This is a genomic window from Cytobacillus sp. FSL W8-0315, assembly GCF_038002905.1.
Lineage (GTDB): Bacteria > Bacillota > Bacilli > Bacillales > Cytobacillaceae > Cytobacillus > Cytobacillus pseudoceanisediminis.
Window position 1 is genome coordinate 1 of sequence record NZ_JBBOOC010000002.1, and the last position, 57,671, is coordinate 57,671.

The following is a 57,671-nucleotide window of genomic DNA, read 5'->3' on the forward strand; positions in this document are numbered from 1 at the left end:
AAAGTGAATAATAAGTAAAGGTCCTGTATCTTATGCTCAAGATCAGCTGCCAAACCAGGCGGCCTTTTTGTTTAACAAAAGGGCAGTTTAGTTGAATAATCCTCATTAGTTTTTTTCAACAATTGGCCAGATTACTTAATAACTACTTTACAAATACTTGGTTAAGTATATTCAATAATTTTAGAATTTTACTTTCTAAAATTATTGAATTTTTTATTTCTAAAATATAGAATGGATTTAAATGGAATAATTATGGAGGTTACCCATGTACGTACTAAATATTGCAGGAAGACAAAGAGAATATTACCAAATTCTTCTAGACTATTCTTTACTATGGGAAAGTGCTTTAGGAATAGCAGCAATTACTAACTCTCGACTTTTTGATACGTTAGAGAAGAAAAGTGAATTTGAACGCCAGCTGGAAACGATGCCAAGGGAATTATCATTGGAACTGAAATATGTAGAGAAAAACAATACATGGAAGTGTTTGTTTCAACTATTACACAGTTACCAAATCACTTCACCAGAGGTAAATAAATTTGTTGCATATATTAATGACCTACCTGAAGAAGAACTTAAGTTTATTTGCTTGCCATACATTGGGGATAATGCTCAAGAAATTAGAAAACGTGCTGCTCAAGGAAGCAAAGAATCTTTACATGCATTAAAAGATTTGACAAGTGAAATCAGCTTTTTTCCAACCTACATTGAATTCATTAATCAGGTGAATGTTGCGGAACTCAAAAATCATCTAATAAGCGTTTTTTCAAAATGGTATGAATCGTTTATCCATCCCATTTCAGAAGAATTAAATACAATCTTAAAAAATGATTTTGAAAATAAGGCTGTTATGCAGAAAAAGATGAATGCTGAAGAATTTGTCGGCTGGGCGACCGGAGGAATTAGTTACGTTCCTGAGCCTAGTATTCAGAATGTATTACTTATACCACAGCTTACTTATAGACCATGGAATATTGAGTCATATATAGAAGGAACCAAGGTATTTTATTATCCTGTGTCAAATGAGAGCATTAATCTTGGTGATAGATATCTGCCAAATTATTTTTTAATCCAAAAACATAAAGCACTTGGTGATGAGGTTAGATTAAGAATGGTTAAGCTTTTATTTGAGAGAGACTATACGTTACAAGAAATCACCGAAAAACTTGAACTAGGAAAATCAACGGCACATCATCATCTAAAGATTCTAAGAGCTGCGACGTTAGTTGAAGTTAAATCTTCTAAATATAGATTAAGAGACGCATCACTAAATTCAATATATAAAGAATTAGAATTATATTTGAACCAATAGGGGTGGGGCTATGAAGAATGTATTAAAAAGCCGTGGGTTTGTAGCATTATGGTTAGGAACAGCTATATCTGAACTAGCAGGAGCCTTTGGAACATTTTGCAATTCAATCTTAATATATAATATGACCGGCTCAAAACTAGCATTGGGAAGTATGTGGCTGCTTTACTTTATTCCTTCAATCATCCTTCAGCTTGTAAGCGGCCCTTTTATCGATAAATGGAGCAGGAAACGGATCATGATATTTTCTCAGTGGACAAGATCAGTGATTTTTTTATTTCTGCTTCTTATATTAGTAAATGGAAACATTGAGTCCTGGCATATCTATGCAGTACAGATCGTCATTGGATTACTGGCTCCTTTTTATGTGCCAGCGAGTCAAGCCATCACCCCTACCATTGTTTTAAAGGAGCAATTAAGCACTGCAAATGCATATATAGACGGCACTTCACGGCTCATGATGTTTTTAGCTCCTGTTTCAGGCGGAATTGTTATTGAATACATCGGAATAAAGCTAACCTTGTTAATTGTTGCCGTTCTGTTAACATTAAGCGGATTTTTTCTATTATGGGTGAAAGAACATCGAACTACAAAAGAAATTCGTTCTACATGGTTAGAGCAATTTAAGGAGGGGATCAGTTATTTCTTTAAAGAACGCAGAATCGTATGGCTTGGTGTCTTTTTAGGTTTTGTTCAATTTGGAGTTGGTGTAACAATGGTTATTAACTTACCTTATATTATAGAAATCTTAGATGGCAGCTATAATGACTATGGATTATTTATGGCTGGGTTTCCTTTCGGTTATGTTCTGGGATCATTGTTTGTAGGGAAGGTAAAATACAAGAGCAGAAGAATGATCATGCTAGGAGCTCTAGTTATTGGCGGCTTAACCTATGTCTCCCTAGGAGTAATTAGTAACATATATTTTGCAATACTTTTCGAGGTTATTGCAGGTATTGCCATGGCTTTCTTTAATGTACATAACACGACCATAAACCAGCAAACCGTTCCTAATCATCTGATGGGAAAAGTCTTTTCCGTTCGATTAGTAATTATAAGAGGAGTGATTCCTCTTGGCGTACTTATTGGGGGAGTGGTTAGTGAACTGTGGGGAATTAGACCGTTATTCATACTAATAGGGACATTAATATCTTCTGCAGCTATCATTGGAATTGTCTTTCCGTATTTTAAATTTATTGATGTTACGGTTTCCTCTAGTGAAAAAGTTATGTCCTAAGCTTTTTTAAATTAGGATTTGCAATGATTTTCAACAAAATGGCGTTTTTCTTTGGTAAGAATCGCGTCTCTTTGTTAACGTAAGTTGTGAAGATTTTCACTTAAACTAAAAGGGGCTTTTATTTAATAAGGGGACTAAAAAAAAGGAATGTCTTCAAAATTGTGACATTCCTTAGGATTTTCTGGAGTACAACTTACTTTCATCTTAAAGAGTTAGTTGACATGAAAAAAGAGGATATTAATTGAACGGTACGCATGATAACAATCCCAAAAGGGAATCGTAAAAAAGAGCGAATTGTGCTATTACACGAGAAGCGTGGGGCTAGGTGTTCACATTTCGCCCTACATTTGCTGCTTATTTAGCACGGGAAGGAATGCCATTATTTCGATTAGGACATAATTGTCTACACGAAAACACAGCTGTATGCTCGTTTATATCATGAAGCAAGAAAAGAACTTGAATATTCAAATGATGTAAAAAAACGGAATAAGTGTTCGTATAATACAATTATTACGAATAATAGTTTACATAATTATATTATTATGAACTAGATCAGTGCATTAAAATTGTTTTTGTATATTCGAAGAAGTCAACTAAATGATCATCAAGTATCTTTCTTAAAATAACTAAATTGATCTCCTGGTAATCATGGACTGCAATATTACGAAACCCGACCATAGCTTTCATTTTATCTGAAAGAGGGGGGGGCAGAATACCTTCAGCTTCCAATAAGGTAAATGCATCCCGGCTTTGCTGTGGGAGTCCCAATTTTTTAACGGCTACTATATGCATGGCCAAGTCAATACTTGCCTCACAAGCCCGCTGCAGGTTTAAAATAATTGAATCTTGCTTTGTATAATTCTCTAAATTTTTGGGGTTCTTATCGTATTCTTCGTGTATTCGTTTAATACATCGTTCAATTATACTTATTTTGTTTAAAATCACATCACTTTTCATATATTGTCCCGCTTTCGTCAATTTTTCTTAATATCTCTGATCGTTCCTCATTTAGCTTCGTATACATTTTTAATACTTTCATTTCAAATTCTTCTTTTTTTTGCTTATTGGTACAATATATAGTAGTTCCAGATTGTACAATTTGGGCTTGAAATACCGTACTAGCTTGGTTTATATCAATGAGATCCACGTCTTTATTGAGTTTAGCTGCTAATTCCTGAGCAATCATAAATATTTCATATTTATCTGCTTTTATTGTGCTACTCAAATATGCGATATCAATGTCACTTTCTTTATGTGAATTTCCACTTACAGTTGAACCAAATAATACTATCCAATCAGGAGACAATTTTTCACATAGTACATTTACAATGGTTTCTTCAAGGTTTTGATTCAACATTTTATCGCTCCTTAGCAAAAATCCTGGTTTTGACCTTTAACTTTAATGGCCGCAAATGTACTCGAACTAGTATGACTCCAATTATGTATAGTTTCTTGTTAGTAATACTAACTAATTTTTTTCTTATTCAATAATATCATGAATACTAAGTATATTAATTATAGCAAGCACTCCTTTACATGTCGATAATAACAATTCGTAAAAGAGATATTATACGAATAGTTGTATGGTAATCCCCCATTGCCTTAATTGAATAGAAACATTATGTTTTTTATCTTAAATGCCTAACTAAATTAAACTCAACACTAAACAAAATAAATGAGACCACCTATTGGCGGTCCTTTATAATATATTAACTTGTTTGTGTAACTATTAAAATTTTGAATAAAAGAGCTTGAGGTTAAATAAAATTTATTAGTTTCTAATTTCAGTCAAAAACTTATAATTCTAAATCCTTATCTACATGCTTATCTGTTTTTTAATTTATATTATTGCACATTTAGTAACTTTACAATTTTGTCCTTATTTACCTCGAAACCAATAAAAATCTCAGGGCGTTTAATAAAACCGGGAAGTCTTTTATCTTTTATTACAAAAGTAGGTACAATTCGTGAACCCGTTCTTTCTATCATTTCCTCCTCTTTATCAGGGACCTGGGTCAAATCATATTCAATGTATTTAATATCGTGCTGCGAAAGAAACTCCTTCGCTTCTTTACAATCCAGTCATGTTGGTCTTGAATATAATTCTATTTGCAATTTTTGCAAGTTTATCTCTCCTTTATATTCGACTTATCTATTTGTATTTTACCCATAAATACAAATTGTAATTAAATATACCAAATTGAAAAGTACGGAATATAGGCCTGCTTCAATAGGTTTCGCATCCTTATCTAGACTCTCTTACCCACCTAGCAGCTGGATCGCCAATAACTTTTGACTAGTCGGTACCTTGCTTTTCCGCTATTACACAATAATAGTCTATGGACTTGTCGATAAAATGTTCTATCCTGATACTTGAGTAACCGGTTTTTGTTAGTAAGTTCTCGATTTCCTCTGCTGCTGGAGTATATAATTTAAAATCATAGTCATCAGATGCTCTTTCCGTCATTATCTCCCTGGAACGAAACGAAATGACCAACCTACCTCCCGGCTTGAGCACTCTTCTTATCTCGCGTAGGGCAAGAATTGGACGAGACCAAAAGTAAATCGTGTTCACTGAAAATATTTTATTGAACATCGAATCGTCAAAAGGAATTTTTTCTATATCTCCCTGTTTGATCTGTACTCTCCCCTGCTTGATGAAAGCCTTATTGAGTTTGGTTGCAGCCTGGACCATTGTATCAGAATAATCTATACCGCACACATGAGTTCCCTTTATTCTTTTAATAATATCTGCAATATATTTTCCGTTACCAAAACCTATTTCTAGTATATGATCCTGTTCTTCAATATCGAGTAATTGGATTGTCTTTTCATTCATCGGAGCATTGATATTATTCATCAACTTACCCATTAACTTACCAATGAAACCTTTGGGACTTCTAGATTGACAAGCAAAGTATTTTTTAAATCCCATACATACCCCTCCAAATGGTGTATTATTTGGGGAATCAAATTTAGTACTTACCTCTTTTTTTATTTTCAATTCTCATTCTAATTATAATTAAGATTTTATTTCAACATTACTACTATTTAAAAAAATGCATCTCTATGCCAGATTCTATACTCCCTGCATTAGTCGATAGGAGAATCCTATATATCTACCCGCAATGGAGAATTTGCATAAGAATATGAAAGGTGAATTTTACTTTATTAATAAGAGATTTTTTATTTGACTGAGAGGCGTTGGGATGAGGATTTAACATTTTCAATAACAGAGCGGCAGACTCACAGAATGAGTTGAATGGAAATGAGCAATTCAAGAAATTTCACTAACCCCTTTAGGTATTGGTTTATATTATAGATAAACCTAACACTGCCTGTGTTAGGTTTTTAGATTGCCTATCTAGTAATGGTTTATGTTGAACATTTTATCTAACAACTAAATAAATTTGACTTAAGTTGGTAGCACCTACTAGACTACATCACGGTTTTGGCAAATTGCGCTTCTCCTGCTCCTTACGCCACCCATATCGGGTTGTGCCTCTAGGCTTGTAGACAGATAATATTGTAATAATGAGCAACACCAATAGGGCTCCAACAGCATGATTCATACCAGCCCCCATTGTACGGAGGTCAAGAATCGATGTTGTCGGATCTGCTGCTAAACTGATCATTTTATTAAGTGTCTGTGTGAAACCAAGCAAAATGATGGTAGCGAAGACAGTTAAAAGAAGTTTGAAAACCACCCAATAGTGCTTAAACAATCCCCAATGCGTGAAAAGGGACATGACAATTCCCGTTAACAGCGAAGCGAAGGACATTGGGACGATGACGTAGCTGGTGATCGGATCTAATGCTAGATAGGCTGCACGCACCATCTGTGCATCGTGGTTGATCTGAGTAACGGCTGCGAGAGCTAGGTAAGCAATGACCGCTCCGAGCCACCCGACAGACGCAGTGATATGTGTGGTAAGCGCGAATTTACGGATGCGGGGTGTCATGGTCATCACTGGGCCGTCCCCTGCTCTGTCTGTTCGGTTGGTTCACCCATAGGTAAGTGGCGACCAGGGCCGTGGTCACCATTTCCAAAAAACACCTTTATAACAAACAATAGTACCAGGGCGATGACGATGATCCCAGATACCTTTACCCAACGTGGCATTGGCGGCGGCTCTTTAGTCACATTCCGGCCATTATCGTTTTCTGGTGATTTTTTCATTTAGGTTTCCTCCTGCTTAGATGTAATGAATTCTTTTTCTAAAATCCTACTTAGTTCCATAACCATACTTGCAAACTTATTGTAAATGAGAAAACTAAAACGCTGATAATATGAAAATAAAAAGTTATAAAAAATATAAAAAAGTATGAAGTTACTTACCAAAAAAACTTTCAGTTTCAACCGAAAGTTTTCCAGAAAAGATTCTTATATTTTAAGTGGAAGTGTAAAACGGATTCCCAATCCTCCATGATTTGCTTGAAAAGCATGAATTTGCCCGCCATGATGTTCAATTATTAATTTACAACTGGAAAGACCTAATCCGGAGCCTTGATTATCCATTTGTCTAGACTTATCTACTGTAAAAAATTTAAGAAACAGCGATGATAGATCCTTAGATGGCACTCCAACACCATTATCCTCTATTTGAAAATATGAATAACTATCCTGCGCATAACCGGTCAAATAGACATGAAGGTCTTTCTTGTTACCGTATCTGACAGCATTGCTAAAAAGATTACCAAATACGCGCCGTATCATGTTTTCATTAATACATATGATTTGGTTCGAATTGAACCTCTGCTTCCATGTAAGTCTGAAATTGAATCCGGATAATTCGGTTTCATATTCAGTTGCAATATTTTCAAACAATCTATGAGCCTCCATCGGTCTCATATCAATGGTTTCAACTATAGCCTCATTCTTGGTATACATAGAGAAAGTTTCTATCAGCTCCACCATGTGTCTTGATTTTTTCATAATAAGCTCATAATAATCCTGTGTTTCCATTTTAGTTAGATTCTTTTGCATGGAGAGTAGTTCCACAAATCCTGTTATCGAAGTTAATGGGGTCTTCAAATCATGAGCGATAGCAGCGATCATATCAACCTGTTCCCTATGAGCCTGGTATAATCTTTCTTCCATCTCATTGAAATGATTATACAGGTCCCCGATTTCGTCCTTTCTTCTTGAATGCAATGGGGTTCGGGAGTTACCGATATTTACTTTTTTTAGCCTCGAATTGAGGGTTTCGATCGGTTTAGTGATGTTAAAGTGAAAAAATATGGTTAAAACAACAAATATCAATCCCATTAAAAAACTAAGAAGTAAAAGCATTTGAAAATGAACCGGACTAAAAATATTTCCTAGCAACGCGTGCCCTTCATCTGAAAATAACGATTTTATATATAAGACAAAAAAGGCTGCAATCAGCAGAAACATTAGCAAAAATATTAAGAGAAACAGTAACGGAAGCTTGGTTTTTAGCTTCATGTTCATCTATTCCCTTCAATATATTTGTACCCGACACCCCAGACGGTTTTGATAAAATCATACTCTACGCCAATCTTTTTGCGGATATTTTTTATATGAACCGTGACAGTGTTTAATTCTCCGTACTCGTCTCCCCAGACGCTATCATAAATTTGTTCACGTGTGAGGACATTATTTGGATGATTCATCAGAAAGGATAAAATTTGAAATTCTTTTGTCGATAAATCGAGCTTTTCATGATTCAAAAAAGCTTCAAACGACTTATCATTTAATATGAGCGGCGAGTTTGAACTTTGAAAGTTCATATCCTTTTCGTGCCTAAGACCACTCCATTCCTGAAATAGACGGTCAACCTTTCTGAAATGAGCTTTTATGCGTGAGGTAAGCTCTTGAATGCTGAAAGGTTTAGTCATATAATCGTCTGCACCAATTTCCAGTCCAATAATCTTGTCCATATCTCTGTTGCGTGCACTTAGTAATAGAATGGGAATGTTGTATTCCTTTCTAATTTTTCGGCATACTTCTAAACCGTCCATTTCTGGCATCATGATATCCAAAACAATAAAATCAATCTTGTTTTCTTTCAGTATAGATAAAGCTTCTTTTCCAGAGTAAGCTCGTATTGCATTAAATTGTTCAAACTTTAAGCTTTCTGTAATTAGTTTTACAATGTCACGCTCATCATCGACCACTAAAATCGTTTTCTCCATTTTTTTCACCAGCTTTATTCCTTTTTTCATTTTTCTTTCATGGTAACAAAAAAATTTAACTTATGTGGCACTTTATATTAATTGGATCTTTATTGAAATCTATCGAATTCGCTAAGACGTATCAATTTCAGTTTGTCTCCTAGGGGACTTAAGAAAAAGCACTAAAATTCAGGAATAGTCACCAACCCTTTTTGAGGGAGAAACGACGGGAATCTAGGAAATGCATTCTTCCAGTATGTTTATAGTAAGGAACACAGATTCAATTCCACTTCAAGCATTTGAATCTTTCTGAATATTATTTCTATTGCTATTTTCTGTGGTTGGATGTTTCTATTTCTTAGACTCAAAAGGTACGTTTGCCTACTTTCAGCTGATACCATCCAATTTTCCTTTGGTCACAACTTGTTGCCATTTAAGCCCTCTGTCTATTGTTAGGAACATATCATTTGTCTGTGTAATTAACACTACTTCGTTTCTATTTAAGGGGTTAGAAGTTATTTCAATGATTGCATCGTTTTCACTTATTTCGGGTAACAGGAATTTTTTTTTCATTCTAGTAGCTAAATCTAACTCATACAATTGAGCATTCCCATCTTCTATTAAGGAAAAGAGAAGAGTCTCTTCTTCGAAGTATAGGGATGTTATCATATCTTTTTTACTTATTAGCTGAAAGTTGTCACCAAAGTCTGTCGAATAAAAAAGGCCATCTTTTGTAGAAATACCAACCAGTGCAGCCTCCTTTGGATGGGTGGCAATTTTAGAAATTGATTTAGAAGTTAGACCATTCAGTTCACTTAACTCCCAAGTTTCACCATTGTTCTTCGAAAAAAAGATACCTGTGTATAATTTAGAATTGGGGACTTCATTTATTACATAAATCGCACGGCTGTAATACCCAACCGCCATATGATGGAAATCCGATTCCCCGTAAAATGCTAATTTTTCTAATGTCTTTCCATTATCCGTACTTTTGATTAGGCCAAGAGGATCCTTAAAATCAGAATCCGAATCTGGATGACCACTCGAGTAAAATCCATCATACGTTGCTTGGAATCCTATATAATCATGATTATTGGTTGTGGATTCATTCCAGCGTCCCTTTGAAAATTTCAATAAACCTGAATGAGTAGCAACAAAGAGTTCCTCTTTTTCCTCTGTGTACCCTATACCGTGAATATGCTCTATATTTCTATCAGTAACTTCAGTGTAACTAAATCCTTCATTGTAATTCTGGTCTTTTGAGCACCCTAATAGCATTACCCCTAATCCCGACACAAGTATACTCCATTTCAGTACATTGATTTTGAACGCCTCCTAAATACATTTAATCTTTCTGAAAATAGGCGATATCACAATATTTATCGTGATTTTATGATTAATTTTATAAGGAAGTTTTCAGCAGGAGTGTGAGGGCATGAATATAAAAAAATACTTTGCGCAGCTTTAAGACTTAAATTTACTAAAAAGATGTCAAGAAAATATGAAGACCTTCAGTTTTACATGTTTTTTATTAGTAGTTAGTATATCTGACATAACAAAAATGCTGATTATGGAAGTATGTTTTTTATATGAAATAAAGCCAGAAATATGTACTTTTGATTAAGAACTTGCATATTATTAGCTCACTATTGATTTAGATTATTGAACAAAAGCACCCTATTGTTTAAGTGCATTTTTTCACAAAACTTCAATTAGGACTCTTGTAAGGTCAATTAATAAATTTAATCGAGTAGCAATATAAATCAAAATTCCAACCACAGCAAGCCTATAAATTATCACCCAGTGTTTACTATCCATATTAGATACCTCTTCTAAATTTTAATTTCAGTCGAGTATAGTTTTCTACACACTGGGCTTTCTCTCCTTCTCCAATCACTGCCCTTTAGCTCAATGACCAATAGGCTAACTTTTTTCCAGCCTGATCTTTAAGGAAAGCACCCGTTACTTCAATAAGAAACTTTCGATAGATACAAATAAAATAAATATAAATACAACTATACTTAGCCAGCCGTAACCTTTTTGTCCCTTTTGAAATTCTCTTAATCCCATTACCAACATCGTTAAACCTAAAAACAACATCATATATGGTTGAAACTTAAAATCCTCAGTAATCAATCCATACCCTGCAAGTGAAATAACTGTTATTGATAATATAATTTGCAGTAATTTTATCAATTAAAAACCCCCTTTAACCAAGTTACCACATATCCCTAATTCATTATTAAACTATCCTGCCCTTTTGTTGAAGAAAAAGGATTGTTGAAATGGCAGCCGTTCTTTAAGCAGTGCACCCATTAGTTGATGATAACTTTTGCTTTTTTAAGACAACACCGACACTTTTTTAAGTTAGAAGTTTATTTCTTATGGACCTTTACATACACACTTCCGAATAGTTTATCTCCAATATAAACATCTAATTTCCACATTCCACTCTTTGGTAATGACATATTAGATGGGGCGTGTCGGTCTGCTCCGTTATTATCACCACCTAGTCCGCCTTCTACCACAGTTATTTGCTTTTCATCATTCTCATGTATAGCAACTACTTTAAGTTTTCCATTAAACTCTTGGTCTTCTCCCCAAAAATGCCACATATACTTTTGAGTTTTATTTGGATAAAATCTAACAGCCTCACTATCATCATAAATGAAACCTAAGCGCCCTTTTTCACCAATCATAGTGTAATTACCAGATTTGAATAGAGGACTTTGATTCCACTTTTGTGCTAGATTTTTATTTTCCACATTTGTAGTTACGCTTTCCTCATTCTTATTTGTACACCCTACAGTAGTTAAGATAACAATAATCGAAATAATTGAAACAAAACTTTTTATAAACATAAACACCACCCCACTCTTTTTATGAATATATTCCCAGTCAACTTCAAATATCCTTTATTAACTAACCTCCCTCAATAAAAGAAGCGTACACACCCAATTACTCCTGATTTCTTAGATTTTCATAGCTATTTACCTGCCGGTAAATGGGTTTCAATTGGAGGATAGTCACTGAAAAGGATATATTTGGACACACCGAGAAAAATGAGCTACAACCCACTAACCAATCTATTACATAAATTGGTGGAATAGTAAGAATATGACCGCACTGGTAGATGTCCACATATCTCATGGAGGTCAACCCTCCCATGCCTCACAGAGTCTTTGCTCTCAAATTCCTTCGTCCAACCTTTCCATGAGGTGGATGTCGGCCATGCTGCCCCACAGGGTCCATGCCCGTAATTTAGTTGCTTTGCCGACTAATCCGTGCTTCAAATGGTCTCCAAAACTATAAGCCAAGACCTATTTCTAATCTAAACGAAACCAGAATTAAGCGGCCAGTTCTGCCTTCTTTGATCCTGCCAAGTGAGGGATATCTTTTAACATCTTTTCTTCACTAAATTCAAATTGCTTTTTACTTATACTAAAGAAAATACGAATCAATTTATTACACAAAGCGATAAGGGACTGCATCTTCTTTAGCGGGTTGTCTGGCCGTTGTGTAAAGTAAGCATGCAGGGCCTTAAAAGCTGAATTTTTGGCAACGAGAATCATGCAAACCCTAAACAACAGAGCCCTTAGCTTCTTCCGTCCTCTCTTGGAGATGGTGGTTTTTCCCTTATGCTTTCCAGGCGTATTTTCCTTCAGACTCAAGCCAGCCAGCTTAATAATTTGTCGGGGGTGAGTGTACTCACGCAGGTCACCCACTTCCGCAAAGAAACCAGCGACTGTATCTCTTCCAACACCCTTGATCGCTAACATTTGGGCTACACCTGGAATTTCATCAAGCAGGGAATCTATTTTTCCGTCCAATTCTTCGAATTCCTTCTGAATCAAATCATATTTAGCCAGAAGAGTTTTCAGCTCCATTTTTGCCATCTCAGAGCCTTGGCGAAGTCCGATGGACTGACTCGCTGCTTGCTTTAACTCCCGAACCTTATTAGCACCTACACTTCTTTTTACGGATTTTCTTAAATGGATAAGCAATTGATCTTCAGTGAAATTGGCTATTTCATGCGGTAGAGCATAAAGCCGTAAGAATTGTAAGGCAGCCTTGCCCTCCCACTTCTTAAAGACCTTAAGGAATTCCGGAAAATACCGGTCAATCCAGTTATGCACCTGGCCCTGGACCGTTTGAAGGTCCTCGGTTAAAAGATCGCGTATTTTCTTTGCCACACGGAGTTCGGCATAAACACCTTGCGGTATTGTTGGTTCGGCGTATCTTCCATCCTTGACCAATTGGGCAATCACCTTGGCATCTTTTACATCATTTTTAGTTGGGGAATTATCATCAAGTTCCTTGCTTTTCTTGACGTGCAAGGGGTTCACAGCTTTAATCTCGTTCTCTTTTAAAATGTGAGCCAGGTTAAACCAATAATGACCTGTTGGCTCCATACCGACAATCACTTTCTCCATACTATGTGCTTTCTTCGTTTCCGAAATCCAATGAAGAAAATGCTCAAAACCTTCTTTTGTATTTTCAAAATAACAAGGGGATCCAAACTCGATTCCCCTGAAATCCTGGGCACGTGCCACATGCTTGAATTTCGCGATATCCACCCCTATAATCAGGGTGTAAGGAGTAATTTGAGCAATCTTCTTATTCTGGTTATAATTCATTTTAAAGCCTCCTGGTATTTGAGTAATGTCCTTTTCGCTTCCCGGCTTCAGGACTCTCTCATTCTACCAAGAGGTTATTTTTTTGTTCAAACTCCATTTTCCTTCATTACAGGAATGCTGCCCCTTTTGTTTAAAAAGAAAAAGCTGCCTGATTAGCAACTGATCTAGTACATAAGAACCCTTTTATTTAAGTACATGTTTATTTACATGGTTGAAATTCAATGGATTTTGCTTGAAACATTTTATCTCGATATTCATAAACAATTACAATATTTCCAACAAAGCTGGAAGGAGATATTTGTCCAGCGACACTTACAATCAGGTGATTGTTTCTAACTTCATAGTCGACAATACTACCAAAACCAACATCATCAAACAGGTTTTCGGGTTTTATTTCTAAAGCGGTTATATCAACTGTACATTCTTTGTCACCGATAATGACCTTGGCATCTTTTACAGTTAACTTTGTTTTCACGTGCTTATGAATAATAACTAAAGGATTTTCAACAATCACTTCATTTACGTTTAAACCACTATTATTTAGTGCGTGAAAAACATAAACATCTTCCCATAAGACACCCGTTCCATAACCCTTTGTCAAGATTATGATTAATTCTTTCTTTTGGTCTTTGTTGATGTCCTCGTATATAATCTGTGGAGCATAGGTAGGGTTTGTTTCGCTAATCCAAAAAGGTCTAGAGTATAATCCCCCTTTGAAATTAATTTTGAAGTCCCTAAATAATCCATTCATTTTCTTAGCATAAAGGGTTATATTTTCTTTGTCGTTCCTGCTAACAATTTCATACCCTTCAATCTCCCCTCCTACAATGGTAGGTTGAATTATAAGAACAACTGACAAAATTAATCCAATATAGATCTTCATAGGCATCACCTCTTTTTTAGTGTTTCCTAGCCCTTTACTTTATTCAGCTACTGCCCCTTTAGTTTAAAAAGAAAAAAATTGCCTGAATAGCAGCATGTACATAAGCACCTGTTTGTTATGGTCATTACTTATTTTGACAAATGTTTGTAATCTAATATCTCAATCTTAAAATCGTGATTACATTTCAACTTATTCAGCTTTCCACTGTTACAGGATGGGGATATTCTAACCTTAACTATATCTTCTGTATCATTATCATTATTTTTTGAAGGAATAAGAATTCTTACGGTAACATCATAAGAATGATTATCATTGTAATTTATACCGATGATTCTTTGCCATTGCCAGTCAAAAAGAGAATCGCCACCATACTCTCTAATTATTCTTTTATCGATAATGGGAAACACAAGGTCTGAAACAATATCTTCTGTTGTAATATAGATATCTTCTGCATTTGGAACAGATTCTGCTGTAACCGTTTGTAAATGAGCAAAAGCAAATAATAAAATACCCAATATGATTAAGTATTGTTTAAAAATAAAATTCACCCCATTTTTAGATTTCCCAGTTAATATCCCAAGTTTTTCATTCTTTATCCAACAAACCTGCACCGTTTGTTCATTAAGAAAAGTGCTGCCTGGAATGGCAACACTTTTTTCAACTCTTCCACCCGTTAAGCTTAATTAAGATTTCTTGTTACCGAGTTAAATGTTCTTTAATAATCTGTTTAAAATATGGCTTAAAATCATTTCAATAGTTTGTTGAGAATCCTCATTAACTACTGTTAATAGCACACTAACACGATCTTTTTTATCTGCCTTACTTTCAAAGTTTTCGACTCGTTTTAGATTCATAAGTTTATCAATCTATTTGAACTACGCTGAGTTACCTGTATTTTAACTTCACCAAAGGAAGGAGAGAGCTTAACAATAAAAGCTTCCTCTCCATTGGAGAATCTGTAGGTTGCTTCATTATAATAAAGGTAAGCCTTTTAAAGTAGAATCAAATACCATTATCCGATTAGAATAGCGAAAGAAAGTCGTTTTCTTCTGGAAATGTAGGCATCCTGGCCCTTAAGTTGAAAAGGAAAAAAGCTGCCTGATTAGCAGCTGATCTTGAACATAAACACCTTTTTGTTGATGAAGGTTAATCCATATTTTCTGCAATCTTTTTAAGTGCCTTTGCTCGCGAAATAATAAATGCCGTCATATATTTCTCCAAAAATAACTTATCCACTACAATGCCAATTGGACCAAAGGGTGATTTATACTGGAATATATCAATCATTATAGTTCCGCCAGTATCTTCAATAAATTGATGGGTATGAACAAAGGAATGGAAAGCTCCTCTCACCATAACATCTACAAACTTATAAGGTTTTTCCATTAATGTCACTTTGGCTGTTAGCCTTTGTTTTATTCCATAGTGAATGGCTTCCCAGGTAACGGTATCGCCTTGTTCTAATAACCCTTCTGTCACTCCATCAATAGCTCTTTCCATTGTATTAGAGGTCGTTTGAGTATGAATATGGACGTTTCTTGCAAGGTTAAAACATATTTCTATCGGTGCTTTAATAAATTGTTGATGATCAATAACAGGCATAGATATCTCCTTTTACAAACACTTAATAACATATTATAATTCGTTGGAGTCGATATTAACTATTCTTATTAAGAAACCTTCCCTATTGTTTAAGTACTCTCCTTCATAATTTCTTACAATAATATTAAGTAATAGCACCTATACAGTTTCTGTTGAAAATTCATAAAAATAATAAACATACTGTCACAACATACATCACCTAATTGCCTATTAGTTAGAGAGCATGTATCGGAGTAAATTCAGGAAAAGGTGCAAACCATATAAGCTTGCGGCTATATATAGGCGACTAAGTTTAATTTTCTTGGTTTATGACTGGATCTCAATAAATAATTATAAAATAATTAATTTAGGTTAATTAATTTAGTGTCTCCATCTAAAATCACTTTCCCTTTTCCTACCTTGATAAGGTTGTGTCCCTTTATTTTTTTATCCTCAATCGGATGTTTACTTCCAACAATCGTCATGTTCTGAATTCCTTTACCATCATCCATTCCATAGATGTAAACATAGGGATAAACTGATTTTAATGTGCTATTCATCGATTCAATCAACAAATCTCCTTTCTGTTCACCAATTGCATTAATAACTATAATACCTTTACTGTTTAACTTCTCACTTGTAAGCTCAAAAAACTCTTTTGATATTAGATGAAACGGAATTTGAGTTGTGTTGTTATAGGCGTCTAAAAAGATTAGATCAAATTTACTTTGCTGCTCTTTCAGGATTTTTCTTCCGTCCCCTATCTCTACACTATTTCCATTGTATTGAAAATATTGACGGCTAATCTCTAATACCTCTTCATCGATTTCCGCTACAAGAACATTTTTATTCGCATTTTCAAACTTTCGTGTTAATGTTCCTATACCATGGCCAATCATATAGACTTCTTTACTCTCTGGAGCAAATTTCTTAGAAACCTCCCACACGCTTTTAGAATAATCCAAGAGAAGTTTATCAGGCTGTTCCATATCCATCATTCCCTGAATAGTTGTTTCATTGCCGAAGGTAAGTGAGCGAAACCTTCCTTCTTTACCTTGATAGAAATCCTTTTCGAATACATAAATATCATGGTAAAGACTTGTCTTTTTCAAAAGAATGTCTTGGGATTTCTCTCCAACTGGAAGAAAAGGAAGGGCAATAAACAGAGCTGGAATGATCAATAAAAAACCTTGTTTCTTTGTTTTAGTATCACAATAAAAAATGCTTGTTAAATATATAAGTCCAGCCAGGAGCCCAATAATGGAGTTAATATTAATCCATGGTATTAGCCAGAAAGTCGTCACAAGTGTTCCAAGAACGCTTCCGATGGCTGATGCTGAATGTAAGCTGCCAATCATTTTCCCGCTTGCCAATTCTCCTAAACCATCCTTCATAAGGATAGTACCGATGATACTGAGAAGAAAATTGGGGATTAAATAAAGCAAGAGGACACCTAGCGTTGTACCAGGAGTACTTGAAAGCGATTCAAGTAATGGAAAGAGTGTAGTTTTAATCCAGGGAATAATAGCTATCGAAAGAATACCAATAAGGTAGATAAATAACATGATTTCTCGAATATTTGCTTTATCAGCTAGATACCCGCCAACTATGTATCCTGCACTCGAACCAATCAGGAAAACAGAGATAATAATTCCCCATGTGTAAACAGTGTTTCCAAATGACGGGGCAATAAGTCTTGTGGCTGTCATTTCCAATCCCATTATTACAAAGCTGACAACAAATAACGTTAAATAGATTTTTGACTTCATACAGATCTCCGTTCCAACGTAATAATGTTCATATGTATTCAATTCTTTTAGTTTTAAAAAATAAAACTCTGGCATACCATCATCTTTTCGTATGACAAAAACGCAAAGAGCCTGCCTTCTAACACTTCTAAGTCCTAAAAGAATTTCAGTTTTTTTGTTTGGTTCACTTCTCCGGATCAATAGAAGTAATCTCTCCATTGTTGTTTGTTGCTGTAAGGGTTAAATTACTTCCTTTACCACATTTAAACCTTCTATCTGGTTCAAGTTTTCAGTGGTATCATTTATTTGTGTAGCCTGATAATAAAATATCAGTTTCTCTTCTTTTAACTAGGTTAAATCGCAAAAAATCCCAGCGTTAAATGTTCTTTGCCCTTTTCATTGTGACCGCTTTTTTAATAGCATGTGCACCTATAAAAATTGAAAAAACACTTCTAATGGTAATCAGCAATAATAACAGAAATTTATTCTTTGTTTTGCTTATCCCTTATATAAGCCTTTCAGAGTTATAATCGTGTGAAGAACAAGCGAGAATGGAATTTCCAAGCTCTGTTAAGCTGTATTCCCCCAAAGGTTTGGTACATCATTCCTCTTCTTTATATTAAAGTAAATATTATTTCATATATGTTTGGAGAAAGTATGGAGATGAAGGAAAAAATCTTTTATTATCGAGTTAGTTTCATCACAATATAAGTGACATATGATAAAAAACTCTAAATCAGCTTGTAATACTCATTGATTCCCTGGGGTCATATCCTACTAGGTAACAAATGCTAGTTAAATTTGTTCAGTGCTTACCAAAAATCCTCTTGGACATTTAATGTCCAAGAGGAAGAAGTGATGGAAATAATATTTTTAGATTATCCAAGATTGCCAAGATAATATAATTTTGAAGGCTAGCTTTACGTTGTTCCTATATTATTAGAAATCACCGATTCCTTTGAGGTATAAAAATAATATATGGGTTTCAATTCATCGGGGAATTAAGATACAAAATTTTGCTTAATGACTTCACTGGAATTCCTATTACTCTTATCAACTATACTTGCACAAACAGCATCACCCAGTACATTTACAGAGGTTAATGCCATATCGACTAATCTAAATAATCCCAAGATAATTGCTATGCCTACCCCGTCAATCGGTAAACCTACTGCAAGGAATACCATTGACAGGGAGACTATTCCTCCACCGGGTATCGCAGGTGCCCCAATTGAAGCTAGCAAAGAAATTAAGACTATAGTTAAATATTGAGCAAGGCCTAACTCTATCCCGTTAAGCTGGGCGACAAAAACGGCAGCTACTCCATGGCTCATAGAGGCACCGTTCATATTTATGGTCATTCCAAGCGGGAGAACAAAAGAACTTACATCTTTAGATATTTTCAGCTCATTTTCACAGCAGCTTTTTGTGACTGGGAGTGTGGCAGCACTACTGCTTGTTGCAAAGGCGGTTCCTACAGCGGGTATCATTTTATGAAAGAAATGAGCCGGCTTAATTTTTGTGAAAAGAGAAATCATCGATCCATAAGTAAAGGCAACATGAACAATCAATCCAACAGCAATGACAACAAGATACTTCACCATTGACCCAACCAGCTCCAATCCTGCGGTGCCAATAGAAGTAGCAACAAGTGAGAAAGCCGCGTAAGGGATAACTTTCATGATTATTTGGACAAGTTTCATCATGAGCTCGTTAAGTTGATTTATAAACTGATTAATAGTTCCTGCCCTATCCCCTAGCAGAGCTAAGCCAATGCCAAAAAAAATTGAAAATGTTAGGACTTGCAGCATATCCCCGGAAGTAAAAGCTTCAAAGGGATTACTGGGTATAATGTTCAAAATAGTGTCCTTAAGTGTTGGTATTTCTACAGTGTCAGTTGCTGAAGCCCCATGTCCATTATGGTTCTCATTTTGTGATATAGATGAAGATTCAGGGATTACGACATTTTTACCAGGTCCAATTATGATTGCTGCAATAATTCCGATGGAGCAGGCTATCATGGTAGTCACTACAAATAAAATAACTGTTTTCCCACCTAACTGTCCTAATTTCTTTGGACTTCCAATTGAGGTAATACTTAATACAACTGCCGAAAATACTAGAGGAATCACAATCATTTTTATTGCTTTTATGAACAATTCACCGATTGGACTAAAAATATAGGAATTTAAAATTCCGTATAGATTTGGAGCAAAGATGCTTAAACCTAAACCAGTAAGGACTCCCAACATAATAGCAATAAGAGTTTTGGTTGCTAATTTCACCCCTTGTTCCCCCTTTAGATTAAGGTTGTTTAAATAATATTAACAACCTTCTAAATTACACTCCTTTATAGCCATGTGATGTAATCATCAAAAGCACACGGTCACTTTCGTCCATTTTCCCTTCTTTGACCAGTTTTGAGACAGCAGGCCATGTTACAGCTGCAGACCCTTCAGCAAAAATCCCTCTTTTAGCTAACTCCAATTGAGCCTTTTCAACTTCAGTATTGGTAACCACTACAGCTCCACCTCCTGAAGATCTTATTGCTTCTAAAGATTGGTACGTAACCGTTTCTCCACCAATAGAAGGTAAAAGACTTGAATCGCCTCTAAATTTCCCTCTGTAATCCCTCCCTTGAAGAACATGAGCCAAGCGCGGAAAAGGTTCCACGGCATATAAACGAGGTAAGGATTCAATCCATCCTAGCCGTAGCGATTCAACAAATCCTTCCCAAATCCCCCAAAGCAGGTCCCCTCTTGCACAAGGTATAATAACAGCAGTAGGCTGATATTCTCTCATTTGCTCAACGATCTCATATGCCACCGTTGTGTATCCTTGAACTCCAAACATATTGCTTCCCACCGGAGGAATGCTGTAGTTTGTGGCTGGATAGTCGCCTTCTTCCACCATCTTTCGGACTGTTTCCCATCTTTCGAATGAACTTTGTACTTTAATAATTTCAGCACCATAAAGGCGAATTGCTTTTTCCCAAGCTACATTAATTTTTGGGGTTGTCACAATTTTGCAGTGTAATCCTCCAGCAGCTGCATAAGCTGCCAATGATGCACCCGCGTTGCCGCTAGAAGCAGCAATTACCGTTGATCGATTCAAGGAAGCAGCTCTTGCAACTATTAGTGGGCTCATCCTGTCCTTATGGGATCCAGTGGGATTTTGTCCCTCATTTTTCAACCAAAGTTCGGGTATACCTAGTTCACTTCCAAGGCCTTTTATATTAATAATCGGCGTTTCCCCTTCACCAAGAGTAGGAAAAGATTTGTAGGGCAATCGTTCTGCGTACCGAAACATACCTTTTGCTGACTTGTTTATGTTCCATGGTATGTCTTTTTGATACAAAACTCTGAGACTTGAAGGTTCATGTTTTTCCAAACATAGAGGGCAACCCGTAAAGTAATCATTTGGTGAAAAATGCTGGTTGCATTTAATGCATTCAAAAACTTTCACAGTATTATTCCAAATATGCACAATACCCCTCCCTAAAATTTAAAATATTTAGAATTATTAAAATATATGATAATATTAATGGACGACAATTTATTTGTAAAACGAATATTTTTAATTACAGTAATTTGTTTTTTGAATATATTTAAGGAGGGCTCTAATGGATATTGAACAGCTTAAAGCCTTTATATTTGTTGCCAATACAAAAAGCTTTACGCGTACAGCAGAATTACTAAATGTTGTACAGTCAACTGTTACAACCAGGATTCAAATGCTTGAAAAACAATTGGGTAAAGACTTATTTGAAAGGGACAAGAGAAACATCAAATTAACAGAATCAGGTAAAATTTTTCTCGCATATGCGGAGAGAATATTGGAATTAAACAATGAAGGGATAAAGGCTGTTCAATTAGAAAATAGCTTTAGTGAACATCTAATAATAGGCACTACACACGCACTATGGGATTACGTACTATTTGAATCCATGGAGAATTTTCAACAAACACATCCTAAAATTTCATTATCTTTAGTCACGGAGCATTCTGATATTTTAATTAGAAAAATGATTGATGGATTAATCGATATCGCTATAGTGTTCTATCCAATTAATCATGCCAGTATTACTATGGAGCTAATTATTGAGGATTCTTTTGTTCTGGTTGCCGATCCGAGTTTTCCTGTTCCTAATAATTTCGTTTTAGACAAAGACCTGCGGAACTGCAATTACATTCATTTAAATTGGGGAGGAACATTTACGGAGTGGTTTAGAGGAATTTCTTCTAATCAAGATTTTTACCATATACAAGTTGATCATGTTTCACTTTTATTAAAGTTCTTGAAAACACGAACCGGACTTGGTTTTCTTCCCAATACAGTTGCTAAACGTTTAATCCAGCAAGAGAATGTAATTAATGTGCCTTTTCTTACGGAAATTGCCATGCCGAAAAGGTCTATCTATCTACTGAAAAGAAAAATGACAAAATCAATAGAGAACTCTGAATTACTCATAAAGGTATTAAAGGCAACTTTTTTGTGATTTATTTTTGATGGTGCTCAATCTAGTATTTAATGAGGTCATAATGGTTAAACCACCTTATTGATTTTCTAAAGAGCATCCTTTTTAAAAATCAAATCCCTGTAAGAAAAACACTTCATTCCTACAGGGTGAATTTTTATATATTTTTCTCAGATAGATCTCCTTTTGTTAGTTTCTTTGCTTTTTAATTCTTTCCAAGAAGAACAGATTCAATTAATACTCTAGATATTCTTTAAGTTTCAGAAAAGAACCTATGCCGGAGGGACAAACGCTAAAACCTTTTTACTGCCACAGCATCCTCTACCTGCATAACAAAGTTTTGTTCAAAGTTTAAAGCTTTTAGTCTGACTTCCATATTCTCTATATCTTTGGAAAAAATCCGGTCTTTTTTAATTGATGGAACTATACTTCTACCAAATTTATATAACTGGTGAGTAATTGGCGCTAGTTTTGACATACCTCTATATTCAGCTGCCTGCATAGCACAAATATATTCAATTGATAGAACCTTTCTTGTATTATTAATAATTTTATATGCATATCGGGAACCTATAGTTCCCATGCTTACATGATCTTCTTGATTAGCAGAAGAAGGGATTGAATCTACACTAGCCGGATGAGCTAATTTCTTATTTTCAGATACTAAAGAAGCAGCACAATACTGCATGATCATTGCACCAGATTGTAACCCAGGCTCAGGACTAAGAAAAGGCGGCAGATCATTTAATTGGGGATTCACTAATCGTTCAACACGTCTTTCTGAAATGTTTGCCAGCTCTGCCATTCCAATAGATAAAAAGTCCATTGCAAAGGCAATTGGCTGTCCATGAAAGTTTCCGCCGGATAATATTTTATTATCGAAGATAAGCGGGTTATCTGTGGCTGCATTCATTTCAATTTCTAATTTTTCTTTTACATAATACAATACTTGCCATGTTGCTCCATGGACCTGTGGGATACAGCGCAGTGAATAAGCATCTTGAACTCTTAACTCCCCTTGCTTTGTAACGAGCTGACTACCATTCAAAATCTTCCTGATTCTTGCAGCTACCTCTATTTGTTCTTTGTACCCTCTAGCTAAATGTATATCCTCATCAAATGCATCGATAATCCCATGAAGTCCTTCAATTGTAAGTGAAGAAATATAGTCTGCCTGCAATGCAAGATTTTCTGCTTCAATATAAGCAACCGCACCCATTGCAGTCATTGCTTGCGTGCCATTGATAAGCGCCAGACCTTCTTTAGCTTTTAAGTAAATAGGCTGCAGCCCTACTTTATCAAATGCCTCTAGAGTCTCCATTTTTTTATCTTGGTACACAACTTCACCTTCCCCAACTAAAACAAGTGCTATATGTGAAAGAGGTGCAAGATCCCCGCTTGCACCTAATGAGCCTTGTTGAGGTACAATGGGATGTATTTGATAATTTAATAAGTTTATTAATAATTCAATAACGTTCCTTCGGATACCAGATAAACCTTTCAGCAAAGCATTAATGCGAAATAAGACCATAGCTCTTGTTACAGTTTCTGAAAAAGGTTTGCCAGTGCCGCAAGCATGGCTTCTGATTAAATTTAATTGCAGCTCCTCTACATTCTTTTGTTGTATATAAACATTACTGAACTTACCGAACCCTGTTGTAATTCCGTATATTACTTGTTGGTTTGCAACAATATCATCAACAGCTTTCCTGCTTACTTTCACTTTGTCCCAAATATAATCAGGAACATAAATAGGTTCATTTTCAAAAACAATTTTAAATGCTTTTTCCATGGTTAACGAATTTCCTGTTAATTCAATCATAACAAACCACCCTTTTGGAAAATTAATTTCAATAAGATACGGCTACTCCGAATTTGCGAACTAAAAAAATGTGCATCAATAGATAGAATTCTTTAAAAAAGAATAGGGGACTATACCAACAGATTCTAAGCGTAGAAATCTGTTGATATAGTCCCCTGATAACTGATCACTATGGACTAATTAAATATGATTAATGCCTAAACCAATGGCTTCATGTTCAGAACCCTTCACCGGAGCACCTATTGTCCCATAAAGGGCCACTGCTATCCATTCCCCTTCTTCCTCTGAACTATATGGCTTGCCTCTAATTACTGCGAAACTTAATCCAACCGTTCGTAAAACAGTTCCTAATAATACTTGCCCTCTTGTGACACCGTGAAGTGCTTCCATAATTGCGTGATATAGTGCATGCGTTTCACGGTATATGTCTTTTTCAATAACTTGATTTTGCCTGGCTGCTGTTTCAATAGAGGCAACCACCTTCTGCGTTTCCATGGATCCCGTCTTTCCTTGACAATATATATAACCTTGTAATCTTAAATCCTTGATGAACTCTGGTTCTAGCTTCTCTTGGCCCAATAGAGCCAAAAGCATTGCGTTTCTTCCGATTCTTGAATCAGGTCTTACGTTCATTAGGCAGACACTCACAATTCTGTTAAATTGTATGACTAAAGGAATATATTAATCTTATTAACAGATCATTATTTTGTCAATACTGAATTTTCTAATAATTTCATTCCCACTAAATGGCATGCTACAAAATGTTGATCGTCTACCTGTTTTAAAATGGGTTTTTCCCTATAGCACTCCTCTGTTACATATGGACACCTTGTTCGATAAACACAGCCGCTGGGAGGATCGGTTGGATTTGGTAAATCTCCTGAAATGGTCATTTGATCTTTGGATTCCTCTATATTTGGGTCAGGAATCGGGATTGCTTTTAGAAGAGAACTAGTATATGGATGAAGCGGGTTTTCGTAGAGGTTATTACTAGGTGCTAATTCCATCATATTTCCTAAATACATCACACCGATGCGATTACTGATTAATCTCACCATCGATAAATCATGTGAAATAAAAATATACGTTAGCTTCTTCTTCTTCTGGAGTTCCATTAGTAGATTAACAATTTGTGCCTGGACGGAAACATCAAGGGCTGATATAGGTTCATCCGCTATGATAAACTGTGGTCTTACAGCCAATGCCCTTGCAATGCCAATCCTTTGTCTCTGACCACCGCTAAATTCATGAGCATAACGATTAGCATGCTCTCGCTTTAAACCTACAGTTTCAAGTAATTGATACACTTCCTCTTTTCTTGCCTCACCTTTTTTAATACGATGAATATCGAGGCCTTCTGCTATAATATCTGCAACCGTCATCCGCGGGTTTAAGGAAGCGTATGGGTCTTGAAATATCATTTGCATATTTTTGTGAAAGTCTTTTTTATCGTTATTAGATAACATATGCACATCTTTTCCTTTATAAACTACGTTACCTGATGTTGCCTGATATAAACGAATGATGGTCCTTCCAAGTGTTGATTTACCACATCCGGATTCGCCTACCAATCCAAGTGTTTCTCCTTCATAAATATCAAACGAAATATCATCAACCGCTTTTAACTCTAATCCTTTCCCTATTTGAAATTGTTTTGTTAGGTTTTTTACTTCCAGGATTTTTTCCATCAAGTGCTCCCTTCATTTCTAAGTCGAGATAATAGATAATCTCTGCATCGGCAAGGCTAATAGGCTTTCATTGATTAGGAAAAATACATATTTATCGAAATTTAGTGAATGTACGGTTTCTTATTCATTAGCCGCTATAGGTGCTGCTTTGTTAGATGCAGTTTTGGGGGCTCGCGGATCCATTAACCAGCAATTTAGATGATGTGTGCGTGAAAGTACTGTTTTATCCGGATTATGTTCATCACAAACTTCCATTGCAAAAGGACATCGCGGAGAAAAGGCGCAGCCCTTTGGAGGCTCTGAAAGGTCCGGTGGAGTACCGTCGATGGCCGTTAACTTTTGGGTTCGGTTGTGATCAAGTTTAGGTACAGACTCTAATAATCCAAGAGTGTAGGGGTGCTTAGGTTTGTAAAAGATTTCATTTTTTGTACCACTTTCGACTATTTTTCCAGCATACATAATATTGACTCGATCCGAAAATCTTGCCACTACCCCTAAATCATGTGTAATAAGAATAATCGCCATGCCCATTTTTTGCTGTAGATCTTTTAATAGATCTAGAATTTGAGATTGAATGGTGACATCTAAAGCTGTTGTGGGTTCGTCTGCAATTAAAAGATCAGGTTTGCAAATCAGCGCCATAGCTATGACAATTCGCTGCCTCATTCCACCGCTAAGTTGATGAGGATATTTTGAAAAGCAATGTACAGGGTTCGGTATTCCTACTAGCTTTATAATTTCAATTGTTTGTTCCTTTGCTAACTTTTTATTATAGCCCTTATGAATAATAAGACCCTCAGCAATTTGATCGCCAACCTTCATTGTCGGATTTAATGAAGTCATCGGATCCTGAAATACCATTCCTATCTTTGCCCCACGAATCTTAGATAGCTGTTTTTTCTTCATTGTGGTTATTTCTTTCCCGTTAAACAATATGGATCCCTTGGGGATGGTGCAAGTTTTCTCAGGCAGCAATTTCATAATACTTTTTGCAGTAACTGATTTCCCGCATCCCGATTCCCCGACGATAGCAAGAACTTCCCCTTTATTGATATGAAAAGAAACCCCGCGGACCGCTTGGATATGCCGGTTATTAGAGTGAAATTGAACGTGAAGATCTTTTACTTCTAGAAGTTTGTTCATTTTTATCCTCCTTACTTTGATGAAAGTTAAAATTTAGAGGTTCTTATTTTTTAAGTTTTGGATCTAGTGCATCCCTTAAGCCATCTCCCAATACGTTAAAAGAAAACATGGTTAATGAGATAAATAAAGCTGGAAAAAATAAGCGCCATATCTCACCTGTTAATAAGGTGACAAGACCTTCTGACGTCATTGTTCCCCAGCTTGCAAGCGGAACAGGTACACCAAGTCCTAAAAAACTTAAAGTTGCTTCGGCAAATATTGCACCAGGGACAGATAGCGTCATGCTTACAATGATTGGGCCCATAGCATTTGGAATCAGGTGTTTAAAAAGCACTCTGAAAAAGTTTCCCCCTAATACCTGTGATGCTAATACAAATTCAGACTCTTTCAATCTCAAAATTTCCCCACGGACTAAACGGGCCATTCCAATCCATCCAGTTGCGGCCATAGCAATGATAATGGTGAGTAATCCAGGCTTTAATACGACCATTAATAGAATTGTCACAAGCAAATGAGGCAATCCATAAAGGATGTCTACGATTCGCATCATGACTTCATCTGTTTTTCCACCTTTGTAGGCTGCAATACCTCCCCATATAACACCAATTATTAAGTCCAATAAAACGGCTGTTATTCCAATAAAGAGGGAAATTCTGGCGCCTATCCAAGTCCTTGAAAATATATCTCTTCCTAAATCGTCTGTTCCAAACCAAAAACCTTTTGATGGGGGGAGATTAGCATTTAGCAGACTTTGGTCAGAATACGAATAAGGTACAAGCATTGGACCTATAATGGACATTGCGATTAAAAGAATTATCATACTGAATCCTGTCATAGCTAGCTTGTTTTGTTTCAGTCTTCTCAATGCGTCTCTCCAAAATGAAACACTTGGTTTACTAAGTAGTTTCTCCTCTCTGTTTTTTTTCTTAAATACAAAGAGCTCATCCCGAACTGGCTGCATTTGGCTATCCCCTCCCTCTAAGAAGCTTTATTCTTGGATCGATAAGAACATAGGCAATGTCGACTAATATAACAAAGAATATTAGAATAGCACTATAAAAAACTGTAGTCCCTAAAATCAATGGATAATCCCTATCAGTAATGCCTTCCACAAAATATTTACCTAATCCAGGCACACCGAAGATTTGTTCAATTACAAAGCTGCCTGTTAATACAGTGGCTGTAATGGGACCCAGAATAGTTACAACCGGAATCATAGCATTTCTAAGCACATGCCTAAACACGAATCTTGTACCTGTTACTCCTTTGGCCATCGCTGTCTGGATATAATCCATCGATAAGACCTCAAGAATACTTGATCGAGTTAGGCGGGCGATATATGCCATTGGTGTCACGGCTAGGGCAACACTAGGCAAAACAGAGTGCTTCCAAGTCCCCCAAGTGGCAACAGGAAACCATTGCATTTTAATAGCAAAAAAGTTAATTAAAACTGTTGCGAATATGAAGCTGGGAACGGAAAGGCCAAGAATAGCAATAATCATTGAAAAATAGTCAATTGCACTATTGTGTCGAATTGCAGCAAGAATGCCTAATGCAATGCCAAAAAAGGTTGCAATAATAATTGCTTGCAAACCAATCAAAGCAGAAACTGGAAACCCGCTTGCTATTAATTCATTCACTGTTTGATTGTCCCACTTGATCGAAGGACCAAAGTCGAATAGTAAGGCTCCCTTAAGATACTTAAAATATTGAATGTACATGGGATCACTAAGTCCATAATGCTCTTTTAAGTTTTCAACTACTTGTTCTGGTATTCGATTTTCACTTGTAAAAGGATCTCCTGGTATGGCGTACATTAATAAAAAGGTAAGTGAAATAATTACGAACAATGTCATAAAGACACTAATAATTCTCCTAGTCAGAAACTGGCGCATATTTCCCCTCCTTTATTTTTGAGAAGCAACTGGATAGAACAAACTGAAAAAGTGTACGCTTTGTACACTCTTCCAGTTATTAAAAGCTACATAAACTAAAATTTTCACCGGTTTACCTATCTTTTATCACTACTTTACATATGCCTCTCGGAAATCAATGGCCTGGATAGTATATTGATAAATTCCATTTATATGATCCTTTTGCAGATACACCTTTGTACGATAATAAAGAGGAGAAATAGCCATCTGGTCTATCAGAACCTTTTCAGCCTCAACCAAATACTTGGCACGATTTTCTAGGTTTAATTCTGCTTCTGCTTTTTTCATTAATAGATCGTACTCTGGAATTGAGATATTGCTATAGTTATAAACATCCCCGGTCATGAATTGTCCCATTAAATTACTGGCATCGTCATAGTCAGCACCAGTACTGTATATAGCGAACTGATAATCTCCTGCTTGGACATTTTGAACAAAAACCTTCCGCTCCATTGTTTGGAGCTCCACTTCTATGCCTAAGTTTTTCTTCCACATTTCCTGCATGGCCTGTGAAAGCTTATTGTACGTATCGTCCGTATAGAATAGTAGATTCATTTTCGGGAAAGCGGAAAGTTCTAATTCATCAAGTCCCTCCTGGAGCAAAGTTTTTGCAGTTTCAACATCATTATCCTGAAACAATGTGTCACCGGCCAATTCCCTAAATTCCCCAGCACCGCTACTCAGTCCTATTGGTATTAAACCTAGAGCTGGAATTTCTCCTCCTTGTGTCACTTTTTCTACTAAGAGATTTCTATCGAGTGCCAGACTTAATGCCTGGCGTATTTTTTCATTAGCAAAAATTTTATCATTATGATTAAAACGTAAATAAGCCAAACTTGCGCTCGGTGCTGTTTTTGCCTCTCCAGATGAAATTAATTTATTTCTAATTGAATTTGGTAAATTAGCAGAGAAATCCAGTTCATTTGATTGGTACATGGCATATTCTGTGTTTTGTTCATTCACCATCACCCACTTTAACTTATCCAGTTTTACGACATCTTTTCCCCAATAATTTTCATTAGGTACCATTATTAATTCTTGTCCGTGCTTCCAGCTCTCTATTTTAAATGGACCGTTTGAAACAAAAGACTCAGCTTCTGATGCCCATTTTGTATTTGCTTGATCTACTTCTTTGTTTATAGGTAATAGTGTGAAAAACGCTGTTAATCCCAAAAAGAAAGAAGTTGGTTTTTCTAAAGTAACCTCAAGGGTATATTCATCTACTGCTTTAACACCTAGCTCAGCGGGATCCTTAATCGTTCCTTCGTTATATGCTGCTCCATTTTTTATAAAAAATAGATTACTTCCAAGTGGGGCAGCAACTTCTGGACGCAATACCTTCTCCCAGGAATAAACAAAATCTTCTGCTTGTACTTGGTCACCGTTTGACCATTTTGCATTTTTATTTAAATGGAAAGTGTAAACAGTACCATCTTCAGAAACATCCCATTTTTCAGCTACACCTGGAGCAATGTTTCCTTCTTTATCCAAGCGAACAAGACCTTCAAATAATTGGTTTGATATATCCCCAGCAATCTGGTTATCTATTAAAGCCGGCTCAAGACTAGGAGGTTCGGATAATGCATTTATCGTAATTATTTGTTCTTTGTTAGCGGACTCCGTTTTATCGTTATTATTTTCTGTGCTGTTCTGATTATTAACCTGACTATTATTACTGCAAGCACTGATAAATAAACTAATTACTAAGAAGGTTAAAAATAATAATCGACTTCTCGTATTAATCATCAAATATCCCCCCATTATTCGTTTTTAATTTACGAAAACGCTAAGTTACTTGAGAATTTACTCCTTATCACCTCCGAAACCTACTTAAATATAAAAAAGGAAGCATATCGAATAACCATGCAAAATGCACATAGTGATTCGATATAGCCCCCTTAATTTCAACTAATAACTGTAGACTATATAAGTATTGAATTTGATTATATATAATATTCAAAATATAATAATTAATCATAATATTAAGTAAATTTATTCGAATTGTCAATACTTCGTTTATATGGATTATTTAAAAGAGACACAAATAAAAAGGTATTTAGAGCAAAATAATAATTTTGTCATATTCTGCATAAATTCTTCAAATTTAAGACATATAATTTAAATTAGAAGTTTAGAAGGGACCATCATTTGTGCCAATATGTCTCTAAGCGGTACTTTACAGTTTGCCAATAATTAACCGGTTTGGCTGTATTAGCATGCCCTTTTTGGCTCTAACTGCGTGTATCATCATTTTATTTTTTTGGTATTAATTAAGATAATAGCTAAAATAAGAGGACCTTCTTGGGTGTCTATATATATATTGAATTAGGAAAATTAAATTTTTTAAAGTATGTAACTCCACTGGGTTTCCACCAAGAGTTATAAGCCCTTTTTACATATATGCTTCTCAAATATTCTAATAACCATTTTCATTATAATTATAGTGAAACAACGAAGGAGATTTTTATGAAAACTAAGAGATTGATCATACGTTGTGTAATTTTGTTGTTGCTTTTTGGTGCTGTCGGTTATACTCTTTACGCCAATTTGACAAAAGATAAAGTTTCAATAAAAGAAGGGACAGCTGCTCCTGATTTTTCTTTAGAAACCTTGGACGGAGATCAAATAAGATTATCTGATTTAAAAGGACAAGGGGTATTTTTGAATTTTTGGGGCACATGGTGTAAACCTTGTGAAAAAGAAATGCCATATATGGAGAATCAATATAAACAATATAAAGAGAAAGGTGTAGAAATTCTCGCGGTCAATATAGATGAAAGTGACTTAGCTGTCTCGACTTTCGTAAAAAAACATAACTTGACGTTTCCAATCTTGATGGACAGGGGAAGTGTTGTAACGGAATTATATAACATTGGCCCAATACCCACTACAATCTTAATTGATAAGGATGGGAATGTTGTTAAAACCTTAACTGGAACTTTGACTGAGGAAAATATAGGGGATTATATGAATTCAATTGCCCCATAACAAAACGCTGACTCCAAAGGTCGGTTAATAAAAATCCCAATTTCTCATTATTATATTGAGAAATTGGGATTTAATGTTTAATAGAATGCAAGTGACTTTTAAATCATGAATACCTTAATCTTAAGCCAAACGGTCAACTTATAATGTCCGCAGCGCATTTAAGACGGCAAATGCATTTCTTCATCAATTATCTAAATAATTTGTTTAGTAGATAGCTAAACTCTGCTATATCTATTATGGATTTGCTAAACTGCGAATATTCCAACCATTACAATTTCCCTGTAAAGAAATAAGTTTTCTTTAATTGCTACACTCTTATTATAATAAATAGGTGTGAAGCCTTTATATATTGTATTAAGGGTGGAAATTCTCAAACTAATTGTGACTTCATCCGTAGATTCCTATTCTCCAACCGTTGCTTGGTCCGATGACAACTTGGTTTGTTTTTTTTAGTGGGAAGAATAAACTTGACCGCTATCGGAACTACCCATAATTACGCTGCTTCAGAGGAATAATGTTTCCTTCCTTTTTAAAGCATACAAGGCCGTCAAAAAAAGAACTATTGATACAGTATTAAAGAAATACTTATCACTTAAGTAAATTCAGATATAGTCACAAGTAATAATATCCAAAGAGTATCACCTTATTCTGCATAATTTCTTCAAATTCATGAAATATAATATAAATTAGCAGCTTCTTGGGAAATGGGTGAAATAAATGAAAAAAAAGCTTTCAATAAAGCTTGGAATAGTATTCTTTCTAATTATTTTTAGCCTTGAGATTTTTATGTTTTTCTTCTTACACTCGGCCCTTGTAGATTCAAGAATAGAAGAAGAGTTTATTTCTTTACAAGCTAGAGGTAACGCCCATAGGGACATTCTCGAAAAGCATTTTGATCAAGATACAATCTCTCATGTATCTTTAATGGAATCCGAGGCAAATACGGATGTCGTTATTACCGATATGAATGGTCGAATACTTGGTTCCTCATCAAAAAGCAGCGATATTCAAGACCATATTAATAGTGCAGACTCAGTAATCCCACGAGATGGAGAGGTAGTTGACGGTAACTGGAAAGAGGGAAAGTTTATCTCAACGGTTAGCCCTGTCGAAATAGATGGCGACATTACCGCGAAGGTTTTTATGTTTCAAGAAACAGAATCGATACACTCTCTGATTGACAGACTAAATAAACACTTTATATTAACAGGAATATTTGCTGTCTTTTTAACCTTAACTGTAATCATTTTTCTTTCAAAAGGTCTTGCTAAACCTTTAATAAAAATGAAGGAAGCTACTTCTCAAATCAGTAAAGGAGATTTTACTGTTTCTCTCCCCAAAAATAGGAATGACGAACTTGGGGATTTAGCCGATTCTATCTCTCGGCTTGCAAGCGATTTACATTATTTAAAACTAGAGCGAAACGATTTTTTGGCGAGCATTTCTCATGAACTCAGGACACCCCTCACCTATATCAAGGGATATGCCGATATTGTTCATAAAAGGAATTTATCTATTGAGGATCGAGATAAATATTTAAATATTATTCATGAAGAAGCAAATCGTCTCTCTGATTTAATTAAGGATCTTTTTGATCTTGCGAAAATGGATAAAAATTCGTTCGTTATACAGAAAAGACCTATAGACTTAACAGACTTTATTTTGAAAATAGAGCAAAAGTTTTCTCCGGCTTTCCAAGAAAAAGAAATGGAATTGGATGTAATTTGTCCAAAAGAAGCGGTTATTATCGCTGATCCTACTAGGCTTGAGCAAATCATCTTTAATTTACTGGATAACGCTATTAAATACTCTCCACCTGGGGCCAAAACGATTCTATCTGTAAACAATAAAAAGAAGGATGTCTATATTAAAGTTCGAGATAATGGAAAAGGGATTCCCGAAGAAGATCTGCCTTATATTCTAAACCGCTTTTATCGTGTAGATAAATCCAGAACGAGATCTTTAGGAGGAACAGGTTTGGGGCTCGCCATTGTAAAGGAGCTTGTTCTAGCCCATGGGGGGACTGTTTCTGTGAGAAGCAAGGAAGGAAAAGGAACAGAATTTGAACTTGTCTTTAAAGGAGCAGATAAAATTGAAAACGATACTATTAGTTGATGATGAATCTAGAATGCTGGATTTACTTGCCCTGTATTTAACCCCAATAGGTTATAATTGCGTCAAAAAGTCATCTGCAATAGAAGCAATCAGGTTTATAGAATCACAACCCGCAGATCTAATATTATTAGATGTGATGATGCCTGAAATGGATGGCTGGAAAGCATGCAAAGAATTAAAAAAAGTCAGGGATATCCCGATAATCATGCTCACAGCGAGAAGTGAGAAACCTGATATTGTTAAAGGGTTAAAATTAGGTGCAGATGATTATATTTTAAAACCATTTGATGAAGAAGAACTTGTAGCAAGGATTGAAGCAGTACTTAGAAGAACTGCAAAAGAAGATGAGTTCATCGCATTTAAAGGTCTTTTACTAAAACCAGATTCCTATGAGCTTTATTATGAAGATAAAGAGGTATTGTTGACACCTAAAGAATTTGCGATGGTACAGTTACTTATAAGTAACAGAAACAAGGTTTTCTCTAGAGATCACTTAATTGAATCGGTTTGGGGATTTGGGGTATCAATTGAAGACCGTACAATTGACTCTCATGTTAGAAACATACGAGAAAAGCTGAGAAAGGCAGGATTTCCGGCGGATGATTATTTACTGACAGTTTGGGGTGTGGGATATAAATGGACAGGAAAGGATTAATTCGCAGCCTATTTCAACTTAAGCATTCAAATCAAACCCAATCATAACAAAAGTCGATTCCTTCGCTAAGGAATCGACTTTCTATTTTTAATCGATCTTCTATCTTACAAACTATTCAGCTGGGGATAGCTCACTTTCAGTCACCCATTTATGATTTTTCACTTCTTTGCCGTCAGTTGTCGTAGTAAAGTCAACCATGTAAACAGTTGTTTGTTCAGCTGAATCAATTTCTGCAGTTGCTCCGTCCATGCCTTCCATATGTTCTGCATTTACAGTAACTTCTGCTCCAGGTTCAAAAGGTTCTTCACCGGCGTTTTCTATTTCTTCATGGATGACCCATTTATGATCCTCCACTCTTTCTCCCCCCGTTGTCGGAGTATAAGAGATAGTATAAACAGTAGTATCGTATGCCCCTACAATAGTTGCTTCAGCGCCTTTCATACCTGGCATATGATCAGATTCAATAATCGCATTGCTTCCAACTTCATAAGTTGGTGAAGCTGCTTCTTCTAAACCTTCGGGAACTTCGCCCGATCCAGACATATCCATATTACTGTGATCCATGCCTTCCATATCTTCATCCATATTCTCTTGGCTCTCTTCTGTATTCTCGTTGCCTTCATTGTTTCCCGTGTTTTCATCATTTGCATTTGAACAAGCTCCCAAAAGTAATAAAAGAGCAGTAAGTAATGCAAATAACATAGAATTCCTTAATTTCATTTTTAACATTTAAATAACTCCTCCTTAAGTAATTTAGAATATCATACCTAAAAAATGTGCAGAAAATGTGATGAAAGCAGTTTCTATAAAAAATTTTGTCCTTAAATCTATTCCCCACTAGAAACTAAATTATTCTTCTGCATAGCTTTGGGATTTTTATTTGATAAATACTATAGACTATACAAATGGCTATTTTTAAGAGTATCTATTTAATAATTAATGGCAAGCCGCACAACGTGTTAGTGGTTACCTTTAATAGGAAATAAGAACAGCCAGAGTGGCTGCCAGCATATATTAACTTTTATATTTATTTCTCCCGCGTTTACATTAACTAGTGCTATTTCGATGGAGAACTTTATGCCAATTCCTCCTGTTTTGCTGTTCCTGGATCTATCCCTCTGTAAAAACGTTTAAAAATATAAGGAAGAACCTCTTTCTTTATCCCAACTTCTTTATCGGCTGCTTAGGTATATAACTATTGTTCTTGAAGGCTCTTTTCATAAAGAATGTTGTTTTTACTTTTTATGGTATTATGTATGAGGAACTTCTTGAGCGAAAGAGCAGGATTATTGAAGATTGAATTTGCATCTTTATAGAGAAAGGGAGAGAAGAATTTGAAAGCATTTGCTGGGATTCTATTATTATTTCACGCATCTATTTTAATTCTTTGGATAATGAACTCTGGATACTTATTCTCATTGCTAGGAGTAGTGTTATGGCTTATAGTTGTTGCGGTTGGGTTTTTTGTCCAGAAAAGAATAAATGAGCAATTGTTGATAAAAAAACTATTGTTGTCATCGTGCTATTTTATGGTTTTCCTAAGTATAATTACAGTTGGGATACACTTTGTTACAAGTTCTATGCCTTAATTTTATTTCCTCCGAATATGTTAGCTTTCATGGAGCAACGTTTTATTTAAATTTACGACGCATAGAGTAAAAAAGGCTCTGAGCGTTTTTTTATCTAACTGCCTGTTCAACTTCTTAACATCTCAACTGTATGATAGTTTGATTTTTGGCAGGTTGAAATCAAACTATGTTCCATGCGTTTATCTATTGGTAAGAGTGATTTACTAATTCAACCCAAATAAACCAGTTTTGGTAATGATCTAGATAATATGTTCCAACACCCTGAAAACGCTCCATCCAACCCTTTAAGCTGTGGAAGTTAGTGACGTGCTGTATATGATAGATCGCTTTTTTTTACTCTTTGCTTTTGACGTTCGTTAATCGTTTCGTGCAGCAAGCCTTTTATCTTCGAGAAATTTTTTTAGTTCGTTGCCATATCAGTGCATAACAGAGCCAATAGATGAATGAATTCACCAATCACTGCATCAGTTTCTTCAGCTTTAACCCGCTTGGATAGGATTTCAATTTAAACCATGTCTTCAAGAAATCTGTGTATTTGCACATAATAGAAGGGTATTAAAGAATTGAAAACACTTAACACTTATTTTCTTCTCAATTAAGCTAAAATGCGATATATAGTATTATTGTTCCGGCAACAAGTGCAAAAAAAATAATTACTTTATTGCAATACAGAGGCTGTTCCTTGTCAAATTGTTCTATAATAATTATAATCAGAATAATCAAGAGTTGAATAAACCAAGATAGAAAGACCATTTATTATATCTCCAATCTTATTAGTCCTTCAAAGTTAAAGTGGTACATTCGATCGTGAGTGATTTACAAGTTACTACACACTAACCAGAGTGGTTCTATTTTTTGATTTTTGGAGAGTATATAATTTTCCAAGCCGATTAATTTCTCTGTATCTTACTTATACCTAAAATATTTGCATAAATTATGCATACACAAATACTTTTTACCTTGCATATTATTGAGAAAAGAAAAACCATAATCTCTTTTAATGCGATTGTCTTCCTTGTTAAACATCTAAGATTTCGGAATTAACTTTCCTGTTGTTTTAAAGAAGGGGTGAAGAACTTGTGCTTTACTCATAATGTTATTGAATTACAAGCCCTTAAAATATGTGAGGAAATTAGGGAACACTCTATTTACAAACTAGTCAGTATAACTACTACTAGTGGTGAGAGCATTAAAATTAAAGAAAATTTATCTATACAAAGTAATTTAAATTTATCTTCTGGTGGAACTTTGCCTTTAGTTACAAAGGTCGTGCTTGAAGATACTGATGGAAGGCCTTATTCCGTCAATGTAGATGAAGTAGGACTACAGTTTGCAAAAGGCCTTATTACTTATAAAGAATATAAACTCCTTCAAAATAGGGAAAAAAGAAAGTTAACTACTATATTAATAGCCTCCGGGGGCACGTTTTTTTTAATGAGCTGGTCATTTTTGAAGCTCTTATTTTAATAGTCAGAAAAAAAAAGGAGTGGCTACTCCTTTTTTCTTTTACTAATATTTGTAAAGTTCAATAGACTTTATTGGCTAGTTTTTTAAGTTTATATTTAGTAGTGCGCTTGAACCATATTAGAAGGTTTGCATCATTATATTCACAGAAGAATTTGCTAAGAAAAAAGGATGCAGCTGAAAATTCAGCCTGCACCCTTTTTTTATTTTTATCTTTGTTCTTTTTGCATGAATATAACAGACACCTGAAAATCCATTACTTAAGATCAACCATGGAGTTCGATTAACTTTAAATAAAATGAGGTCATATAGATGATTTTATACCTGCTCTGAGTTTTATAATACATCTCATTTAATGGATAAGTTAAATGCTTTCACGATGATCCCGTCATTTGCTGGCTGAAAGTCAAATTGTGGTATTCTTTCAAAACCCATACGTTTATATATCAGTAATGCTGATTTCATAAACTCAGCAGTATGTAAACCAATACAAGGAAAGCCTTTAGATTTTGCTCGCTGAATGCACTCTCTTACTAGAGCCTCTGCAATACCTCTACCTCTATATTCAGGGCTAACTGCAAGCATTCTAATTTCTGGATATTCTAACATATCGGCAAGCCCCTTATACGCATCTGACTTCGGAGGGAATAAAGCCACACTTCCAGCTATTTCTCCATTTATTTCAGCTACTAAAAGTTCAACCCCTTGCTGTTCATCAGCATCCGAGGATATAGCCGTCTTAAGGGCTTCCCAGTGGCCCTTGGGGATACTGTTTATATGTTCTTCATATGCTTGCACTCTTCGTTCACGAATAATTTCTAGTTCAGTATCTAGTGCCTCACGAATTATAACCATAAGTATAAATTTGCCTCCTATTTGAATTGTGATTCAATTCTTACGCCTATCAACAAATTCTTTCTAGGTAATGCTTAAATTTATTAAAACAAATATTGCTGGAGAAATGCCAGCAAATCATACTTGTATCACTTTATTTCAAGTCATATCTTTCTCTTTGAGGTGAGGGTGAAAATTCCAGAAAATCTGAATGAATTTTCTGATGGTTTGAATGAATTTCAGAATAAAAAAGTAGTAGCACACTACTTACCTAAAAATGACATTTTTTCAGTATGATCGAAAGTAAACTACCTTCTTGAAATAACTTTTAAAATGAAATTAGAGGGGTCTTGTTTAATAACCTATGAGGCGTTTTTAAATTTTAACCTCAAGCAGAACTTAACTCTACTATATAAAACCACCCAACAATTTCTGAATTGGTCAATAAATAGTATCGTGGTAACCATAGTCGTTATTACGAAAAAAAAGAGTATGACTTCAGGACACTAATGTGAGTCATACCCTCTTTTGAAAAAATAAATAACTTTAATTAAACCAATTTAGCGTACAGGCTTCCATTTTCGCAAAAATAAAGTATTACCTACTACCGAGACAGAACTGAAAGCCATGGCTCCTCCAGCGAGAATTGGGTTTAAAAGGCCAATTGCTGCAACAGGTATCAATATAACATTATAGGCAAATGCCCAGAAGAGATTTTGTTTTATTTTTCTCATGGTTGATTTGGATAAGCTGATGGTATCAACTATTCCCATCAGGTCACCACGCATTAAAGTGATATCTGCTGCCTCCATTGCAACGTCAGTCCCCGTTCCAATAGCAATACCAACATGGGCTGCAGCCAGTGCCGGCGCATCATTGATACCATCCCCAACCATGGCTACAATTTTTCCTTCCTGCTTTAATTTTTCGACTTCGGCTGATTTGTCCTCAGGAAGTACTTCAGCAAGTACCCGATCAACCCCCACCTGCTTGGCAATTGCTTCTGCTGTCAACTTATTATCGCCAGTAATCATAATAACTTCTATACCCATATTTTTTAGATGTTTAATTGCTTTTGCAGATGTTTCTTTAACTGTATCCGCTACTGCTATTATTCCGGCAAGACTGTCATTGACTGCTATAAGCATAGCGGTTTTCCCTTCTCCTTCAAGCTGTTCCATCCGACTTAACGCAGCACCTATATCTATATTATTTTTGAGCATTAGCTTTTTATTTCCTATAAATACCTTTTGATCACTGATACTAACTTGAATGCCGTGACCTGGAATGGCAATAAAGTCTTGGGCATCTTGAAGCTGAAGACCTTTTTCTTTTGCTCCATTAATAATTGCTTCTCCAAGTGGATGCTCCGATCCTTTTTCAGCAGATGCAGCCACCTGCAGTAATTCATCTTCTGAGAATTTTCCAAAAGTAACGATATCTGTTACATCTGGTTCCCCTTTTGTAATCGTTCCGGTCTTATCCAATACAACAGTAGTTACCCGCTGTGAAGTTTGAAGATGTTCTGCCCCTTTGATAAGAAGTCCGTTCTCAGCACCCTTACCAGTACCAACCATTACAGCAGTCGGTGTCGCTAAGCCTAATGCACAAGGGCATGCAATAACAAGTACAGCAATAGTGCTGACAAGTGCAGGAGTAAATCCTGCAAGGAAGTAAGTGATAGCAAATGTAGCAAGTGCTATTAAGATTACGATTGGCACAAAGATCCCAGATATTTTATCAGCGAGTTTCTGAATAGGAGCTTTCGAACCTTGAGCCTCTTCGACAAGTTTAATAATTTGGGCTAATGCCGTATCTTTACCCACTTTGGTAGCTTTAAATGTAAATGCACCATGTTTGTTTACCGTTGCTCCAATGACTGTATCGCCTGTTCCTTTTGTAACAGGCATACTTTCGCCTGTTAGCATAGATTCATCAACAGTAGTGTTTCCCTCTATTATTTCTCCATCAACAGGAATCTTTTCTCCAGCACGAACAAAGATCAAGTCTCCTGTTTGAACCTCTTCAAGAGGAATGTCAAGTTCTTCTCCATCCCGAATGACCCTAGCTGTTTTTGCTTGAAGCCCCATCAGCGTTTTGATCGCTTCTGATGTTTGTCCTTTAGCTCTTGTTTCAAGCAGTTTTCCTAAAACAATTAAAGTCATAACAATGGCAGCTGCTTCATAATATAAGAATTGCCCTGTACCTAAAATAGTGACAATAAGACTGTAAAAGTAGGCGGCTGAAGTCCCCAGTACAACTAAGACAGCCATATTAGCACTGCCACCGCGAACCGCATTGTATGCATCACGGTAATAATGGCCGCCCACATAGAATTGAACTGGAGTAGCAAGAAGAAATTGGACCCAAGGACTCATATGAAAAAACATTCCATTACCATATTCCATTGCAAAATCCGATATCATTTGAACTAAAAAGAATACGGATAGAATTGCCCCAATAGTAAACTTCCTTATCTGTGTTTTGTACTCTTTTTCCCTTGCGCTGCGCTCATAATCCTCATCCCTATCGCCAACTACCTTGGCATCATAGCCGACTTTTTTTACAGCAGCTATTATTTGCTCGATATTCGTATTTCCAGGAATGTACTCTATATTAGCTTTTTCAGTTGCTAAATTGACAGCTGCACTTGTTATCCCTTCGATCTTTTTTAGCCCTTTTTCAACACGGGTTGCACACGCTGCGCATGTCATTCCTATGATATCAAGCTGGACTTTTTCTTCCTGAACCCCGTAACCTGTCTTTTTTATTTTTGCAATAACATCTTCAACAGTGGCTTCTGTAGGATCATACGTTACAGAAGCTTTTTCTGTAGCAAGGTTAACACTAGCTTTTTTTACACCTGGAACCTTCGTAATGTTTTTTTCAATACGGGTTGCACATGCAGCACATGTCATACCGGTTATGCTCAATGTGACATTTTCCCCAGTAGCCTTCGCTTGCGTCTTGGCTATTGTTTGCTCCGCCATATTTTATTCCTCCTTTTTAGATTGAAATGAGGATGAATTTGATGTAACGTGAGTTGCTCTCTATATACCCATGTTGGGTATATTTTTTAGAAAAAGAGAGGGTGCCGCATTTGCACACCCCTTCTTCTGATTTAATTTACATCATACCCTTGATCATCAATTGTTTCCTTTATTTTCTCTAGGGAAACTTCTGTAGAGTTATATTCTACATCAACTTTTCCACTTTCAAGATGAACCTTAACATTCGAAACACCAGGTAATTCTCCTACACTTCCTTCAATTGCTTTAATGCAATGTCCGCATGACATTCCTTCTACATTTAATGTAACCTTTTCCATTATTAACAGCTCCTTTATTTTTTCATTAACTTATGGACAGTAACAAGTACTTCATCTAATACTTCCAAATCCCCTTGTTGTAGGCGGTCCACTACGCATCCTTTTAAATGCCCTTCTAAAAGAATTTTTGCCACGCTGTTTAACGCAGATTGTGTTGCTGATATTTGAGTAATGACATCGTCACAATAAGTGTCTCTTTCAATTAAACCTTTTATTCCGCGGATTTGGCCTTCTATTCGGTTTAATCGAGTCACAAGATTGTTTTTTACCTTATCCGAATGGTGACTTTTTCTCTCACTCTCGCTTGCGCAGCAGCTTTCTTCTTCGATTAATAATGCATTTGTATTGAATTTAGATTGCACTTAGCTTCCCCCTTACAAATTAAATATATCATACCCCCGTACCCTATGTAAATAGGAAAGGATATAATTTTTTGTAAAATATGTTATTTTTGTGAACTCGATCTGTATCTTCAGCTTAAATATTAATTTCTTTCAATATCGTCTCTTTGCCAATCCTGTTTACAAACTTATGAAATGCCTCTCGTTTCTTTCCCTGCTGCTGATAAAATTCAATAATCTTTTCAACCGCTGCATATAAATTTTCTGGTTTAAGATTCTTCATTAGAAGATACCCCGGTTCAGCATCTTTTCCTTTCGCTTTTCCTCCAATATATAAATCATAATGATCTTTTACCTTCATAATACCTATGTCATTGACTAGCGGTTCACCACATCCTACAGGACAGCCCGTATAAGCAGGCTTTAATGTGAAAGGAACAGGAATACCTGCTATTCGTTCATTCAACTCTTTTGCTACTGGCATTCCTTCTTCTTCTTCTCCTTTGCAAAAGTTGCATGTCCTTAAGCTTTTAACAAAGCTCCCTACTGGATAACACCGGAGTCCTGCCTGTTCAAATTCTGAGATAATTTCGTCTTTCTTGTCCTCAAATACGTCAATATAGAGTTGCTGAAAAGTAGTTAATTCAAGCTCATCCTGATCCTCCATATATTTCGCTATAACAAGCAACTGCTTGGCATTAAGCTTTGCACCAAAATTGATTCCTCCATTTACAGCCATTTTTACCTTTTTTCTTTGATTTTCCATTACGGTTCTTCCTTTCTTATGAAGTCTTTTCCAACAATTCTGTATGACAATGGCAAGAGACTGAATGGCCGTTGTCTAGCGACTCCAAATTAGGCACCTGTGAATGACAGACAGCTTCTTTATGAGGACACCTTGAGACAAATGGACATCCTTTTTCCTCTTTTGTGGAATCGACCTCCCCATCAAGAATCAGCTTCTCCCTATTCTTAATAAAATGATTTAGATCTTTAACCACAGCAACGAGTGCTTTCGTGTAGGGATGCGATGGATGCTGAATAATTTTTTTCGTGGGACCAATTTCTACTATTTTTCCTTGATACATTACTGCAATTCGATCACACATATAACTCGCTGTAGATAAATCATGTGTAATAAACATCATGGTAAGTCCCATTTTCTTTCTTAATTCAAGCAGAAGGTTCAAAATTCCTGCTCTTACTGATACATCAAGCATAGATGTAGGCTCATCTGCAGCAATAAAAGATGGCTTTAAGATGATCGCTCTGGCAATGGCAATCCTTTGTCTTTGCCCTCCGCTTAATTGATGAGGGTATCGATAAATAAAGTCTTCTGCAGGTCGCAACTCAATATTTTCTATGGCCTCTACTACCTTTTTAAATTTTGCTTCGTAAGGCAAATCTTTTTCATGTGCGTTAATCGGTTCCATTAAAATATCTAGAATTCTCATGCCTGGGTTTAACGTATCATAAGGATCTTGAAATATCATTTGCATTTTTTTTCTGACTTTGTTAGTCTCTGCTTCTTTTAAATTACAAAGGTTTTTTCCCTCAAAAATTATTTCCCCTTCGGTTTCTTTCATAAGGCGCATAACCATTCTGGCCGTTGTCGTTTTACCGCAGCCACTTTCCCCAATAATTCCAAGGATTTCGCCTTTCTTGACTTCTAAATTGATATTATTTACAGCATATACTTCGGTTCTTTTTCTTTTTAAAAAAGTTCCTGACTTTTTAATGAAGGTTTTTTTCAAATTGCTCACTTTTAAAAGGTAGCGTTCATCCATGGGTTCCTACCTCCTCTAAAAAGCAGGCTGTATAATGTCCGTTTCTAATTTCTTTAAATTCCGGATTCTCCTGCCGGCATTTATCAAAGGCATGTGGACATCTTGTATGGAACCGGCAGGAATTTGGGAAATTCACTAAATTTGGGACACTTCCTGGTATAGATACGACTTCCTTTTCCGGATTGCCTAAATCAGGTGAAGCGTTTAAAAGTGCTTGTGAGTATGGATGTTGTGCATTTTTTAAAATATCCTCCGTGGTTGCCCATTCTACGATATTGCCTGCATACATGATGGCTATCTTATCACAAATGGCTGTAACCATCGGTAGATCATGAGATATCAGGATGACAGATAAGTCCATTTTCTTTTGAAGGCTTTTGATTAAGGCGATTACCTGTGCTTGCGTTAAAACATCCAGTCCAGTTGTAGATTCATCAGATATAACCAATTTTGGATTACAAGCTAATGCCATAGCAATGGCAACCCTTTGTTTCATCCCTCCACTGAATTCATGAGGATAGCTTCTCCACCGCTCACCATCTATACCCACTAATTCGAGAAGGGTCTTAGTGCGCTTGAGGGCTTCCTGCTTGCTCACATTTTCGTGAAGGAAAATGGATTCCATAATTTGATCTCCTATTGTGAAAATAGGATTCAAAGCGTTCATTGCACTTTGAGGAATTACCGAAATCTCTTTCCACCTCAAGGAAGCAAGTTCTTTATCAGAAGCCTTTATGAGATCTCTTCCATTTAATAAGACACGTCCGGATACTACTTTTCCAGGATATTCTATTAACCTTAAAATGGATTGGGCAACTGTTGTTTTGCCACATCCTGACTCACCTATTAAACCTAACATTTCTCCCTTATTGAGTGAAAAAGAAACATTTTCTACTGCCTTTGCAATGCCTTTATCCGTTTTAAAGTAGGTTGAAAGGTTCTCTACTGACAACACGGTGTTCATAAACTAACGCTCCTTTCTCAATCGGGGATTCAGAATTTCTTCCAGTGAATAGCCAGTAAAGGCAAATCCAATGACCAATGTTGTTATTAATAAGCCTGGAGGCAGAACCCACCATATCCAGGCATCAGTTAAAAACGCACCTCTGGCCTGAGCATAATATAAAATGGTCCCCCAGCTTTTTGTAAACGGATCCCCTAGCCCTAAAAAGCTTAGTGAGGCTTCGATTAATATTGAATGACTCGCTGCTAAAACAAACTGGGAAAGAGCTATAGGAATGACGCCCGGGAGAATATGTCTGCTTAGAATGACTGTAATGTTTGTGCCTATAGACTTTGCAGCTTCCACATATCCTTTTGTTTTCAGTGTTAGGACCTGTGATCTTATTACCCTCGCTGGACTCGCCCATGAAATTAGACTGATAACCAGGACGATGTTCCAAAAACTAGGGCCAATAAAAGCGGCCAGCAAAATCATTAAAGGAAGAAAAGGGATAACAAGCACTAAGTCTACTAATCTCATTAGGAATGCATCTACTTTGCCGCCGTAGTAACCTGAAACGATTCCGACCAGGCAGCCAAGGAGAATGGAAATAAAAGCCGCAATGACTCCGATCAATAAGGAAATCCTGGTTCCATAAAGCAATTCACTTAAAATATCCTGGCCGACATCATTGGTTCCCAGCAAAAATTGGCTATTTGGTTTTGTAAATGGAGCTCCAACCCGATCAGTTGGATCAAATGGAGCAAGGATTGGCGCTAAAAGGGCAATCAATAAAAAGATCGCTAAAAGAATTAAGCCAAACAAACCAATGTTATTTGATGTAAGTACCTGCCAATATCTCTTTAACTTTTGATTAACCATTGCCGCTTCCCACCTTTGGATCAATTAAGGGATAAATTAAATCTGCAAGAAAGTTAGCAATGACTACACTAAAAGTAATAATCAGGAATGTCGCCTGTATAAGAGGGTAATCTCTGCTTAATACAGATTCAAACATTAAACGGCCGACGCCCGGATAGGCAAAGACGGTTTCAATAACAGTTGCACCGCCTAGAGTAAATCCTAAGCTAAGCATAAAGACAGTAGCCACGGGAAGAAGTGCATTCCTCATAGCATGCTTATACTTAATAGCCTTTTCTTTTACGCCCTTAGCTTTAGCCATCATAATATAATCTTCTCCAAGGACATTCAGCATAGAATACCGCATGATCATAAATGTACTCGTAACAGAAATCAATATAAGAGTAGCTAATGGGAGTACCAGGTGTTTTCCAATATCAATTAGCCGCTCCATTCCTGAGAAGTTGGACCATGCGCTTTCTGCACCAAAGACCGGCAACCAGCCTAATTGAGCAGAAAAAATAGATACTAATATCATGCCAACCCAAAAAGAAGGCATGGCACTTAAAAACATAAAGACAGTAAGAAGGTTTGCATCCGTTCTGGTGCCCCGTTTCCATGCTGATATCGCACCAAACATGACACCAATAACAGTTGAGAGTACAAGCCCGAGACCTGTTAGAAGCATTGTCCATGGGAGTCTCTCTACCAAAAGTTCTGAGATAGGCCTCTTTTGTTGATAAGAATATCCAAAATCACCTGTGAAAATATTCTTTATATAAGCTCCATATTGTTCAATGATAGAATCATTCAGACCATATTTGTCTAAAATAGCTTCTTTTTCTGCACTGGACATAAATCCAACATCTTCGCCAGCTAAAAAAACTAATGGATTTCCGGGCATTAGACGGGGCAATAGAAAATTTAACGTCAACATAAGGAATATGACAATTAAATATTGCAAAAGCTTGCCAGCTATGAATTTACCCAACTCTTTCACCTCCAAATATGTAGATGTCTTTATACAGATTTCCCGTAAAAGAAAATGCTTTTACGGGAAACTATTTTTAATTAAAAATCAAAATCATCTTTCCCCTTATCTTTTTTCTTTCTTCTTAAAAGGACAAACCCAACAACGGCCACTAATAGAATTACGCCAAATACAATTAATGAAGTATTATTCCCTTCTTTCTCTGTACTAGCACTTGCTGTTTTGCTATCTGTTGAAGCAGCTGTATCGCTGTTTGCCTTCCCGCTGTCAGATAATTCGGATTTTTCGCTTGAAACAAAAGAAAGTTTGTTGATAATTCCCTTACCTACCTGGAAGACATACTGATCGTATTTTGCAGGATTAAAAGCACCTACAATTTCTTGATAATATAGTGTAATAAATGGGGCATCTTCCGCTACGAATGCTTGCATGTCCTTGATTAGACTGAGTCGTTCGGTTTCATCGTATGTCTGTTTAAGTTTTTCACCAAGTTGGTCAAATTCAGGGTTCTTGTATCCCCCGATATTGACTGTCCCAATAGCGGGATCGGAATGAAATAGGTCATTCATTCGATCTGGGAATAGCTGCATTGTGTTGGACCAGCTCCAGACCCCAAGATCGTAATCCCTTCCTTTACTGACATCAAAATCAGGCCACATTAATGAGTCAACTGTAGTTGAATCCATTGCTTTTACAGAATTTTTGATTCCAATTTCATTTAACGCTTCTGAAATTAATTCAGCCGTTCTGATTCGAATCGGATTGCCCGAGTATACCAAATTGGTTAGGTCGATGTTATTGCCTTTCTGGTCTTCTCTAAATCCATCGCCATCCTTATCAATAAAACCAGCATCTTCTAATATCTGTTGTGCTTTTTCCTTATCATAAACAGGTTTTAAATTTGAATTGAAATACGCTGAGGATGGGTGGATAAATCCGGGACTACCGACTTCTGCGTAACCAAGCAGTACTGTATTTACTAAATTTTCTTTATCAATAGCATAATCTATGGCTTGACGAAATGCTGTTTCGGTCATTGGATATTTCTCTGCATTAATTTGAAATAAGCTGGTACTATATCCTGGCCCTCTTACTACTTTCAAAGCAGGATTTGAACTAAATTGTTCCACAAGTTCAGGTGAAATACTTGATGAGATAGCATCAAGCTCACCTGCCTGAAGTGCATTATACATAGCAGTTGTATCTTCAATGATCGGAAATATTAATTCGTTGATTGGCGGGGCACCTTTGAAGTAATCATTGTTGGATTTCATTTTGTAGTACTGACCAGATTTGTGTTCTTCCAGAATATAAGGTCCGCTTCCGAGTGCATTGGTTTCATCATCGGGAGTACTTACTTCAGACCAGATATGCTGTGGTAAAATTGGCAAATCTGCTAGAGGCTGAATAATAAAGTTGGGGTCAGCCTGTGATAAATTTAATGTGATACCAGTTGCTCCGCTTACCTCTATTGACTTAATTGTTTTTAATGGATTTGTAAATCTGGATTTCGGGTATTTTATGAAATATTCCATCGTGAATTTAACATCATCAGCCGTAAGAGGTTTGCCGTCGTGCCACTTAACATTATCATGCAGAGTTAGTTCATAGGTTAGCCCATCTTCGCTAACTTTGTAATCCTTTACGAGCCAAGGTACCGGCTGATTTTCTTCATCCAAATTAAATAGAGTATCATAAAGTAAATTGACCAGATCTAACCCTGGGTACCCTGTTACATATGTATAAGGGTTTAATCCATTCTCATCCTTTGTAATGCCAACTTTCAATGATTGCACTTTCTCTTCCGCCCGTACAGGATTGAAATTTGATAAGAGTAATAAAATTATTAATCCAACACTAAAAAATGATCTCTTCATTTTCACTCCCCCTATTTAGCGATCTAGATTTTTATTTGATTAGCTCCTGTAAGTGAAAGTTCCCTTCTCTTCTGTATGCTTCAGCCAGAGCGAAATGTCCGTGAGTTGCCAGGCCATGATAAACATGAATAGCTTTGTCCAACACTCTATGCATGGCTCTTCCTTTTTCTTGAAGGCTGTTTAATTTGGAATAACCGGGTGATAATAATTCAACTGTCTTGGTATCAAGAATTTCATCAAAATGCATACCGCTAAACTCCATTTGGCTTTCAAGCATATCCATTGCCTTTTCTTTTTTCTCCCAAACTTGAGAAATATCAACGACTGTATTTGGATGATGTGGCGTCATGTAGTAGATGGTCGGGATGGGGTGTGGGGACAAACCGGGTGTTTCATCTAAGGCATAGTCTCTGCTTGCAAGTGCAATTGATTCTAGCAAAAGGGTCATGGCAGGTCTGCGGTCGGGATCTAAATCATGGAAAGAGTGCTCCGGATCTTGGGTGATGAGGATGTCGGGTTTAATTTCTCGTATTAATTTAATCAGCTTAATCTTTGATTCCTTGCTTAAATCTACTGTGCCATATTCAAAATTCAAGAAAGAAATCCTAACCCCCAATACCTCAGCTGCACTTTTTACTTGAGGCTGACTTGTTTCTCTGCAAAGCATAATACTTGCATAAGACTCCCCTCCATTTAAAACATTTTTAGCTAACGCTCCCCCACATTCGACTACTTCCATTCCATAAACACCAAGAAATAAGATTCTTTTGCCCTTTGACATACTATTTCCTCCTCCTAATGTACAGTACCCCTCTATCGTATCGGGTATTAAAAACAATAATAATACTGAATTCCTATTTTGTAAATATAGAATTTTTAGAAAATTTATTTATTTTTGATATTCATAGATTTTTTGGTATGGCCTGTCTACCGTTTACATATCATTTAGCAAATAAAAAGGAGTTGATGATTTTGGGAGCATATCAGTTATTTGTTTTGACAACAATAGCTGTTTCGGGAATTGCAGCCTTCTTGCTATCGATAAAATTCAGGGAGCAATTAACTAAAATGCAAGCTATGGTTGTTGCAATGGTAATGGGAATGAATTTGGGTCTAACAGCTGGGGTTTTATTTGGAGCTGTTTATCAAGGGAATTTGTTTATTTCTACGCTTGTTTCAGCAGGAATTGGGGCATTTGCGGGGTTGGCGTGCGGAATAGCGTTTGGCATCCTTCCCTCTTTAGAAGGATTTATGTCTGGTTTAATGGGAGGAATGATGGGCGCCATGCTTGGTGAAATGGTATCTCAGAACCAAGCATTTACCTTACTTAATATCTTACTCACACTTACAGCGAGTTCATTATTGCTGTATAATATTTTCTCATCAGAGACTTCCATTAACGATAAAAAATGGTTCCTAAAACCAGTTTTAACTTTTATTCTTCTTTTTTCTTTTTTATATTTCGGAAACCAGCTTGATAAAAGCAAAGCAATTTCCTTCTTTAATTCGTCTGATACAGCGCAGAATCATAGTGAGCACGATATTAAAAATACCTCGAATACCAAAGAGTTCGTTTTAACTGTTTATCCATCAAAATTTTCCTATACCCCTTCAGAAATAACCCTAACAAAGGGTCAAGAAACCGCTCTAACACTAAATAATCTAGACAGCGTGGACCATGACATTGAAATAAAGCAAATAGCTGTTAAGAAATCGGATAGCAACAAACACGCTAATCATGGCACCGATCAAGCTGACTTCCACCTGCATGCATCAGGAAAGAGTGAAGCGGCTCTGAATTTTACACCTCTTGAGTCCGGAGTGTTTGAGTTTTATTGTACTATTCCTGGACATAAAGAAAATGGCATGATAGGCACTATTACAGTCAATTAAAAAGGGCCATCCCTCAGTATTTTTACAGGGATGGCTTCTTTGTTGTATAGGAACTTAAAATAGAATGGTGGAATAATTCTATGGAATGGCCAAAACTTTGCAATCTTACCATTGAATCTTCTAATGATAAAGATTGATTTGGGTATTCCCCAATTACTATGCCCTTAATAACTTAGCGTTTATGGCAACTATAATTGTACTAAGAGACATTAGTACTGCGCCGACCGCAGGACTTAATACAAAACCTAACTTATAAAGCATTCCTGAGGCTAAAGGGATGGCTATAATATTATATCCTGCCCCCCACCAAAGGTTTTGTATCATTTTTCTATATGTCTTTCTAGACAAATTAATAATTTCAACCACATCTTTTGGATTACTATTAACCAGGATTACATCTGCTGTCTCGATTGCAACATCCGTACCTGCTCCTATAGCAATTCCTAGATCTGCATTTGCTAATGCTGGTGCATCATTAACTCCATCTCCTGTCATTGCGACTTTTTTATTTCCCTGTCTAATTTCATTTATTTTACTGGCTTTTTCATGGGGCAAAACTTCAGCATATACTTTATCTACTCCAATTTCATTTCCTACATAATTCGCTACCTGGTTATTATCCCCTGTCAGCATAATTGATTCTATATTCATTTCCTTTAGCTCTATTATTGCTTTCATGGCACTTTCCCTGATTTGATCAGCAAGTGCTAACATACCAGCAAATTCCCCATCGATAATGGCGAATATTACCGTTTTACCATCTGAGGATAGTTTCTTGTATTTTTCTTCAGGATAAGGTATTTTTTGAGTCTTCATATAGCCTGGACTAACTGCCAATACTTCTTTTCCATCTACTCGCCCTTTAATCCCTTTTCCTTGCATATATTCGAATTCATCAGGCTCTGAGATTGTTAATTCTTTATCTTTTACACTGTTTAATATCCCTCTTGCAATCGGATGTTCGGATTGTGACTCTAATGAAGCGACCACTTTCAAAACCGTATTCTCGTCATACTTATTTGAAAGAATTATATCTGTAATACCAAACTCACCCTTTGTCAGGGTACCAGTCTTATCAAAGACAACAGTATTAATTCTCCTGGCCTCCTCAAACTGTGTTCGATTTCGGATTAGCAATCCTTTTTTTGCAGAAATAGCAGTAGAATTCGCAATCACTAACGGTACCGCTAATCCAAGTGCATGAGGACAAGCAATGATCATGACTGTTACCATTCGTTCTAAGGCATAGTTAAATGTAAAACCAGTAATAAGCCAACCGATTAAAGTTAGTATCCCTGCAATTAGAGCAATATAAAACAACCATTTAGCAGCTCGATTAGAGAGATCTTGTGTTTTAGACTTCGATTCTTGGGCTTCCTTAACCATCTTAACAACTTGTGAAAGATAACTTTCTTCACCAATATTTTTGACCTCTATTGTTAATGCGCCATCCCCGTTAACAGAACCGCCTGTCACTTCATCGTCTGTTGATTTTTCAACAGGCAGTGATTCCCCTGTTAACATTGATTCATCAACAGTAGAGTTCCCTTTATTAATAATACCATCTACAGGTATCCTTTCACCTGGCTTGACCAGCACTTTATCACCAGGTAATAGATCTGAAACGGATACTTCTTGAGTACCATCATCTATGATTTTATGTGCCTCGGATGGCATTAATTTAACAAGCTGTTCCAAAGCGTTTGAAGCCCCCATCACAGATTTCATTTCAATCCAATGTCCAATCAACATTATGTCTATTAACGTGACTAGCTCCCAATAATAATCCATTCCCTCTAAACCAAATACAGTCAATGTGCTATATACATAAGCGACAACTATTGCTAAAGCAATAAGGGTCATCATTCCTGGTGCTCTTTGTTTCATTTCATCAATTGCACCTTTTAAAAACGGATATCCACCATAGAAAAATACAAAGGATGAAAGTAAAAAAAGTACAAGCGAATCATATGGAAATGTAAACTTAAAACCAAGAAGTTCTTGTATCATGTGAGAAAGAAAAAAGACTGGTAAGGAAAAGAGGAGTGATATATAAAATCGTTTCTTGAAATCTTCTACCATATGGCCATGATGCGATCCATGGCCGTCTCTATGATTATGATCCCCATTACTATCTTGATGATGAAGATGTTCTTTCTCAATAGATTTTCCTTTCATTTCATGATCGTGATGTTCAAGATTTTGATGGATCATATGGTCATCATGATTATTATTATGATGGCCTTTGTGGTTATTGCTAGTGTGATTCCCAGGTTCCTTAGTGGTTTGGTGATCTCTAGCCATTATTAACATCCTTTCATACTAAATGGTTTTTAATTTATTTTTTCTGAACTGAGAGATATTGATACAGCTTTACAAGACACGCTGCTTAATTAATACTTGTATACCCTATATAGGTATGCCGAAACAAACAAGGCAGGAAAAGAGCATGATCGGTGAATTGATTTTTCAGTTAATAAAAGCCTATAAAAAATGCACAGAGCAAAATCTCTGAGCATTTTTGTTATTTCAGTTTAGCGACTCATGCAATTAATTGACTACCTTATAGATATTGATTCGGAATAGTAAGCTCTAATTTTTCCCGGTGTTCTTACCAGCACCTTCTTCGACAATTTTATCCCATGTTTCCCCTGAATCAGTGGTTGTATATATATTGAGTTGATCTGTAGCAAACGAAAGTTCTTTTTTGTTTTTATTATTTACAGCAATAAAGGTAATATTCCCTTCTGAATTTTTAGGCATACTGTAATTAGTTGATTTATTATTATTAATATTAACTTCTGTAATTTCATTGTTCCCATTATTAGTACCGGCAATTATTGTGTCATTACCTGCAAATACAGTAGCACTCACACTGATTTCTGCTAATATCTTGTCAAACGTATTCCCGTAGTTTTCAGAGAGATAGAGCCCTTGATCTGTGCCAATAGCTAATGTTCCATTCTTTGAAGGGTGTGCTGCCATCGTGAGAGGAGAGCCGGATACCCCCTGCATATTCATTAAATTCCAAGTTTCTCCTTGATCAGAGGAGTAATAAAATCCTTGTTCTTTCATTTTTGAATTAGGTTCAGCTGCAAAAACATAGATCTCTTCTGTTTCATACCCTACGGATAATGCATGGAAATCTGCCTCCCCCTGAAAATCAACGATTTCCACCGTTTCCCCATTATCCTTGCTTTTAACAATTCCTAAGGGGTTTTTAAGGTTGGAACCTGGAGCTGGGTGTCCGCTGCTATAAAATCCATTCTTAACAGGTGAATACCCCATATAATCATTTTTCGGTATATCTGGTACCGACCATGAACTGTCAGAATATACTTTTAAGCCATCATGGACTGCAGCAACTAATTTTCCACCATCCTCTGAGTAGCTAAGACCATGTAAGTCAGGAAATTTAATTTTATTAACTCCGTTATTAGGAATAAAAATAAGGAAAATAAAAAACCCCATTACAATCAGAAAAATCCATCCTATGCCAAACTGTCGCAGCTTGTTTAGTTTCTTTCGATTAGACACCTTTTTTTCCTCCTGATCTTATAACTTAATCGTTTAAATTAATACTAATTTTCCTATAAATACTCTGTATCGGAGCTTGTTTCAAAGCTTAAACCAGCATTAAGATGTTCTTTTCTACGTCGTTATAAATTTCTCCATTAAAACTAATCCAATAACGCTCATTTTCGTATGTAAGCGGCTGATGTTAACTTTCAATATCTATAATACTCAAACGTTGGAAGCCGAATTGGATAGGTCCATCAAAATAATAACCTGAATCATATAATTCATTTGCACATATCACATAAGAAGCTCTCTATTAAAAACTCCAGTAAGTAATAGTATCGAATACTCCAATTATCAGCATAATGATGCCTGTTGCTTTTTGCACAATAGCCCCCATTCTTCGCCCCTTTTTCATTAACTTACCTCCCAGCTCTAGATACCATATAAGAAATACAGCAATAATCAAAGGCAAAGAAGTCCCTATTGCAAAGATAGGAGGGAGTATCATCCCATAATTTACAGAGATAGCCATTGGCATCAGTGTGATGAAAAATAATACAAACATGGTTGGACAAAAACCAAGGCTAAAACTTACTCCCATAAAGAATGCGCCTAAGCTTCCTTCCTTTTGGAACTTTTGAAAAATCCCCCCTAAGGAGATTGTTTTACTTAATTTAATAAATCCAAGTAAAAATAAACCTACCAATATAAACATAGGACCAATAATTCTTCTTATCCAAGGAAAGTAAACTGTCAAAGAAGTCTTTATTTCACTTCCGAAGATCCACACTAATAATCCAAAAAAGGAAAATACAGCAATTTTCCCAAGCGTGAAGAACAAAACTTCTTTCCAGGCAATATTCTTTTGGAAAGACTTATTTCCATATAGTGTAATCGCGCCCAGATTCCCAGTAAATTGACATGGAGCCAATGCGCCGACAAGGCCTAAAATAAAAGCAGAAATTATGGGAATGTCCTTGGTGTTCAAACCTATATTAATTAGAGGTTGACTAAAGAAGTTGCTTATTGTACTGAAAAATTCATACATATTTAATTCCCCTGCCTTGTTATCATTCATTAATCTGTAAAAAAAGTTTAGGTTCACTGTTAAAGATAGCTCCTTTTTCATTGATACCATTTAATTATGAAGATTTTATGAAGGATTGACATATTTAATATATTTCGCAGAATAAGTTATCTAGCAATTGACTCTCCAAACATTAGAAAAGCTGATTTTGGAACATTTTTTCAATGCTCTAAAATCAGCTTCTTTCTTTATTCTGTAGGGCAACTCCTTGCATCTAAAATATACGGAGATTGCAGTTTCTTTGAGAAGAACTGTAAATAAAATCCTAAATAGTGACGATTTCTAGTTATCAATTTCCGTTTACTTCCTCAGCATCCCAGTAATATTCACTGAAGACCTTCGCAAACGCCTCAATAGAATTATCTAATTCCGTGTTATTATTTTCTACTCCTCCGAACTCAAGGAGCATTGATTGGCTAGAAAGGTCTTGGTTATATACCCCATTCCCATCATCTTTTGTTTTTATAAAAACACCTCTGCTAATTCCAGGAAATTCTTCTTCTAGCTTTTTATTCAATTCCTTAGCTAGTGCAAGATTCCTTTCATAGTTTTTATTTTCCTTTCCAACGATAAAAAATAATCTTGCAAATGGCTCCCCTTTTATCATTGTCGTTGTAAGTTTCTTTGGCTGGGAGTCTCTGTGAATATCAATAAGATAGCTAATTGAAGATTTTTGGGCTATTGCCTCTATTACTGTTTCTCTTGAGAGAGCGTAGGAATAATTATAATTCCAATTTTTCTTTTTCAATACTTCTGTAACATTCGATGTACTATGGCTTGCTCCTATCCCTCGCTTCATTAGTTCGTCTTTCAGCTTTTTGCCCACCGCTATTATGTTTTTACTTTCATTTAAACTTACAGCTTCATCTGCCGTTTTCTTTCCAGGCAGTGATGGCAAAAAGGCTTCCCAGCTATGCGAATGATAAATAAATGCCACATCTTTACCGGTATTAGGGACAGGAGAAGTTCCCTTTTCTTGTGAAATTTTTGGATTAGACTGGTCCTTCTCTGTCAGTTCTTTCTCTTTCAAAAGCATCTCTAATGGAGGGGCAGATTCTATTGGCAAAGTAGTGAGGTCTGTTCCAAGTCCTGCAATGGCAATTTCGGTGTTGAATATGGAAAAACCAGGAATTTCCCTACCGAGAAAAGTCCGAATGTCTTCCGGCCAAATATTTGTGAAAGTGAGAAATGCAGCACGGGAGATGGATGGCGTTTCATCTTCCTTAATAGTTGATTTAAGCGGGCCAATTTCAGTTGACATTAGGCTTAGAAAAAAATTAGCATGCACCTTTTCACTAGTCGCTGAAACTATTGAAGAATTTAATCTTTCTTTTAAATCAAGATAGTTTATAAAAAATACAATACTAAAAATGAATAAAAAAAGAGCAAGATAAATCCAATGAACTCGTATAAAAAACATGGAAGTATGATTCCTATCTTTCATTTGTTCCCTCCGTTCTAGTATTTCTCCTTGGTACTTTAATATATGATAAAAAATTGATAATAGAATAGATTCTCTATTAAACTCTATTAATACTTATATAGCACTATTTTCTTGCAGTTTTAGACTCTCTTATTTCCTACAGAGATATGCAGTTAAATGTTCCTTGTAGTACACTTTTAGAAAAATCGGATGTATCTTCAAAAATTTTTTTATATTGAGAATGATTAACTATTTAAATTATTGATGGGCAAAAAAAAACAGACACCAAGGTGTCTGTTTTTTTGCTAAATTATAACATTTGACGGCAAGCTTCTGCACATTTAAAGCAGGCCTCTGCACAGTTTTGACAGTGTTCATGGTGATGTTTCTTGCATTCGTTTCCGCATGCCTCGCAAATGTCCGCACATAATTGGCATATTTGTTTTACAAAGGGACTGTTGGATTGCATAGATTTTGCAGCAAAAGCACAAATATCTGCGCAATCTCGATCCATTCGAATACAGTCTGCCATCATTTTTATGTCTTCTTCACGTAAACATGCATCATAACATACATTACATGCTTCCATACATTCAAGGCAAGCCTGAATACATTGCTCGTAGGTCTGGCTATACATAGAATCATCCTTTCTGTGTTTTTTTCCAATACATAAGATAGGTTACCCTTGCATTGCGCAATTAAACTGCATAAAAAATGCATATTTCTAGTTAGCTCACCACAAAAAAGACATTGATTTACTATTGGGTGATTGTGGCCAGAGTAATACGGAGAAAAGTATCCAACCACTTCCTCCAATTACTTCTAACGGTTCACAGTCTTTTTATCTTATCAAAAATCAAATTACCCATTACAAAATAGGTTCAAAGGAGTAAACTACTCCAATTTTGATGGGATTTGTCAGCCACCCTCTACACAGGTAGCAGCCGAACTCCCAACAAAAGAATTTAATTTTTGAAGGAGACAAGATAAGTACTCCATTTCTACTAATGTTTCCAAGGGGTGATCTGTAAGAGGAATATTGTATTTGTTAAAGACTAACGCTGTTTCTGCCCACACTTCAACAATTGCTTTTGGTGACATATTGGATTGAATAACCATTTCAACATCTCCTTTTTTTCTAATGTTTGTCCAACAAACGGAAATGTTTATACTATTTTCTTGGGCCTTAAAATTAGTTTTCGGACGACTGTACCCATTAATGGAATATTATCTATGAGTATTAGTCCAGACAAATCTACATTATTTAATGTATTCCGGTTGATATTCGCTCCCCACAGCCTGACCGTTAGTGGATTAAGCATATCCATAACTACTCCTGCAACAGGGTTGCTACTCCTCATATGCTCAATCATAAA

Annotated in this window: 52 protein-coding genes and 2 pseudogenes (1 of these 54 running past the window's edge); 8 read left to right on the forward strand and 46 right to left on the reverse strand. The window is 36.0% G+C overall.

Annotated elements, in window-relative coordinates; translation table 11 throughout:
* The first annotated feature begins 265 nt into the window (after window positions 1-265).
* Window positions 266-1,312 (forward strand): ArsR/SmtB family transcription factor, encoded by a 1,047-nt coding sequence (locus MKY20_RS23870; RefSeq protein WP_341003417.1) that lies wholly within the window; start codon window positions 266-268, stop codon window positions 1,310-1,312.
* Between the two features lie 10 nt (window positions 1,313-1,322).
* Entirely contained in the window at window positions 1,323-2,546 is a 1,224-nt protein-coding gene (locus MKY20_RS23875; RefSeq protein WP_341003418.1) for an MFS transporter, read from the forward strand.
* A gap of 552 nt (window positions 2,547-3,098) precedes the next feature.
* On the opposite strand, the gene hepT is transcribed toward MKY20_RS23875, so the two are convergent.
* The 18 genes from hepT to MKY20_RS23960 form a co-directional block, all read right to left on the reverse strand.
* Window positions 3,099-3,503: a type VII toxin-antitoxin system HepT family RNase toxin gene (hepT, locus tag MKY20_RS23880; RefSeq protein WP_341003421.1), complete on the reverse strand. Its 405-nt coding sequence runs from the start codon at window positions 3,501-3,503 to the stop codon at window positions 3,099-3,101.
* Entirely contained in the window at window positions 3,493-3,900 is a 408-nt protein-coding gene (mntA, locus tag MKY20_RS23885) for a type VII toxin-antitoxin system MntA family adenylyltransferase antitoxin (RefSeq protein WP_341004113.1), read from the reverse strand. The genes hepT and mntA overlap by 11 nt, the downstream gene beginning before the upstream one ends.
* A 491-nt stretch (window positions 3,901-4,391) precedes the next feature.
* Window positions 4,392-4,628, reverse strand: a complete 237-nt coding sequence (locus tag MKY20_RS28740; protein WP_083805748.1) for a glutaredoxin domain-containing protein — start codon at window positions 4,626-4,628, stop codon at window positions 4,392-4,394.
* Between the two features lie 214 nt (window positions 4,629-4,842).
* Window positions 4,843-5,481: a class I SAM-dependent methyltransferase gene (locus tag MKY20_RS23890; protein WP_009336058.1), complete on the reverse strand. Its 639-nt coding sequence runs from the start codon at window positions 5,479-5,481 to the stop codon at window positions 4,843-4,845.
* A gap of 508 nt (window positions 5,482-5,989) precedes the next feature.
* A complete protein-coding gene (locus MKY20_RS23895) occupies window positions 5,990-6,385 on the reverse strand; it encodes a DUF2269 domain-containing protein (RefSeq protein ID WP_232292556.1) in 396 nt (131 codons plus the stop codon).
* A 128-nt stretch (window positions 6,386-6,513) separates the two neighbouring features.
* A complete protein-coding gene (locus MKY20_RS23900; RefSeq protein WP_009336056.1) occupies window positions 6,514-6,726 on the reverse strand; it encodes a hypothetical protein in 213 nt (70 codons plus the stop codon).
* Window positions 6,727-6,930: 204 nt separating this feature from the next.
* Window positions 6,931-7,995: an ATP-binding protein gene (locus tag MKY20_RS23905; RefSeq protein ID WP_034297856.1), complete on the reverse strand. Its 1,065-nt coding sequence runs from the start codon at window positions 7,993-7,995 to the stop codon at window positions 6,931-6,933.
* A gap of 2 nt (window positions 7,996-7,997) precedes the next feature.
* Complete coding sequence (locus tag MKY20_RS23910; protein WP_284522325.1) at window positions 7,998-8,705, reverse strand: response regulator transcription factor; 708 nt, start codon at window positions 8,703-8,705, stop codon at window positions 7,998-8,000.
* 366 nt (window positions 8,706-9,071) lie between these two features.
* Entirely contained in the window at window positions 9,072-9,980 is a 909-nt protein-coding gene (locus MKY20_RS23915) for a F510_1955 family glycosylhydrolase (RefSeq protein ID WP_009336052.1), read from the reverse strand.
* Between the two features lie 666 nt (window positions 9,981-10,646).
* Window positions 10,647-10,880, reverse strand: coding sequence for a YczI family protein (locus tag MKY20_RS23920; protein ID WP_009336051.1), 234 nt, complete (start codon window positions 10,878-10,880; stop codon window positions 10,647-10,649).
* A 179-nt stretch (window positions 10,881-11,059) separates the two neighbouring features.
* Window positions 11,060-11,545 (reverse strand): hypothetical protein, encoded by a 486-nt coding sequence (locus tag MKY20_RS23925; protein ID WP_009336050.1) that lies wholly within the window; start codon window positions 11,543-11,545, stop codon window positions 11,060-11,062.
* 486 nt (window positions 11,546-12,031) lie between these two features.
* Window positions 12,032-13,321, reverse strand: coding sequence for an IS110 family transposase (locus MKY20_RS23930; protein ID WP_009336049.1), 1,290 nt, complete (start codon window positions 13,319-13,321; stop codon window positions 12,032-12,034).
* Window positions 13,322-13,520: 199 nt separating this feature from the next.
* On the reverse strand, window positions 13,521-14,204 hold the full coding sequence (locus tag MKY20_RS23935; protein WP_009336048.1) for a hypothetical protein: 684 nt from the start codon (window positions 14,202-14,204) through the stop codon (window positions 13,521-13,523).
* Between the two features lie 128 nt (window positions 14,205-14,332).
* Entirely contained in the window at window positions 14,333-14,815 is a 483-nt protein-coding gene (locus MKY20_RS23940) for a hypothetical protein (RefSeq protein WP_009336047.1), read from the reverse strand.
* Between the two features lie 535 nt (window positions 14,816-15,350).
* The gene (locus MKY20_RS23945) at window positions 15,351-15,806 is read right to left on the reverse strand and encodes an SRPBCC family protein (RefSeq protein ID WP_009336046.1); all 456 of its coding nucleotides are present in this window, start codon (window positions 15,804-15,806) and stop codon (window positions 15,351-15,353) included.
* Between the two features lie 341 nt (window positions 15,807-16,147).
* On the reverse strand, window positions 16,148-17,554 hold the full coding sequence (locus MKY20_RS23950; protein ID WP_009336045.1) for a fused MFS/spermidine synthase: 1,407 nt from the start codon (window positions 17,552-17,554) through the stop codon (window positions 16,148-16,150).
* Window positions 17,555-18,534: 980 nt separating this feature from the next.
* Window positions 18,535-19,818, reverse strand: a complete 1,284-nt coding sequence (locus MKY20_RS23955; protein ID WP_009336044.1) for a dicarboxylate/amino acid:cation symporter — start codon at window positions 19,816-19,818, stop codon at window positions 18,535-18,537.
* Window positions 19,819-19,873: 55 nt separating this feature from the next.
* Window positions 19,874-20,842 (reverse strand): pyridoxal-phosphate dependent enzyme, encoded by a 969-nt coding sequence (locus MKY20_RS23960; RefSeq protein ID WP_232292561.1) that lies wholly within the window; start codon window positions 20,840-20,842, stop codon window positions 19,874-19,876.
* A 313-nt stretch (window positions 20,843-21,155) separates the two neighbouring features.
* Here MKY20_RS23960 and MKY20_RS23965 point away from each other — a divergent pair, with 313 nt between their 5' ends.
* Window positions 21,156-22,031 (forward strand): LysR family transcriptional regulator, encoded by an 876-nt coding sequence (locus tag MKY20_RS23965; RefSeq protein ID WP_009336042.1) that lies wholly within the window; start codon window positions 21,156-21,158, stop codon window positions 22,029-22,031.
* A gap of 271 nt (window positions 22,032-22,302) precedes the next feature.
* Here MKY20_RS23965 and hutH read toward each other — a convergent pair whose 3' ends face one another.
* From hutH to MKY20_RS24000, 7 genes are all read right to left on the reverse strand, one after another.
* Complete coding sequence (gene hutH, locus MKY20_RS23970; protein ID WP_009336041.1) at window positions 22,303-23,832, reverse strand: histidine ammonia-lyase; 1,530 nt, start codon at window positions 23,830-23,832, stop codon at window positions 22,303-22,305.
* A gap of 180 nt (window positions 23,833-24,012) precedes the next feature.
* Window positions 24,013-24,465, reverse strand: a complete 453-nt coding sequence (gene hutP / locus MKY20_RS23975) for a hut operon transcriptional regulator HutP (protein ID WP_009336040.1) — start codon at window positions 24,463-24,465, stop codon at window positions 24,013-24,015.
* A gap of 68 nt (window positions 24,466-24,533) precedes the next feature.
* A complete protein-coding gene (locus MKY20_RS23980; protein WP_009336039.1) occupies window positions 24,534-25,520 on the reverse strand; it encodes an ABC transporter ATP-binding protein in 987 nt (328 codons plus the stop codon).
* 120 nt (window positions 25,521-25,640) lie between these two features.
* Entirely contained in the window at window positions 25,641-26,663 is a 1,023-nt protein-coding gene (locus MKY20_RS23985; RefSeq protein ID WP_009336038.1) for an ABC transporter ATP-binding protein, read from the reverse strand.
* Between the two features lie 43 nt (window positions 26,664-26,706).
* The gene (locus MKY20_RS23990; protein WP_009336037.1) at window positions 26,707-27,624 is read right to left on the reverse strand and encodes an ABC transporter permease; all 918 of its coding nucleotides are present in this window, start codon (window positions 27,622-27,624) and stop codon (window positions 26,707-26,709) included.
* A 4-nt stretch (window positions 27,625-27,628) separates the two neighbouring features.
* The gene (locus MKY20_RS23995) at window positions 27,629-28,558 is read right to left on the reverse strand and encodes an ABC transporter permease (protein ID WP_009336036.1); all 930 of its coding nucleotides are present in this window, start codon (window positions 28,556-28,558) and stop codon (window positions 27,629-27,631) included.
* A 129-nt stretch (window positions 28,559-28,687) separates the two neighbouring features.
* Entirely contained in the window at window positions 28,688-30,343 is a 1,656-nt protein-coding gene (locus tag MKY20_RS24000) for a peptide ABC transporter substrate-binding protein (protein WP_034297814.1), read from the reverse strand.
* A gap of 720 nt (window positions 30,344-31,063) precedes the next feature.
* On the opposite strand from MKY20_RS24000, the gene resA reads away from it, so the two are divergent.
* The 3 genes from resA to MKY20_RS24015 all read left to right on the forward strand — a co-directional run bounded on the left by resA (window position 31,064) and on the right by MKY20_RS24015 (window position 34,355).
* Window positions 31,064-31,585, forward strand: a complete 522-nt coding sequence (gene resA, locus MKY20_RS24005) for a thiol-disulfide oxidoreductase ResA (protein ID WP_009336034.1) — start codon at window positions 31,064-31,066, stop codon at window positions 31,583-31,585.
* 717 nt (window positions 31,586-32,302) lie between these two features.
* Window positions 32,303-33,700 carry a sensor histidine kinase gene (locus MKY20_RS24010; RefSeq protein WP_009336033.1) on the forward strand — a complete coding sequence of 466 codons (1,398 nt, stop codon included), beginning with the start codon at window positions 32,303-32,305 and terminating at the stop codon, window positions 33,698-33,700.
* Entirely contained in the window at window positions 33,678-34,355 is a 678-nt protein-coding gene (locus MKY20_RS24015; protein ID WP_034297810.1) for a response regulator, read from the forward strand. The genes MKY20_RS24010 and MKY20_RS24015 overlap by 23 nt, the downstream gene beginning before the upstream one ends.
* Window positions 34,356-34,466: 111 nt before the next feature.
* Here MKY20_RS24015 and MKY20_RS24020 read toward each other — a convergent pair whose 3' ends face one another.
* Complete coding sequence (locus tag MKY20_RS24020) at window positions 34,467-35,084, reverse strand: YdhK family protein (RefSeq protein ID WP_009336031.1); 618 nt, start codon at window positions 35,082-35,084, stop codon at window positions 34,467-34,469.
* 966 nt (window positions 35,085-36,050) lie between these two features.
* Window positions 36,051-36,431: pseudogene (locus MKY20_RS28745) on the reverse strand (IS1595 family transposase); the annotation flags it as partial.
* A 590-nt stretch (window positions 36,432-37,021) separates the two neighbouring features.
* On the opposite strand from MKY20_RS28745, the gene MKY20_RS24030 reads away from it, so the two are divergent.
* Complete coding sequence (locus MKY20_RS24030; protein WP_034297806.1) at window positions 37,022-37,411, forward strand: hypothetical protein; 390 nt, start codon at window positions 37,022-37,024, stop codon at window positions 37,409-37,411.
* A 345-nt stretch (window positions 37,412-37,756) separates the two neighbouring features.
* Here MKY20_RS24030 and MKY20_RS24035 read toward each other — a convergent pair whose 3' ends face one another.
* The 11 genes from MKY20_RS24035 to MKY20_RS24085 all read right to left on the reverse strand — a co-directional run bounded on the left by MKY20_RS24035 (window position 37,757) and on the right by MKY20_RS24085 (window position 49,151).
* A complete protein-coding gene (locus tag MKY20_RS24035; protein ID WP_284522418.1) occupies window positions 37,757-38,263 on the reverse strand; it encodes a GNAT family N-acetyltransferase in 507 nt (168 codons plus the stop codon).
* 539 nt (window positions 38,264-38,802) lie between these two features.
* The gene (locus MKY20_RS24040) at window positions 38,803-41,232 is read right to left on the reverse strand and encodes a heavy metal translocating P-type ATPase (protein WP_009336028.1); all 2,430 of its coding nucleotides are present in this window, start codon (window positions 41,230-41,232) and stop codon (window positions 38,803-38,805) included.
* Between the two features lie 131 nt (window positions 41,233-41,363).
* Complete coding sequence (gene copZ / locus MKY20_RS24045) at window positions 41,364-41,570, reverse strand: copper chaperone CopZ (protein WP_009336027.1); 207 nt, start codon at window positions 41,568-41,570, stop codon at window positions 41,364-41,366.
* A 14-nt stretch (window positions 41,571-41,584) separates the two neighbouring features.
* Window positions 41,585-41,932, reverse strand: a complete 348-nt coding sequence (locus MKY20_RS24050) for a metal-sensitive transcriptional regulator (RefSeq protein ID WP_009336026.1) — start codon at window positions 41,930-41,932, stop codon at window positions 41,585-41,587.
* Window positions 41,933-42,047: 115 nt separating this feature from the next.
* Entirely contained in the window at window positions 42,048-42,677 is a 630-nt protein-coding gene (locus MKY20_RS24055; protein WP_009336025.1) for a nitrite and sulphite reductase 4Fe-4S domain-containing protein, read from the reverse strand.
* A 16-nt stretch (window positions 42,678-42,693) separates the two neighbouring features.
* Window positions 42,694-43,698 carry an ABC transporter ATP-binding protein gene (locus tag MKY20_RS24060; protein ID WP_009336024.1) on the reverse strand — a complete coding sequence of 335 codons (1,005 nt, stop codon included), beginning with the start codon at window positions 43,696-43,698 and terminating at the stop codon, window positions 42,694-42,696.
* Window positions 43,691-44,662 carry an ABC transporter ATP-binding protein gene (locus tag MKY20_RS24065; RefSeq protein WP_009336023.1) on the reverse strand — a complete coding sequence of 324 codons (972 nt, stop codon included), beginning with the start codon at window positions 44,660-44,662 and terminating at the stop codon, window positions 43,691-43,693. Before MKY20_RS24065 ends, MKY20_RS24060 begins: the two co-directional genes overlap by 8 nt.
* Window positions 44,663-44,665: 3 nt before the next feature.
* Window positions 44,666-45,523: an ABC transporter permease gene (locus MKY20_RS24070; RefSeq protein ID WP_009336022.1), complete on the reverse strand. Its 858-nt coding sequence runs from the start codon at window positions 45,521-45,523 to the stop codon at window positions 44,666-44,668.
* Window positions 45,516-46,493: an ABC transporter permease gene (locus MKY20_RS24075; protein ID WP_009336021.1), complete on the reverse strand. Its 978-nt coding sequence runs from the start codon at window positions 46,491-46,493 to the stop codon at window positions 45,516-45,518. Before MKY20_RS24075 ends, MKY20_RS24070 begins: the two co-directional genes overlap by 8 nt.
* Window positions 46,494-46,573: 80 nt before the next feature.
* Window positions 46,574-48,370 carry an ABC transporter substrate-binding protein gene (locus MKY20_RS24080; protein ID WP_284522414.1) on the reverse strand — a complete coding sequence of 599 codons (1,797 nt, stop codon included), beginning with the start codon at window positions 48,368-48,370 and terminating at the stop codon, window positions 46,574-46,576.
* A 31-nt stretch (window positions 48,371-48,401) separates the two neighbouring features.
* Window positions 48,402-49,151 carry a PIG-L deacetylase family protein gene (locus MKY20_RS24085; protein ID WP_009336019.1) on the reverse strand — a complete coding sequence of 250 codons (750 nt, stop codon included), beginning with the start codon at window positions 49,149-49,151 and terminating at the stop codon, window positions 48,402-48,404.
* A gap of 185 nt (window positions 49,152-49,336) precedes the next feature.
* Between MKY20_RS24085 and MKY20_RS24090 the strand changes: the two genes are divergently transcribed.
* Window positions 49,337-50,263, forward strand: a complete 927-nt coding sequence (locus MKY20_RS24090; protein ID WP_034297802.1) for a plastocyanin/azurin family copper-binding protein — start codon at window positions 49,337-49,339, stop codon at window positions 50,261-50,263.
* Window positions 50,264-50,419: 156 nt separating this feature from the next.
* On the opposite strand, the gene MKY20_RS24095 is transcribed toward MKY20_RS24090, so the two are convergent.
* From MKY20_RS24095 to MKY20_RS24130, 8 genes and pseudogenes are all read right to left on the reverse strand, one after another.
* Entirely contained in the window at window positions 50,420-52,576 is a 2,157-nt protein-coding gene (locus MKY20_RS24095) for a heavy metal translocating P-type ATPase (protein ID WP_009336017.1), read from the reverse strand.
* 279 nt (window positions 52,577-52,855) lie between these two features.
* Window positions 52,856-53,800, reverse strand: a complete 945-nt coding sequence (locus MKY20_RS24100; RefSeq protein WP_009336016.1) for a F510_1955 family glycosylhydrolase — start codon at window positions 53,798-53,800, stop codon at window positions 52,856-52,858.
* A gap of 56 nt (window positions 53,801-53,856) precedes the next feature.
* Window positions 53,857-54,059, reverse strand: a pseudogene (locus tag MKY20_RS24105) (asparagine synthase (glutamine-hydrolyzing)); the annotation flags it as partial.
* A gap of 39 nt (window positions 54,060-54,098) precedes the next feature.
* The gene (locus tag MKY20_RS24110; protein WP_009336015.1) at window positions 54,099-54,833 is read right to left on the reverse strand and encodes an urease accessory protein UreH domain-containing protein; all 735 of its coding nucleotides are present in this window, start codon (window positions 54,831-54,833) and stop codon (window positions 54,099-54,101) included.
* 328 nt (window positions 54,834-55,161) lie between these two features.
* Window positions 55,162-56,316 (reverse strand): stage II sporulation protein P, encoded by a 1,155-nt coding sequence (gene spoIIP, locus MKY20_RS24115; RefSeq protein ID WP_009336014.1) that lies wholly within the window; start codon window positions 56,314-56,316, stop codon window positions 55,162-55,164.
* Window positions 56,317-56,605: 289 nt separating this feature from the next.
* Entirely contained in the window at window positions 56,606-56,932 is a 327-nt protein-coding gene (locus MKY20_RS24120; protein ID WP_034297800.1) for a four-helix bundle copper-binding protein, read from the reverse strand.
* Between the two features lie 281 nt (window positions 56,933-57,213).
* Complete coding sequence (locus MKY20_RS24125) at window positions 57,214-57,414, reverse strand: hypothetical protein (protein ID WP_009336012.1); 201 nt, start codon at window positions 57,412-57,414, stop codon at window positions 57,214-57,216.
* A gap of 47 nt (window positions 57,415-57,461) precedes the next feature.
* Window positions 57,462-57,671, reverse strand: the final stretch of a protein-coding gene (locus MKY20_RS24130; protein ID WP_009336011.1) for a class I SAM-dependent methyltransferase. The gene runs 417 nt beyond the window's last position; the window shows 210 of its 627 coding nt (coding positions 418-627); its start codon lies beyond the right edge, outside the window; it ends in the stop codon at window positions 57,462-57,464.

Coding starts and splice junctions, on each gene's coding strand:
- MKY20_RS23950 (WP_009336045.1), bottom strand. CDS start 17,554: ATGAAGTCAAAAATCTATTTAACGTTATTTGTTGTCAGCTTTGTAATA.
- MKY20_RS24020 (WP_009336031.1), bottom strand. CDS start 35,084: ATGTTAAAAATGAAATTAAGGAATTCTATGTTATTTGCATTACTTACT.
- MKY20_RS23990 (WP_009336037.1), bottom strand. CDS start 27,624: ATGCAGCCAGTTCGGGATGAGCTCTTTGTATTTAAGAAAAAAAACAGA.
- MKY20_RS23875 (WP_341003418.1), top strand. CDS start 1,323: ATGAAGAATGTATTAAAAAGCCGTGGGTTTGTAGCATTATGGTTAGGA.
- MKY20_RS24085 (WP_009336019.1), bottom strand. CDS start 49,151: ATGTCAAAGGGCAAAAGAATCTTATTTCTTGGTGTTTATGGAATGGAA.
- MKY20_RS23965 (WP_009336042.1), top strand. CDS start 21,156: ATGGATATTGAACAGCTTAAAGCCTTTATATTTGTTGCCAATACAAAA.
- hutP (WP_009336040.1), bottom strand. CDS start 24,465: ATGAACGTAAGACCTGATTCAAGAATCGGAAGAAACGCAATGCTTTTG.
- MKY20_RS23905 (WP_034297856.1), bottom strand. CDS start 7,995: ATGAAGCTAAAAACCAAGCTTCCGTTACTGTTTCTCTTAATATTTTTG.
- MKY20_RS23895 (WP_232292556.1), bottom strand. CDS start 6,385: ATGGTGCGTGCAGCCTATCTAGCATTAGATCCGATCACCAGCTACGTC.
- MKY20_RS23995 (WP_009336036.1), bottom strand. CDS start 28,558: ATGCGCCAGTTTCTGACTAGGAGAATTATTAGTGTCTTTATGACATTG.
- MKY20_RS24065 (WP_009336023.1), bottom strand. CDS start 44,662: ATGAACACCGTGTTGTCAGTAGAGAACCTTTCAACCTACTTTAAAACG.
- resA (WP_009336034.1), top strand. CDS start 31,064: ATGAAAACTAAGAGATTGATCATACGTTGTGTAATTTTGTTGTTGCTT.
- copZ (WP_009336027.1), bottom strand. CDS start 41,570: ATGGAAAAGGTTACATTAAATGTAGAAGGAATGTCATGCGGACATTGC.
- MKY20_RS23935 (WP_009336048.1), bottom strand. CDS start 14,204: ATGAAGATCTATATTGGATTAATTTTGTCAGTTGTTCTTATAATTCAA.
- spoIIP (WP_009336014.1), bottom strand. CDS start 56,316: ATGAAAGATAGGAATCATACTTCCATGTTTTTTATACGAGTTCATTGG.
- MKY20_RS24010 (WP_009336033.1), top strand. CDS start 32,303: ATGAAAAAAAAGCTTTCAATAAAGCTTGGAATAGTATTCTTTCTAATT.
- MKY20_RS23910 (WP_284522325.1), bottom strand. CDS start 8,705: ATGGAGAAAACGATTTTAGTGGTCGATGATGAGCGTGACATTGTAAAA.
- MKY20_RS24000 (WP_034297814.1), bottom strand. CDS start 30,343: ATGATTAATACGAGAAGTCGATTATTATTTTTAACCTTCTTAGTAATT.
- MKY20_RS24125 (WP_009336012.1), bottom strand. CDS start 57,414: ATGGTTATTCAATCCAATATGTCACCAAAAGCAATTGTTGAAGTGTGG.
- MKY20_RS24090 (WP_034297802.1), top strand. CDS start 49,337: ATGATTTTGGGAGCATATCAGTTATTTGTTTTGACAACAATAGCTGTT.
- MKY20_RS23890 (WP_009336058.1), bottom strand. CDS start 5,481: ATGGGATTTAAAAAATACTTTGCTTGTCAATCTAGAAGTCCCAAAGGT.
- MKY20_RS24120 (WP_034297800.1), bottom strand. CDS start 56,932: ATGTATAGCCAGACCTACGAGCAATGTATTCAGGCTTGCCTTGAATGT.
- MKY20_RS23930 (WP_009336049.1), bottom strand. CDS start 13,321: ATGAATTATAACCAGAATAAGAAGATTGCTCAAATTACTCCTTACACC.
- hepT (WP_341003421.1), bottom strand. CDS start 3,503: ATGAAAAGTGATGTGATTTTAAACAAAATAAGTATAATTGAACGATGT.
- MKY20_RS23925 (WP_009336050.1), bottom strand. CDS start 11,545: ATGTTTATAAAAAGTTTTGTTTCAATTATTTCGATTATTGTTATCTTA.
- MKY20_RS23945 (WP_009336046.1), bottom strand. CDS start 15,806: ATGCCTGTTATTGATCATCAACAATTTATTAAAGCACCGATAGAAATA.
- MKY20_RS24035 (WP_284522418.1), bottom strand. CDS start 38,263: ATGGTTATAATTCGTGAGGCACTAGATACTGAACTAGAAATTATTCGT.
- MKY20_RS23960 (WP_232292561.1), bottom strand. CDS start 20,842: ATGTTTCGGTACGCAGAACGATTGCCCTACAAATCTTTTCCTACTCTT.
- MKY20_RS24055 (WP_009336025.1), bottom strand. CDS start 42,677: ATGGAAAATCAAAGAAAAAAGGTAAAAATGGCTGTAAATGGAGGAATC.
- hutH (WP_009336041.1), bottom strand. CDS start 23,832: ATGATTGAATTAACAGGAAATTCGTTAACCATGGAAAAAGCATTTAAA.
- MKY20_RS24040 (WP_009336028.1), bottom strand. CDS start 41,232: ATGGCGGAGCAAACAATAGCCAAGACGCAAGCGAAGGCTACTGGGGAA.
- MKY20_RS24080 (WP_284522414.1), bottom strand. CDS start 48,370: ATGAAGAGATCATTTTTTAGTGTTGGATTAATAATTTTATTACTCTTA.
- MKY20_RS23985 (WP_009336038.1), bottom strand. CDS start 26,663: ATGAACAAACTTCTAGAAGTAAAAGATCTTCACGTTCAATTTCACTCT.
- MKY20_RS23870 (WP_341003417.1), top strand. CDS start 266: ATGTACGTACTAAATATTGCAGGAAGACAAAGAGAATATTACCAAATT.
- MKY20_RS24060 (WP_009336024.1), bottom strand. CDS start 43,698: ATGGATGAACGCTACCTTTTAAAAGTGAGCAATTTGAAAAAAACCTTC.
- MKY20_RS24110 (WP_009336015.1), bottom strand. CDS start 54,833: ATGTATGAATTTTTCAGTACAATAAGCAACTTCTTTAGTCAACCTCTA.
- MKY20_RS24070 (WP_009336022.1), bottom strand. CDS start 45,523: ATGGTTAATCAAAAGTTAAAGAGATATTGGCAGGTACTTACATCAAAT.
- MKY20_RS24095 (WP_009336017.1), bottom strand. CDS start 52,576: ATGTTAATAATGGCTAGAGATCACCAAACCACTAAGGAACCTGGGAAT.
- MKY20_RS23980 (WP_009336039.1), bottom strand. CDS start 25,520: ATGGAAAAAATCCTGGAAGTAAAAAACCTAACAAAACAATTTCAAATA.
- MKY20_RS23900 (WP_009336056.1), bottom strand. CDS start 6,726: ATGAAAAAATCACCAGAAAACGATAATGGCCGGAATGTGACTAAAGAG.